Here is a 55,010-nt window from a genome sequence, read left to right on the forward strand (position 1 = left end):
GTGGTTTCCCCGGCCGGGGAAACCACCGCCGTCGTCGTGCTGCGGGGCCGGCTCAGTAGGACGAGCCGCCCGCGCCCAGCGAGCCCGTGGGGTGCCAGACGGTCTTCGTCTCCAGGAACGCGGTCAGCCGGTCCGTGCCCGGGTCGGCCGAGAAGTCCACAGCCTGTGGACGGACGACGCGCTTGAGGTTGTCGGCCGCGGCGAACTCCAGGGCCTTCGCCAGCTCGGCGTCGGCGCCGGCCAGGTCGATCGCGTTGACGTCCTGGTGTGCTGCGAGGGACGGAGAGATCTCCGCGGCCTTGCCGGACAGGATGTTGACCACGCCGCCGGGCACGTCGGAGGTGGCGAGCACCTCGCCCAGCGACAGGGCCGGCAGCGGCGCCTTCTCGGACGCCACGACGATCACGGTGTTACCGGTGGCGATCACCGGGGCGATCACGGACACCAGACCCAGGAACGAGGACTCCTGCGGCGCCACGACGGCCACCACACCGGTGGGCTCGGGCGAGGAGACGTTGAAGAACGGCCCCGCGACCGGGTTGGTGCCACCGACGACCTGGGAGATCTTGTCGGTCCAGCCCGCGTACCAGACCCAGCGGTCGATCGCCGCGTCCACCTGGGCGGCGGCCTTGGCCTTCGACAGCCCCTCCGCGTCGGCGACCTCGGCGACGAACTGGTCCCGGCGGCCCTCGAGCATCTCGGCGACGCGGTAGAGCACCTGGCCGCGGTTGTACGCGGTCGCGCCCGACCAGCCGCCGAACGCCTTGCGCGCCGCCACGACGGCGTCACGGGCGTCCTTGCGGGACGACAGGGGGGCGTTGGCGAGCCACTTGCCCTTGGAGTCCGTCACCTCGTACACCCGCCCGCTCTCGGACCGGGGGAACTTGCCCCCGACGAACAGCTTGTAGGTCTTGAAGACGCTAAGTCGCTCAGACATCGAGGTAGGCCTCCAGACCGTGGCGGCCGCCCTCGCGGCCGAAGCCCGACTCCTTGTAGCCGCCGAAGGGCGAGGTCGGGTCGAACTTGTTGAACGTGTTGGCCCAGATGACGCCGGCCCGCAGCTTGTCCGCCACGGCGAGCATGCGCGAACCCTTCTCGGTCCAGATGCCGGCCGACAGCCCGTACTGCGAGTTGTTGGCCTTCGCGACGGCCTCGCCCGGCGTGCGGAAGGTCAGCACGGACAGCACCGGGCCGAAGATCTCCTCGCGGGCGATGCGGTGCGCCTGGGTGACGTTCGTGAACAGCGTCGGCGCGAACCAGTAGCCGTTGCCCGGCAGCTCGCAGGCCGGGGCCCAGCGCTCGGCGCCCTCGGCCTCGCCGCTGTCGGCCAGGGCCTTGATGCGGGCCAGCTGCTCGGCGGAGTTGATCGCGCCGACGTCGGTGTTCTTGTCCAGCGGGTCGCCGACGCGCAGCGTGGACATCCGCCGCTTGAGGGCGTCCAGCAGCTCGTCCTGGATCGACTCCTGCACCAGCAGGCGCGAGCCCGCGCAGCAGACCTGGCCCTGGTTGAAGAAGATGCCGTTGACGATGCCCTCGACGGCCTGGTCGATGGGGGCGTCGTCGAAGACGATGTTGGCGCCCTTGCCGCCCAGCTCAAGCGTGAGCTTCTTGTCCGTACCGGCCAGGGTGCGGGCGATCTCCTTGCCGACGCCGGTGGAGCCGGTGAAGGCGATCTTGTCGATGCCGTCGTGGGCCACCAGCGCGGCACCGGTGGAGCCGTCGCCGGTCAGGATGTTCACGACGCCCTTGGGCAGGCCCGCCTGGCGGCAGATGTCCGCGAAGAACAGCGCCGACAGCGGAGTGGTCTCCGCCGGCTTGAGCACCACGGTGTTGCCGGCGGCCAGCGCCGGAGCGATCTTCCACGCCAGCATCAGCAGCGGGAAGTTCCACGGGATGACCTGGCCGGCCACGCCCAGCGCCTTCGGGTTCGGCCCGAAGCCGGCGTGGTCGAGCTTGTCGGCCCAGCCCGCGTAGTAGAAGAAGTGCGCGGCGACCAGCGGGAGGTCCGCGTCGCGGGTCTCCTTGATCGGCTTGCCGTTGTCGAGCGTCTCCAGGACGGCCAGCTCGCGCGAGCGCTCCTGGATGATCCGGGCGATGCGGAAGAGGTACTTCGCGCGCTCCGCGCCCGGCAGGGCGGACCACTTCTCGAACGCCTTGCGGGCGGCCTTGACGGCCGCGTCCACGTCCTCGGCCGACGCCTGGGCGACCTCGGAGAGGACCTCCTCGGTGGAGGGGGAGAGGGTCTTGAAGACCTTGCCGTCGGAGGCGTCGCGGAACTCGCCGTCGATGAAGAGCCCGTAGGACGGGGCGATGTCGACGACCGCGCGCGACTCGGGCGCCGGTGCGTATTCAAAAGCCATGGTCAGTCCACCGTCACGTAGTCGGGACCGGAGTAGCGCCCGGTGCTCAGCTTCTGGCGCTGCATCAGCAGGTCGTTGAGGAGGCTGGAGGCACCGAAGCGGAACCACTCGTTGGTCAGCCACTCCTCGCCCACGGTCTCGTTGACCAGCACCAGGAACTTCAGCGCGTCCTTGGTGGTGCGGATGCCGCCGGCGGGCTTCACGCCGACCTGCACCCCGGTCGTGGCGCGGAAGTCGCGCACGGCCTCCAGCATCAGCAGGGTGTTCGCCGGGGTGGCGTTCACCGCGACCTTGCCGGTCGAGGTCTTGATGAAGTCGGCGCCGGCCAGCATGCCGAGCCAGGAGGCGCGGCGGATGTTGTCGTACGTCGACAGCTCGCCGGTCTCGAAGATGACCTTCAGCCGGGCGGCCGAGCCGTCCTCGCGGCGGCAGGCCTCCTTGACGGCCTTGATCTCCTCGAAGACGGACAGGTAACGGCCGGAGAGGAAGGCACCCCGGTCGATCACCATGTCGATCTCGTCCGCGCCCGCGGCGACGGCGTCCTTGGTGTCCGCCAGCTTCACCGGCAGCGCGGCCCGGCCGGCCGGGAACGCGGTCGCGACGGAGGCGACCTTCACGCCGGAGCCGGCGAGGGCCTGGGCGGCGGTGGCCACCATGTCGGGGTAGACGCAGATCGCGGCGGTACGGGGGGTCCCGCGGTCTGTCGGGTCCGGGTTGACGGCCTTGGCGCACAGCGCCCGGACCTTGCCCGGGGTGTCCGCGCCCTCCAGGGTCGTCAGGTCGATCATGGAGATCGCCAGGTCGATGGCGTAGGCCTTCGCCGTCGTCTTGATCGAGCGGGTGCCGAGCGCCGAGGCGCGGGCCTCCAGCCCGACCGGGTCGACGCCCGGGAGGCCGTGCAGGAAGCGGCGCAGCGCACCGTCGGAGGCGGTCACGTCCGCCATCGACGCCAGTCGCTCGGCGGCTTCGTTGCCGTTTGAGGGAACTGTTGGGGGAGGGTGCATGGTCACCGGATGAGCATATCTACGCGCGTAGCGCGTGTCACCCCCTCGGGTGGCGGCAAAGCGCTGACCAGCAAGATCACTTGGCGATCGAGTGCTCGCCACGGTTCGACCTTAGCGTCCGGCTCGATGTCCGGTTCGGTCGGATTAGGCCTGAAGAGGTGCCGCATCTTCCACTTGCTGGCGGTGCTTGTCGAAGTTTCGTGACAAAAGGCGGAAAGTTCGATCACTTGTGATCCATAAGCTTTTTCTCAGCAGAACCGCCCGACCTCTCCGGCCCCACCCGAACTGAGGGAAGCGGCATGCGAATTCCCTTCTTCCCAGGCCTGATCTCGCCAGGAGTCCAGCATGTCAGCTTTGTCCCCGCGCCGCCGTCGTAACGCCGTCCGCGCCGTCTTCGCCTCCGCCGCACTCGCCTCCGCCGTTCTGGCTCCGGCGACCGCCGCGTTCGCCGCCGAGCCTGCGGCTCCGGCCGCGCCTGTGGCTCCTGCGGCTCCCGCCGCCCCGGCCGCTCCCGCCACCAAGGCGACCGAGCCGACCACCGGCACCAAGACCCCCGCCAAGGCGGAGGAGAAGAAGACCGAGGCGGCCACCGGCGCCAAGAAGGACGCCGGCGTCAAGGCCGAGACGGGCAAGAAGGCCGAGACCGACAAGGGCGAGGACAAGGTCTACGGCTCCTGGTGGCTGCACCGCACCGTGACCCTCGACGACGGCAGCGTCGCCAAGGTCTACGAGTCGGGCCCCGAGACCCACCGCGTCGACATCATCTCCGGCGGCCAGGTCGTCAAGTCCGTCACGGCCAACGGCCAGGACGTGACCTTCGACTACAACGGCATGAAGCTCACCCTCACCGCCCTGCGCGGCGAGATCCGCACCGTGAAGGTCTACGGTTCCTGGTGGCTGCACCGCACGGTGACCCTGGCCGACGGCAGCGTGGCGAAGGTCTTCGAGTCGGGCCCCGAGACCCACCGCGTCGACATCATCTCCGGCGGCCAGGTCGTCAAGTCCGTCACGGCCAACGGCCAGGACAAGACCTTCACGTACAACGGCATGACCATCACGCTCACCGCCCTGCGCGGCGAGGTTCTCACCAAGAGCGTCACCAAGGACTCGGCCACCACCTCCGGCGGCAAGGCGGGCGGCTCCGTCATCCAGGCCGGCGCGGGCAACGCCTCCGCCCAGATGACCCAGACCAAGGCCATCCCGCAGGGCGGCGTGGCAGCCGGTGCCGAGGGCGTGCGCGAGGGCAATGACACCGCGCTCCTCGCGGCCGGTGGCGCGCTCGCCTCGGTCAGCGCCGCGGGCGTCGCCTTCGCCGTGCTGCGCCGCCGTGCCGTCGGCGCGGGCGTCTGATCCGTAACCTTCCCCCGACCCGCGAGGGCGGGCCGTCCCTCACCGGCGGTCCGCCCTCGCGCCGTAGCGCCCGTCAGGAGTTCCGCATGACCCAGCCCTCCGCAGGCTCCCGCCCCCGCCGGGGCGCCGCGGCCGCGCTGCTCGTCCTCGCCCTCGGCGGCGGTCTGCTCGCCTGCGGCGGCCCGAAGACGGGCAACGCCGGCGCCCATGTGTCCGCGACCACCGCGGCGCGCCCGGCGTCCACCGTCGCCCCGCTGCCCGCCTCCAAGCCCGTACGCGTCAGCGTGCCCACCGCCTCCGTCGACACCGGCCCCATCCTCGATCTCGGGCTGGCCGACGACGGCACCGTCGAGGTGCCGTCCGTCGAGCAGGGCGACCGCATCGGCTGGTACGACAAGGGCGTCACGCCCGGCGAGACGGGCCCCGCCGTACTCATCGGCCACTTCGACACCGCGAAGGGGCCGGCCGTCCTCAAGAACATCGCCAGGCTCAAGGTCGGCGACCCCATCACCGTCGGCCGGGCCGACGGGTCCACCGTCACGTTCACGGTCCGCGAGCTGCAGCAGGTCGACAAGAAGGACTTCCCCACCCGCAAGGTCTACGGCAACACCGACCGGCCCGAGCTCCGCCTGATCACCTGCGGCGGCGACCTGCGCGACGGCCACCGGCCGGACAACATCGTCGTCTACGCCGACCTCACCGCGACGTCCGGCGGACGCTCCTAGCGTTGCCGTACCGCAATGTCCGGTACCCGGTGGGTCGGGCAGAATCGGCGCCATGAAGAGTTCCCCCAATGCCCCCGGTCAGGAATACGCCGAGCGGTGCTACAGGTCCCCCGCCGGCATCGGCGGAGGCGTGCTGCTGCTGGCGCTGGCCGCGTGGCTGGGCGGCGACGCGATCGTGAGCGGCGAGGGCGACACGCCGTGGCTCGCCCTGGCGGGGCTGCTGTGCGCGGTGCCACTGATCATCGCGTTCACGTTGCGGCCCGCGGTGTGGGCGGGGGAGGAGCGGCTGCTGGTGCGCAATCCGTTCCGCACGATCACGCTGCCGTGGGCCTCTGTCGAGGCCGTTCGGGCCGGGTACTCCAGTGAGGTGCTCGCCGGTGGGGCGAAGTACCAGCTGTGGGCGCTGCCGGTGTCGCTGCGCCAGCGCAAGCGGGCGGCGCGGGCGAGTGCGCGTGGTGGCGGTGGCGGTGGCGAGGAGGCGGTGCGGGCGGTGTCGGACCAGGCGGTGCAGGACCTGGGCGAGCTGGCGGAGCGGTGTGCTTCGCGGGAAGGCGCGCAGGGGGTGCCGGTGGTTCGCTGGGCGTACGAATTGATCGTGCCGTCGGTGGTGGGGTTGGTGTTGCTGGTGGTGCTGGCCGCCATTAGCTGACGGCCCCCGTTGGCGGGGCGGGGTGGTGCGGGTCCGCTGTTCCGTTGTGCCCACCCTCCCCCAGCTACCGCTGGGAGGTGCCCCCAGCCCTGCGGAACGATTGCCCACAACGGGGTGGAACGGGGTGGCGGCGTAAGGGGGCGGGGCGGGACGGGTCCTGGCAGGGGGCGTAAAGCGTTATTTGCGGGCCAAGTGCCGGGCGCTCGATGCAACGCCCAGCACGGCCCGTAAATAATGCAGCCCCCAGAAGGACCCGTCCCGCCCCGCCCCCGACCAACCGCCAGGCGTCAGATGCCGGCTGCCCGGGCCAGGTCCGTCTTGATGGCTGCCAGGACCTCGGACGCGTGGGTGCGGGCGTCCACCAGGGCGTTCGCCGCGGCGACCGGCACCACGACCTCCAGGTAGCACTTCAGCTTCGGCTCCGTGCCGCTCGGGCGCACGATGACCCGGGCCCCCGAGACGGTGCCCGACTCGTCACCCGCCAGGTGGTACCGCAGGCCGTCCGTCGGCGGCAGCGACTCCGTGCCCTTCGTCAGGTCCTCGGCCGACACCACGTGCAGCCCGGCCAGAACCGTCGGCGGCTGCTCCCGCAGGCGCCGCATCGCCGCCGCGATCAGCGAAAGGTCCTCCACGCGCACCGACAGCTGGTCCGTCGCGTGCAGCCCGTGCTCGACCGCCAGGTCGTCCAGCAGGTCGCTCAGCGTCCGCCCGGTCGCCTTGAGCTCCGCCGTCAGCTCCGCGACCAGCAGCGCCGCGGTGATGCCGTCCTTGTCCCGCACGCCCTCGGGGTCGACGCAGTAGCCCAGCGCCTCCTCGTACGCGTAGCGCAGGCCGTCCACGCGGGCCAGCCACTTGAAGCCGGTCAGCGTCTCCTCGTACGACGCGCCGGCCGCGGCCGCCGCGATGCGGGACAGCAGCGAGGACGAGACGATCGTCGTCGCGAACGTGCCGCGGGCGCTCTTGTGGACCAGGTGCGTGGCCAGCAGCGCGCCCACCTCGTCGCCGCGCAGCATCCGCCAGCCCTCGATCGTGTCCGGCGCGGGCACGGCCACGGCGCAGCGGTCGGCGTCGGGGTCGTTGGCGATGATGATGTCGGGCGATCCGCCCGCCGCCACGGCCGCGCGGGCCGTCGCGAAGGCCAGGTCCATCGCGCCCGGCTCCTCCGGGTTCGGGAACGCGACCGTCGGGAAGTCCGGGTCCGGCTCCGCCTGCTCGGCGACCACCGTCGGCGCGGGGAAGCCGGCGCGGGCGAACGCGGCGGTCAGCACGTCACGGCCGACGCCGTGCATGGGCGTGTAGACCACGTCGACGGCGCGGGGGGAGCCGCCCGTCAGCACGGCGTCCGTGCGCTCGAGGTAGGCGCCGACCACGGCGTGCTCGCCGAGGGTCTCCCAGCCGGCGGACGGCCGGGGCACGTCGTCCAGGCTCGCGATCGCCGCGATCTCGGCGGCGATCTCCGCGTCGGCGGGCGGCACGATCTGGGAGCCGTCGCCGAGGTAGACCTTGTAGCCGTTGTCGCGGGGCGGATTGTGGCTCGCGGTGACCTCGATGCCGGCGACGGCGCCCAGGTGGCGGATCGCGAAGGCGAGGACGGGGGTGGGCAGCGGCTTGGGCAGCAGCGCCGCCTTCAGGCCGGCGCCCACCATGACCGCGGCGGTGTCGCGGGCGAAGTCGGCGGACTTGTAGCGGGCGTCGTAGCCGATGACGACGGTGCCGTTGGCGTGGCCCTGCTTCTTGAGGTACGCGGCGAGGCCGGCGGCGGCGCGGATGACCACGGTGCGGTTCATGCGCATGGGGCCGGCGCCGAGCTCGCCGCGGAGGCCGGCGGTGCCGAACTGCAGGGTGCCGGCGAAGCGGCTGCCGAGCTCGGTGAGGTCGCCGGCGTCGATGAGCCGGGCGAGCTCGTCGCGGGTCTCGGGGTCGGGGTCCTCGGCGAGCCAGGCCTGGGCCCGGGCGATGAGGTCGTCTCGCTCCACGGTTTTCCTCCGGAGGTCTTTGGGGGTGCGCATGGGGTGCGGGGTGGTGCGCGTTCGGGGCGGGGCCGGGGCGGGACGGGCCCTTCTGGGGGCTGCATGATTTACGGCGGATGAGGCCCAGCGTTGAGGGTGCCCCCAATGCCGCCGCAAATCACGCTCCACGCCCCCTGCCAGGGCCCATCCCGCCCCGGCCCCTCCCGCCGGTTCGGCGGCGAGAGGCCGTCGCACTGCCCGGTTCCGGGCAATCGGGCGGGTGGGCGAAACCGCGCCGGAGGCGCGGAAACGCCTGTGCCGGAGGCGCAAGGCCCCCGGCACGGAGTGGCTGTGGCGTGAACCGCCAGGTCAGAGCTTCGGCAGGACCTGCGCCAGGAGCGAGCCCATGCGAGCAGCGGCATCGCGGCCGGCCTCGAGGACCTCCTCGTGGTTCAGCGGCTCGCCCGTCATGCCGGCGGCGAGGTTCGTCACCAGCGAGATGCCCAGGACCTCGGCACCGGCCTCGCGGGCCGCGATGGCCTCGAGCGTGGTCGACATGCCGACGAGGTCGCCACCGAGGGTGCGGACCATGTGGATCTCGGCCGGGGTCTCGTAGTGCGGGCCGGGGAGCTGGACGTAGACGCCCTCTTCGAGGGTCTCGTCGACCTCCTTGCACAGCGCGCGCAGACGCGGCGAGTACAGGTCGGTGAGGTCGACGAAGTTGGCGCCCACGATCGGCGAGGTCGCCGTCATGTTGATGTGGTCGCTGATCAGCACCGGCTGGCCGGGGCGCATGCCGTCGCGGAGGCCACCGCAGCCGTTGGTGAGGACGACGGTCTTGCAGCCGGCGGCGACGGAGGTGCGGACCCCGTGCACGACGGCGGCGACGCCGCGGCCCTCGTAGTAGTGCGTACGGCCGAGGAAGACGAGCGCGCGCTTGTCGTTGACCTTGTAGGAGCGAACCGTGCCCGCGTGGCCCGCGACGGCGGCGGCGGTGAAGCCGGGCAGCTCGGTGACCGGGAACTCGGCCTCGGGGGTGCCGAGCGCTTCGGTGGCGGGGACCCAGCCGGAGCCCATGACCAGGGCGACGTCGTGGGTCTCGGCGCCTGTGAGCTCGCGCAGGCGGGCGGCGGCGGCGTCGGCCGCGGCGTACGGGTCGGCCTGGATCTCGGGGGTAACTGATGCGTTCACGCGGACGAGGGTAACCGCTAATGGCCTACGCGCGTAGATGTCGCTGGTTACGGTGTTCCGATTGTTGCTTTGTGCTTTGCGACGAGATGGAATCGTCACCTTCAGCACGGGCGCTTGCGCAGCTCCATGACGTAGTCGTGCGGAGCGCCGGCGGATTCCGCGGCGTCCGCGATCTCGCCGAGGTAGCGGGCGGAGGGCAGGCCCCCCTCGTATCCGTTGAGGACATAGACCCAGGCTGGCTCCTCACCGTCGAGAGTGTGGACACGGACACGCATGCGCCGGTAGATGTCCAGGCCGACGCCCTCCCAACGGTCCATCGAGTCCTCGTCCATCGGAGCGATGTCGTAGAGGGCCACGAAGACCTGCGAGCGGGGGGCTTCCACGATCGTGGCGAGTGCGCCCTCCCAGCCCATCTGCTCCCCGCCGAACGTCAGTCGCCAGCCGTTGAGCCAACCGGTGCCGCGCAGCGGGGAGTGCGGTGCGCGGCGGGTCATCAGCCGCGCGTCGAGGTTGCCGGCGTACGCGGCGTAGAGCGACATGGTTCCGAGGGTACGTGAGTGAGGCGGGACGGCATTTGGGGTGGCAATCTCGAAGGGAGGTTCGTGCGGAACTTTCTGTCGGTTTTCGTACAGAGGTCGCACGGATCGGCGTCAGGATGGCGTAGGGGGCCCCGGAAGGAGCCGCTTTGATGGGTGCGGGACAATGGAATACGTGACTCGGATCGTGATCATCGGTGGCGGACCCGGCGGCTATGAGGCGGCGCTCGTCGCCGCGCAGCTCGGCGCGGAGGTGACCGTCGTCGACTGCGACGGTCTGGGTGGGGCGTCGGTGCTGACCGACTGCGTGCCCTCGAAGACTCTTATCGCGACGGCAGAGGTGATGACGACCTTCGACTCCTCGTACGAGGAGCTGGGGATCATCGTCGCCGACGACACGCCGCCGCTGGAACAGGCCGCCGGTGTGGTGGGCGTGGACCTGGGCAAGGTCAACCGACGGGTCAAGCGCCTCGCGCTGGCCCAGTCGCACGACATCACGGCCTCGGTGACGCGGGCCGGCGGGCGGGTGCTGCGCGGGCGCGGGCGGCTCGAGCCGCAGCAGGCCCCGGACGGCTCGCGCCGGGTCGTGGTGACGGCCGCCGACGGGACCGAGGAGACGCTGGCCGCGGACGCCGTCCTGATCGCCACCGGTGCGCACCCCCGGGAGATCCCCGACGCGCTGCCGGACGGCGAGCGCATCCTGAACTGGACCCAGGTCTACGACCTGGACGAGCTCCCCGAGGAGCTCATCGTGGTCGGCTCGGGCGTGACCGGTGCCGAGTTCGCCGGCGCGTACCAGGCGCTGGGGTCCAAGGTGACCCTGGTGTCCTCGCGCGACCGGGTGCTGCCGGGTGAGGACCCGGACGCCGCGGCCGTCCTGGAGGACGTCTTCCGGCGGCGCGGCATGAACGTCATGGCCCGCTCCCGGGCCCAGTCCGCCAAGCGGGTGGGCGACCGGGTGGAGGTGACGCTCGCGGACGGGCGCGTCATCAGCGGGACGCACTGCCTGATGGCGGTCGGGTCCATCCCGAACACGGCGGGGATAGGGCTGGAGGAGTCCGGGGTCCGGCTCAAGGAGTCCGGGCACATCTGGACGGACCGGGTCTCGCGCACGAGCGCGCCGGGCGTCTACGCCGCCGGAGACTGCACAGGCGTGCTCGCGCTGGCGTCGGTCGCGGCGATGCAGGGCCGCATCGCCATGTACCACTTCCTGGGCGACACGGTCGCGCCTCTCAATCTCAAGGCTGTATCCGCGAACGTATTTACGGATCCCGAGATTGCTACGGTCGGGTATACACAGGCCGATGTCGACAACGGCGTGATTGACGCCCGTGTCGTCAAGCTTCCGTTGCTGCGTAATCCGCGAGCGAAGATGCAAGGTATTCGGGACGGTTTTGTGAAGATGTTCTGCCGTCCCGGCACGGGCATCGTCGTGGGTGGTGTGGTCGTCTCGCCGCGGGCCAGCGAGCTCATTCACCCGATCTCGATCGCGGTCGACAACAACCTGACCGTGGAGCAGATCGCCAACGCCTTCACCGTCTACCCCTCGCTGTCCGGATCCATCGCCGAGGTGGCGCGGCAGTTGCACACGCGCAAGTCGCAGCGGGAGGCGTAGGGACAGGGGACCGGGTGTTCCGGTTCCCTATACCACTTCTTGCACCGCACTACGGACAACTTCCGTTAATTGCTGCAACCTGCTGAAAACAGATGGTCGTTGGCGTTACTGTCGGTTTCGTGTTCGCTGCAGAACGTCGCCAATTGATCCTCGAAATGGTGCGGGCCAACGGAGCGGTTTCGCTCCGCGAGCTCGCCCGCGTCGTCCAGACCTCAGAAGTGACCGTACGGCGTGACGTGCGGGCGCTGGAGGCCGAAGGACTGCTCGACCGCCGGCACGGCGGTGCGGTGCTGCCGGGCGGTTTCACCAGGGAGTCCGGCTTCCCGCAGAAATCCCATCTAGCGACCGCCGAGAAGACGGCAATCGCCGATCTCGCGGCGAGCTTCGTCGAAGAGGGCGAGGCCGTCGTCGTCGGCGCCGGTACCACCACGCAGGAGCTGGCCCGCCGGCTCGCGCGCGTACCGGGTCTGACGGTGGTCACCAATTCCCTGCTCGTCGCCCAGGCGCTGGCCCATGCCAACCGCGTCGAGGTCGTCATGACCGGCGGCACCCTGCGCGGCTCCAACTACGCACTGGTCGGCAGCGGTGCCGAGCAGTCCCTGCAGGGGCTCCGGGTCACCCGGGCCTTCCTGTCCGGGAGCGGGCTGACCGCCGAGCGCGGGCTGTCCACGTCCAACATGCTCTCCGCGAGCGTGGACCGGGCGCTGGTGCAGGCCGCGGCGGAGGTGGTGGTCCTCGCGGACCACACCAAGCTGGGCACCGACACGATGTTCCAGACTGTGCCCACGGACGTGATCACCAGACTCGTGACCGACGAGCCGCCCGCCCACGACGACCGGGCCGCCACCGAGCTCCAGGCGCTGGCCGACCAGGGCGTGCACATCTCCGTCGCCGGGCCCGGCGCGGGGTCGGGCTCGGGGGGCGGGGCCGTGCACGGCGACGCGGTCTCCCAGGCGGCCCGCCGCCGGGACGTGCCGCCGCTGCCGGGACAGCGCAGAAACCTCCCCCTGGGCCACGGCCAGCCGGGCGGGCCGGGGTCGGGCGGGCCCCCGGGCGCGCAGCTGCGCAGCGCGGTGTCCCTGGACGGCCAGGCCACGGCCCGCGTGGCGGACCTGGCCCCGAGGCGGCGCTAGGCCGGGGGGCGCTGCGCCTTTATCCCCGTCAGCGTCAGGGTGAGCAGGCGGTCGGCCAACTCCGGGTCGTCCGGGGACTGTTCGACCGCCAGCGAAATGGCGTTGGTCAGCTGCATCAGGTCGACGATGTCCACGTCCTCGCGGATGGCGCCGGCCCGCTGCGCCCGGGCGAGCAGCGTGCTGCCCGCCTCGCGCATCGGCAGGCTGCACCGGGACATGGCGGACGCCTTGTCGGTCTGCGCGGCCATCAGGGCCCGTGACAGGCCGCGGTAGGTGCTGGCATGGGCCACGATGGCCCGCAGCCAGGCGACGAGCGCCCGGCAGGGCTCGGGGGACGCCAGCAGCTCGCGGGAGCGGGCCAGCAGGCCGTCCACCTCGCCCTGGAAGACCGCGCTCATCAGCGCGGTGCGGTTGGGGAAGTGCCGGTAGAGCGTGCCGATGCCGACGCCGGCCCGTTTGGCGATGTCCTCCAGCGAGGCGTCCGTGCCGTGCTCGGTGAACGCCGTACGGGCCTCCACGAGCAGCCGCTCGTAGTTGCGCCGGGCGTCCGCGCGCATAGGTCGTGGTGACGTCTGCGCCGCGTCGGTCGCCATTGGGTCAGTCCTCCCGATCGGTGGCCGCAGTGCCGGCCTCAGGTCCCACAGTCCCCGTCAGTCAAGGATGCCAGGCCGGTGCGCGCGCCGGTCCGGGAATGCCCACGGGCCCCGGCCTGTGCGGCCGGGGCCCGTGGGGCTGCGGAGTCCGGGATCAGTCCTTGATCTCGCAGATGACGGCGCCGGAGGAGACGGACGCGCCGACCTCCGCCGTGATGCCCTTGACCGTGCCGGTGCGGTGGGCGTTGAGAGGCTGCTCCATCTTCATGGCCTCCAGGACCACGATGAGGTCGCCCTCGTTGACCTGCTGGCCCTCTTCGACGGCCACCTTGACGATGGTGCCCTGCATCGGGGAGGCGAGGGCGTCGCCGGAGGCCGCGGAGCCGGACTTCTTGGCGGCGCGGCGCTTGGGCTTGGCCCCGCCGGCCGCGGCGGTGCGGGCGATGGTCATGCCGAGGGAGGAGGGCAGCGAGACCTCCAGGCGCTTGCCGCCGACCTCGACGACCACCGTCTCGCGGCCCGGGGCCTCCTCGTCCTCGTCCGCCGTCGCGCCGGCGAACGGCGCGATGGTGTTCTCGAACTCGGTCTCGATCCACCGGGTGTGGACCCGGAAGGGGTCCGCGGTGAAGGCGGGGTCGGTGACGACGGCCCGGTGGAAGGGGATGGCCGTGGCCATGCCCTCGACCTGGAACTCCGCCAGGGCGCGGGCCGCGCGCTGCAGGGCCTGCTCGCGGGTGGCGCCGGTGATGACCAGCTTGGCGAGGAGGGAGTCCCAGGCGGGGCCGATGACCGAGCCCGACTCCACGCCCGCGTCCAGCCGGACGCCGGGGCCGGTCGGGGCGGAGAAGCGGGTGACGGTGCCCGGGGCGGGCAGGAAGTTGCGGCCCGGGTCCTCGCCGTTGATGCGGAACTCGAAGGAGTGGCCGCGCAGCGGCGGGTCGTCGTAGCCCAGTTCCTCGCCGTCGGCGATGCGGAACATCTCGCGGACGAGGTCGATGCCGGTGACCTCTTCGGTGACCGGGTGCTCGACCTGCAGACGGGTGTTGACCTCGAGGAAGGAGATCGTGCCGTCCTGACCGACCAGGAATTCGCAGGTGCCGGCGCCCTCGTAGCCAGCCTCGCGCAGGATGGCCTTCGAGGCGCGGTACAGCTCGGCGTTCTGCTCGTCGGACAGGAACGGCGCGGGCGCCTCCTCGACCAGCTTCTGGTGGCGGCGCTGCAGCGAGCAGTCACGGGTGGAGACGACGACCACGTTGCCGTGCTTGTCGGCCAGGCACTGGGTCTCGACGTGCCGCGGGCGGTCCAGGTAGCGCTCGACGAAGCACTCGCCGCGGCCGAAGGCGGCCACGGCCTCGCGGACGGCGGAGTCGTAGAGCTCGGGGACCTCTTCGAGCGTGCGGGCGACCTTCAGGCCGCGGCCGCCGCCGCCGAAGGCGGCCTTGATGGCGATCGGCAGGCCGTGCTCCTCGGCGAAGGCGACGACCTCCTCCGCGCCCGAGACCGGGTCGGCGGTGCCGGCGACCAGGGGCGCGCCGGCGCGCTGGGCGATGTGACGGGCCGCCACCTTGTCGCCGAGGTCGCGGATGGCCTGCGGGGGCGGGCCGATCCAGGTCAGGCCGGCGTCGATGACCGCCTGCGCGAACTCGGCGTTCTCCGAGAGAAAGCCGTAGCCCGGGTGGATGGCGTCCGCGCCGGACTCGGCTGCGGCGGCGAGGACCTTGGCCATGTCGAGATAGCTGGTCGCGGGAGTGTCACCACCCAGCGCGTAGGCCTCGTCGGCCGCGCGGACATGCAACGCGTCGCGGTCGGGGTCGGCGTAGACCGCCACACTTCCGATCCCCGCATCCCGGCATGCACGAGCGACGCGGACAGCGATTTCGCCACGGTTGGCGATGAGCACCTTGCGCACGATGGCTCCCTCCTTGAAACAAGGTGAGTTTAGGTACTGGCGACACTCTGTGCCGACCCGACTTCCGGGGTGACCTTGCCCACACGGAGCGTGAGTAGGGAGCCGTGCGTGGGCCGAAGTCCCCAGATCATCCACGGTACGCCGGGTTTCACCGTGTGCCGATCGCGCGATGGTGTGGTCAAGCTCTCGGGGTGCGGTGAGGGGCGACGAGGCCGTTTCTTAGTGGAGTCCCTACAAATGGGTGACACAAAGTTTGCGTGCCGTCCCGGACCGTAGGGCCTCCTTCCGTAGGCTTACCCGCCAGTAGGGCCGCTGATGTCGGCCGTCCCCTGGAACTTGGCCGCCTCCGCCGCGACATGGCGCAGTGCCTCGGCCACCTGCTGCCCGCGCCGGTGGAACTCCTCCAAGGGAAGGGCCGCCGAGACCGCGGTGAGCGCACCGGCGGCGGGCACCGGGACCGCCACGCACGCCACGCCGGGCGCGCATTCCTCGACCTCCACGGCCACTCCTTCGCGTCTCACCCGGCGCAGCTGTACGTCCAGCCGCTCCGGTGACGTGATCGTGCGCGGGGTGATCGCCTGCATCCCGGACGCCGCCAGATAGCGCAGCCGGGCGGCCCGGGGCAGGGCCGCCAGCAGGACCTTGCCGTGGGCGGTGGCGTGGCCGGTCACGTCCTGGCCGACGGTGAAGCCGCCGGTGGCCGGGTGCGAGGCGGTCGCCGCGGCGAGCACGGCGATGTCGCCGTCGCGGTACGTACTGAAGTAGGTGTCCACGCCGGCCGCCCGGCGGGTCCTCTGCAGCAGCTCCTGCACCTCGTCGCTCATCCGCATCTGCCGCTGGAAGGCGTGGTGCAGGGACGGCACGCGGTAGCCCAGGACGTAGCCGGCCGGCGTGCGGACCAGGTGGCCGCGGGCGGTGAGGGCGCCCAGCAGCTCGTAGACCGTGGACAGGCCGCAGCCCAGGTGCCGGGCGAGGGCCTTGGCGGGCACGGGCCCGTCGGACGCGGCGACGGCGTCCAGGACGTCCAGGGCGCGGTCCACGGACTGCGGCATGAGGGGCGGGCTCCTTCACGGGGAGGCGTACGGGCGGACCTCCCAGCCTCGCACAGGGCCCGGGGCGGCCCCCGGTGTCCGCTGGGTGGGGGTGAACTCCCCCTGTCCTGTGGGGGATTCCCCTCCCGGCGGAGGGGAACGTGACCGAAATACCCTGACATCGTTGATGAAGTCATGATCAAGCGCATCGCTGCCGCTGCCGTCCTGGCCGGCGCCGCTCTGTCCATGTCCGCCGCCGCGCCCGCCTCCGCCGCGCCCGTCGCGCCGACGCCGGTGGCGCCGCCGCCGACGTCGAACGCGGGCCCGGTCAGCGTCACCGACCCTTCGCACGGCACCCCGACGGATGCCCCGACGAAGGCCCCGGTGAAGGGCGCCCCCGCGAAGGGCGTGCAGGCGAAGGGTGCGCCGGCCAAGGCGGCTCCCTCGAAGGGCGCTCCGAGCAAGGGCGCTCCCGTCAAGGCGGCTCCCTCGAAGAGCGCCCCGGCCAAGGCGGCTCCCTCCAAGGGCGCGCCGGCCAAGAGCGCTCCCGCGAAGGGCGCCCCGGTCAAGGGCGCACCGGGGCCGCAGGCCGGGCCGGCCGGGACGCAGCCCCCCGCGGGGGTGCCCTCCCCGCAGGACATGGCCCCCTCGCAGGACCAGAGCGTCCACCCGGGCGTCGTCAACGGGCTGCGCAAGCTCGACCAGCTCAGCCAGCTGAAGCAGGTCGGCCAGGCCACGAGCGCCCTGCCGCTCTAGCGGCTACGCCCGCGGGGGCTACGCCCACAGGTCGGTGATGCCGGTCCCCAGCTCCGCCAGCAGCTCGCGCAGGAGCGGCAGCGACAGGCCGATGACGTTGCCGGGGTCGCCGTCGATGCCCCGGACGAACGGTGCGGAACGGCCGTCGAGGGTGAAGGCGCCCGCGACGTGCAGCGGCTCGCCCGAGGCCACGTAGGCGGCGATCTCGGCGTCGGACGGCTCGCCGAAGCGGACGGTGGTGGAGGCGGTCGCCGAGGCCCGGCGGCCGGTGGCGGTGTCGATTACGCAGTGGCCGGTGCGCAGGACGCCGGAGCGGCCGCGCATCGCCTTCCAGCGGGCCGTGGCCTCCTCGGCGTCGGCCGGCTTGCCGAGCGCCTGGCCGTCCAGTTCCAGCACCGAGTCGCAGCCCACGACCAGCGCGCCCGCCGCCGCCTCCTGGCCGGCGACGGCCGCGGCCTTCGCCTCGGCCAGGACCAGCGCCAGAGCGGCGGGGGTGGGGGCGTCGAGCGCGTCCTCGTCCACCCCGCTGACGATCACCTCGGGGGCCAGCCCGGCCTGGCGCAGCAGGCCGAGGCGGGCGGGGGACTGGGAGGCGAGGACAAGGCGGCGGCGGGTGCTGTCGGTCATACGGGCCAGCCTAAGGGCGGCACGGGGCGTCACTTGTCGAGGACGGCCCGCATGACCTTCTTGGCGATCGGCCCGGCGAGCTTGCCGCCGGAGATCTCGTCGTTCGGCACGCTCTCGTCGGGGTCGATCACGACGGCGACGGCGACCGGGGAGCCGTCGGCCGTCTTGGCGTAGGAGATGAACCAGGCGAGGTTCTTCTGGTCCTTGCCGCGCTCGGCGGTGCCGGTCTTGCCGCCGACGGTGACGCCGTCGATCAGCGCGGCCTTGCCGGTGCCCTTGGTGGCGGTGTCCTCCATCATCCGCTGGACCTTCTTGGCGACCTCCGGCGAGACGGCCTGCGACATCTCCTCCGGCTGGTGCTTCTCGACGCTCTGCAGGTCCGGGCCGCGCAGCTCCTCGACCATGTAGGGCTTCATCAGCTTGCCGTCGTTGGCGATGGCGGCGGTCATCATGGCGACCTGGAGCGGGGTGGCGGTCAGGCTGCCCTGCCCGATGCCGGCGAGCGCGGTCTGCGACTTGTTGATGTTGTCGGGGAAGGTGCTCTTCGCGGCGCGGACGGGGGTGTCGACCTTGGCGTCGTTGAAGCCGAACCTCTCGGCCGTCTCCTTCATCTTCTGCTTGCCGAGGTCGGAGCTGACCTTGCCGTAGACGTTGTTGCAGGAGTGCTGCATCGCGACGTTCAGCGAGGCGTCCTTGCAGGGCGCGGTGGGGTTCTGGTTGGGCAGCACGGTCCGGGTGCCGGGCATGGTCCAGGGGTCGGGCGAGTCGGTCTTGCCGTCGATGTCGCTGTAGAGGCCGTTCTCCAGGGCCGCCGACGCCGTGACGATCTTGAAGGTCGAGCCGGGCGGGTAGGTCTCCCTCAGCGCGCGGTTCAGCGTCGGCTTGTCCTTGTCCTTCTCCAGCGCCTCCCAGGCGGCCTTGTCCTTGCCGCCGGTCCCCGCGAAGACGGAGGGGTCGTACGAGGGGGTGGACGCGAGGGCGAGGATCTTGCCGGTGCGCGGGTCGAGGGCGACGACGGCGCCCTTCCTGTCGCCGAGGCCCTCGAACGCCGCCTTCTGCGCCTTCGGGTCGATGGTCGTCACCACGTCGCCGCCGCGCGGCTTCTTGCCGGTGAGCATGTCGCTGGTGCGCTGGAGGAACAGGCGGTCGTCGGTGCCGTTGAGCAGCTTGTTGTTGAGGCTCTCGAGCTGGGTGCTGCCGTAGCCCTGCGAGAAGAAGCCCGTGACCGGGGCGTACATCTTGCCGTCCTTGAAGGTGCGCTTGTACTTCAGGTCGCTGCCTTCGGTCACCGTGGAACCGGTGATGGGCTCACCGCCGACGATGATGTTGCCGCGCGGCTGGGAGAAGCTCGCGATGGCCACCCGGCGGTTCTTCTCGTGGTTGGCCAGCTCGTCGGTGCGGACGAACTGCACCCAGGTCGCCCGCACCAGGAGTGCGAGCACGAGCACCCCGGTGAATATCGCTATGTGGCGTACGGGCCTGTTCATGGTGTGTCGGTCTCCCCGCGGTCGTCCCCCCGATCACGGCATATCACTGGGCATGACGCGAAACGGACGAATGCGGTTGCGGTCAGGGCAAACCTATGAGGCGCCTGTGACCTTCGGTGACCTCGGGAGCCTCAGCTGATGCCGAGCAGGACGAACAGCACCACCATGCCCACGGCAAGCACGACCCCCGCCCGCCGGAGCATGGCCTGCGCCTCGCGCAGCTCCTCGGGCGGTTCGTCGGACGGGTCGGACCAGAGCATGACGTCCATGCTCCGGCCGGAAAGGGCGTGGCGCCTGAGTACGCGTACTCAAGCGCCACGGTAAATGCGCCACGTCATTCGGCCGGGCCCCGCCGGGCCCTGGGGCTCAGGACGGCCAGTAGCTGGTGCGCCAGGCCCGCGGGCCCGGCTGCGGGACGCGGCGGGCCGCGGCCCGCCGGGCCGGGCTGGACCACTCCGGGCGCGTGGGCTCCGCAGGCGCGGCGGCGGCGCCCGCCGCCGCGCGGGCCTGGACCACCGCCAGTGCGGCGGCCAACTCCTCGGGGGTCGGATTGCCCCGTACGACCTTGATCACGTCAGCGTCCCTTCCTTCGTGACCGGTATGCCGCCGCGGAGGCGGCTTACAGCGGGATGTTGCCGTGCTTCTTGGGCGGCAGCGCCTCGCGCTTGTCCCGCAGCGCGCGCAGCCCGCGCACGATCTGCCGGCGGGTGTCCGAGGGCATGATCACCGCGTCGACGTAGCCGTGGTCGGCCGCCACGTACGGGTTGAGCAGCGTGTCCTCGTAGTCGGCGATCAGCTGGGCGCGCAGCTCCTCCTGCTCCTCCGGCGACGTCGCCGCCGCCAGCGAACGGCGGTGCAGGATGTTGACCGCGCCCTGGGCGCCCATGACGGCGATCTGCGCGGTGGGCCAGGCGAGGTTGAGGTCCGCGCCCAGGTGCTTGGAGCCCATGACGTCGTACGCGCCGCCGTACGCCTTGCGGGTGATCACCGTGATCAGGGGCACCGTGGCCTCGGCGTAGGCGTAGATCAGCTTGGCGCCGCGGCGGATGATGCCGTTGTACTCCTGGTCCGTGCCCGGCAGGAAGCCGGGCACGTCGACGAAGGTGAGCACGGGGATGTTGAAGGCGTCGCAGGTGCGTACGAAGCGCGCGGCCTTCTCACTGGCGTTGATGTCCAGGCAGCCGGCGAACTGCATCGGCTGGTTGGCGACCACGCCCACCGGCCGGCCCTCGACCCGGCCGAAGCCGGTGACGATGTTCGGCGCGAACAGCGCCTGGGTCTCCAGGAACTCCCCGTCGTCCAGCACATGCTCCAGCACGGTGTGCATGTCGTAGGGCTGGTTCGCCGAGTCCGGGATGAGCGCGTCCAGCTCGCGGTCGGTGTCCGAGACCTCGAGATCGGCCTCCTCGGGGAAGGCCGGGGGCTCGGAGAGGTTGTTCGACGGCAGGTAGGACAGCAGGGCCTTGAGGTACTCGATGGCGTCCTTCTCGTCCCCCGCCATGTGGTGCGCCACGCCCGAGGTGGAGTTGTGCGTCCGGGCGCCGCCCAGCTCCTCGAAGCCCACGTCCTCACCCGTGACCGTCTTGATGACGTCCGGTCCGGTGATGAACATGTGCGAGGTCTGATCGACCATGACCGTGAAGTCGGTGATCGCCGGGGAGTAGACCGCGCCGCCCGCGCAGGGGCCGACGACCAGCGAGATCTGCGGGATCACACCCGAGGCGTGCGTGTTGCGGCGGAAGATCTCGCCGTACATGCCCAGGGACGCCACGCCCTCCTGGATGCGCGCGCCGCCCGAGTCGTTGATGCCGATGACCGGGCACCCCGTCTTCAGGGCGAAGTCCATCACCTTGACGATCTTCTGGCCGAAGACCTCGCCCAGCGCGCCGCCGAAGACCGTGAAGTCCTGCGAGAAGACCGCCACCGGACGGCCGTCGACCGTGCCGTAGCCGGTGACCACACCGTCCCCGTACGGGCGGTTGGCGTCCATGCCGAAGTTGGTCGAGCGGTGCCGGGCGAACTCGTCGAGTTCCACGAACGAGTCATCGTCCAACAGCAGATCGATCCGCTCGCGCGCCGTCAACTTCCCCTTGGCGTGCTGCTTCTCCACCGCCCGCGCGGAGCCGGCGTGCGTCGCCTCCTCGATCCGGCGCTGCAGATCCGCGAGCTTGCCCGCGGTGGTGTGGATGTCGAATCCATTGGCTTCCGGCTCGGACACGGGATGCGGCTCCTGCTCGTCCAGGGGTGTGGGCTGAAGAGGTACGGCTGACCGGTGCTACCGGTTCGTAGCGTATCCGCGCGGATGCGCTGCGGCAGTGCGTCGTTGGCCACACCGATTCGTCCTCGCCTGCCTCCTATGGTGGCTGTTATGACGCCCTCCGACGCCTCCGGCAACCGCTGGTCCGACCTGGACCGGCCCCCCCTCAACGCCGCCGCCCTGCGGCGCGGGCTGCTGCGCCCCGGCGCGCTGTGGACCTCCGTCGACGTGGTGCCGCGCACCGGGTCCACCAACACCGACCTCGTCGCCTCCGGCGGGGCCGAGGGGGCCGTGCTCATCGCCGAGGAACAGTCCGCCGGGCGCGGCCGCCTCGACCGCACCTGGTCCGCGCCGCCGCGCTCCGGGCTCTTCTTCTCCGTCCTGCTCACCCCCGGCCCCGGCGTGCCCGCCGCCCGGTGGGGCTGGCTGCCGCTGCTCGCCGGTGTCGCCACCGCCGCCGCCGTCTCCCGCGCCGCCGGCGTCGACACCGCCCTGAAGTGGCCCAACGACCTCCTTGTGACGGTCGGCGACGAGGAGCGCAAGGCCGGCGGCATCCTCGCCGAGCGCACCGGCGACAGCGTCGTCGTCGGCATCGGCCTCAACGTCACGCTCCGCGCCGACGAGCTGCCGGTGCCCGGCGCCGGGTCGCTGGCGCTGGCCGGCGCCGAGGTGCTCGACCGGGACCCGCTGCTGCGGGCCGTCCTGCGCTCCTTGGAGGAGTGGTACCGCGAGTGGCGCGCCGCCGGCGGCGACCCCGCCCTGTGCCGCCTGCAGGAGGCGTACGCCACCGGCTGCGCCACGCTCGGCCGGTCCGTACGGGCCGAACTGCCCGGCGGCCGGGAGCTCGTCGGCGAGGCCGTGGCCGTGGACGGCGACGGACGGCTGGTACTGGCGACGGCCGAGGGGGTGCAGGAGCCGGTGGGAGCGGGTGACATCGTCCATTTGCGGCCGGCAGGGTCGTAAACGTCGTAAAGAGTGAGCGGCGTGCCGTGGGGAGAGTGAGCTACGGCACACCTGACGTATCGTTGTGCCCGGAACCTAAGCGAGCAGCGATCGGCAGGGCAGTGCGCACGGATCGGACAGGGGGCGGGCGGTGACCGCCGACGGTGGGGGAACCTCCCGTGCCGTTGAGGCCAAGGGGGAGGACAGCGCTGCGCGCGAGGCCGCTTCCCGGGACGTCGGGGAGGACTTCGACGAGGAGGGCGGCGACCCCCTCGCGCTCCGGCTGGAGGCCCTCATCCTCGGCGCCGAGCGGCGCTACACCCCTTTTCAGGCCGCACGAGCGGCCGGCGTCTCCATGGACCTGGCCGCCCGGTTCTGGCGCGCCATGGGGTTCGCTGACATCGGACAGGCGAAGGCCCTCACCGAGGCCGACGTGCTGGCGCTGCGGCGGCTCGCCGGTCTGGTGGAGGCCGGGCTGCTGAGCGAGCCCATGGCCGTCCAGGTCGCCCGGTCCACCGGCCAGACCACCGCGCGGCTCGCCGACTGGCAGATCGACTCCTTCCTGGAGGGCCTGACCGAGCCTCAGGAGGGGATGACCCGCACGGAGATCACCTACCCGCTGGTCGAGCTGCTGCTGCCGGAGCTGGAGGAGTTCCTCGTCTATGTCTGGCGGCGGCAGCTGGCCGCCGCCACCGGACGCGTCGTGCAGGCCGCGGACGACGCCGAAATGGTCGACCGGCGGCTCGCCGTCGGCTTCGCCGACCTCGTCGGCTTCACCCGGCTGACCCGGCGCCTGGAGGAGGAGGAGCTCGGCGAGCTCGTCGAGGCCTTCGAGACGACGGCGGCGGACCTGGTGGCCGCGCACGGCGGGCGGCTCATCAAGACGCTGGGCGACGAGGTGCTGTTCGCGGCCGACGACGCCGGTACCGCCGCCGAGATCGGGCTGCGGCTGATCGAGACCCTCACGAACGACGAGACGATGCCCGAACTGCGGGTCGGCATCGCCTTCGGGACCGTCACCACGCGCATGGGCGACGTCTTCGGCACGACCGTCAACCTCGCCAGCCGGCTGACGTCGATAGCGCCGAAGGACGCCGTCCTCGTGGACGGCGCCCTCGCGGAGGAGCTCGCCCGCGCCGGCGACGCGCCCAAGTCCGAGGCCGAGGCCGCGGCGGCCGAGCAGGCGGGCGAGGAGCCCGCCGCGTACCGGTTCGCCCTGCAGCCGATGTGGCAGCGGCCGGTGCGGGGGCTGGGCGTCGTGGAGCCCTGGCTGCTGACGCGGCGGGATCAGTAACAGCCCGCCCCGCGACAGGTCGCAGCCGCCCACCGGCGGGAGGGGCCGGGGCGGGACGGGCCCTGGCAGGGGGCGTAAGGGTTATTTGCGGCGGCTTCGGGGGCGCCGAAACCCGAGAACCGCACCCGCCGTAAATAATCCAGCCCCCAGAAGGGCCCGTCCCGCCCCGGCCCCGAACCCGACGACGGCCGGGTATGGCCCCACCGGCCCGCTCCGGGCATGATCAGTGGCCTGGCACCGATAGACCGGGAGGGCAAGCGTGAGCGAGCAGCGTTACGGGGAATGGATCGCGATCCGCAAGCACGAGGGCGGTCACGTGGCCGAACTGGTGCTGGACCGCCCCAAGGCCATGAACGCCGTCTCCACCGAGCTCGGCCGGGGCGTCATCGAGGCCACCGCCGCGCTCGCCGCGGACCGTGACGTACGGGCCGTCGTCCTCACCTCCACCCACGAGCGCGCCTTCTGCGTGGGCGCGGACCTCAAGGAGCGCAACTCCTTCACGGACGACGACCTGCGTCGCCAGCGCCCCTACTCGCGCGCCTGCTACACCGGCGTGCTGGAGCTGCCCATGCCGGCCATCGCCGCCGTGCACGGCTTCGCGCTGGGCGGCGGCTTCGAGCTGGCGCTGTCCTGCGACGTGATCGTGGCGGACTCCACCGCCGTGGTGGGGCTGCCCGAGGTGTCGGTCGGGGTGATCCCCGGTGGCGGCGGCACACAGCTGCTGCCGCGCCGCGTCGGGGCCGCCCGGGCCGCCGAGCTGATCTTCAGCGCCCGGCGGGTGGAGGCCGCCGAGGCCCGGGAGTTGGGCCTCGTCGACGTGCTGGTGGAGCCCGGCCGGGACCGGGAGGAGGCGCTGGCCCTCGCCACGCGGATCGCGCGCAACTCGCCGGTCGGCGTGCGTGCCGCGAAGCGGGCGCTGCGGCTGGGGCAGGGGCTGGACCTGCGGGCGGGGCTGGAGGTCGAGGACGCCGCCTGGCGCACCGTGGCCTTCTCCGGCGACCGTGCGGAGGGCGTGGCCGCCTTCAACGAGAAGCGGACGCCGGACTGGCCGGGGGAGTGAGCCGCGGCCTTGGCCTTCTGAGTGCATAAAGCCCCTTATAAAGCGGAATGAGCTCAGCATTCTTACGCTGGAGTGCAGGACCTGCGCGCAGTGACGGAATGCGAGGCTCGGGTGGCTGCTGACGGGGAGCGCGACGACCGCCTGCGCGCCGTGGTGGAACTGGCGCAGGCGATGGCCGCCGCGTACACCCCGCTCGAGAGCGTCGAGGCCGCCGCGGAGGGGGCGCGGCGTGCCCTCGGGGGGTCGTTCGCCGCCGTCTCGGTCTGGGAGCGCGAGCACGGGCGGCTGCGGGTCCTGGTGAACGTGGGGGAGCTCGCGGCGGGGGAGGAACGGTTTCCCGGTTCCGAGTTCTATCCCGTGCATGCCTTTCCTGAGATCGCCTCGTTTCTGCACGAGGACTGGGTGGGTGGGGCGCCTCAGGCTTGGGTGGAGACCGCTGGGGGTGGGGGTGGGGGTGGGGGTGGGGGTGCGGGTGGGGGTGCTGGCGGTTCCTACTGTCATCAGCGCGTTGCCGCTTTGCGGCGGCGGGGGCGCGGGTGTTGTGTCGTCGCGCCCATCGTGTTGCACGGGCGGGCCTGGGGTGAGCTCTACGTGGCGCGGCCCGTCGGGGCGCCGGTGTTCGAGGCCGGGGACGCGGAGTTCGCCACCGTTCTGGCTGCGGTGACCGCTTCGGGGATCGCGCAGACCGAGCGGCTCGAAGAGGTGCGCCGCCTCGCCTTCACGGATCCGCTCACCGGGCTCGCCAACCGGCGCGCCGTCGACGCCCGTCTCGACGAGGCAGTCGAACGGCACCAGTTGGACGGGGTCGTCGTGAGCCTGGTGGTGTGCGACCTCAACGGGCTCAAGCGCGTCAACGACACGTTGGGGCACGCGGTGGGGGACCGTCTGCTGGAACGTTTCGGGTCGGTGCTGTCGCTGTGCGGGGCGCTGCTGCCGGGGGCGCTGGCCGCCCGGCTGGGCGGCGACGAGTTCTGCCTGCTGACCGTGGGGCCCGCCGCGGACGAGGTCGTGCGGGTCGCGGACGAGCTGTGCCGGCGGGCCGCCTCGCTGGAGCTGGGGGAGGGCGTCGCGTGCGGGGTGGCTTCCACGGGGGATCCGATCGGGCCGGTGCGGTCGGCCCGGCGGCTGTTCCGGCTGGCGGATGCCGCGCAGTACCGGGCCAAGGGGTTGCGGGCTTCCGGGGCGGTGGTGGCGGGGCGGGACGGGGGGCGCGAGGACCCTGTGGTGCGGATGGCGGATCGGCCTCCGCCGGCGGCTCCGCCGGGGGTCGGTGCCGTGGAGCGGCGGCGGTTCCGGGGGCGGGGCCGGGGCCGGGGCGGGACGGGCCCTTCTGGGGCTGCATGATTTACGGCGGGTTCTGTTCTCTGTTGAGCGCGCCCCCTATGCCGCCGCAAATCACTCCCCCAGCTACCGCTGCGAGGGGCCCCCAACGCCCCTGCCAGGGCCCGTCCCGCCCCGGCCCCGGCCCCTCACGTCCGTCGGCGTCCACCGCGGAAGGGTGGCGTTCCGATGTGTGTTGTAACTGCTGCACGGGCGACTAGTGACAGGTCGCGATTCAGTCTCTAGGGTGCCTGAATATGGATATGCACACTGTGGTGGTGGGGACGGCCGGGACGACTGCGGAAGACGTGATCGCCGTGGCGCGCAACAGTGCGCGCGTCGTCGTGTCCGAGGAAGCGCTGGCCGCCGTCGCCGCCGCGCGGCAGGTCATCGACGACCTGGCCGCCAAGCCCGACCCCGTCTACGGCGTCTCTACCGGCTTCGGCGCTCTCGCCACGCGCCACATCAGCCCCGAGCTGCGCGCCCAGCTCCAGCGCAACATCGTGCGCTCGCACGCGGCCGGCATGGGTCCGCGCGTCGAGCGCGAGGTGGTGCGGGCGCTGATGTTCCTGCGCCTGAAGACCCTCGCCTCCGGGCATACGGGCGTACGGCCCGTGGTCGTGGAGACCATGGCCGCCGTCCTGAACGCCGGCATCACCCCCGTGGTGCACGAGTACGGCTCGCTGGGGTGCTCCGGTGACCTGGCCCCCCTGTCGCACTGTGCGCTCGCGCTGATGGGCGAGGGGGACTGCGAGGGGCCCGACGGGGTCGTGCGCCCGGCCGCCCAGCTGCTCGCCGAGCACCGCATCGAGCCCCTGGAGCTGCGCGAGAAGGAGGGGCTGGCGCTCCTCAACGGCACCGACGGCATGCTCGGCATGCTGGTCATGGCCTGTGCCGACCTCTCGCGGCTGATCACGTCCGCCGATGTCACCGCCGCGCTGTCGCTCGAGGCGCTGCTGGGGTCCGAGAAGGTCCTCGCGCCCGAGCTGCACACCATCCGGCCGCACCCCGGGCAGGGCGTCAGCGCCGCCAACATGGCGGCCGTCCTCGAGGGTTCCGGGCTCACCGGGCACCACCAGGACGACGCGCCGCGGGTGCAGGACGCGTATTCGATCCGCTGTGCGCCGCAGGTCGCGGGCGCCGGGCGGGACACGCTCGCCCATGCCCGGCTGGTCGCCGACCGCGAGCTGGCCGCCGCCGTCGACAACCCGGTCGTGCTGCGTGACGGCCGCGTGGAGTCCAACGGTAACTTCCATGGCGCGCCGGTGGCTTATGTCTTGGATTTCCTGGCTATCGCGGCCGCTGACCTTGCTTCCATCGCCGAGCGCCGTACGGACCGGCTGCTGGACAAGGCCCGTTCGCATGGCCTGCCGCCGTTCCTGGCGGGTGACCCCGGCGTCGACTCCGGGCTGATGATCGCTCAGTACACGCAGGCCGCCCTGGTCAGCGAGATGAAGCGGCTCGCCGTGCCGGCGTCCGTGGACTCGATCCCGTCCTCCGCGATGCAGGAGGACCACGTCTCCATGGGCTGGTCGGCGGCGCGCAAGCTGCGCACGGCCGTCGACGCGCTCGGCAAGGTCGTCGCCGTCGAGCTGGTGGCCGCCACGCGCGCCATCGAGCTGCGGGAGGGCATGACGCCGGGCCCGGCCGCGCAGGCGGTGCTGAAGGCCGTGCGTGCCGCGGGCGTCGAGGGTCCGGGCGAGGACCGGTTCCTGGCTCCCGACCTGGCCGCGGCGGACGCGTTCGTACGGGCCGGGAAGCTCGTCGGGACGGTGGAGGCGGTGACGGGTCCGCTCGGCTGATCCGTCATCGGGCCGCTGTGCGCGACCTGCGCACAGCGGTCGTCACCAGTGCTCCGCCCGCGGCGACGAAGGCCACGCCGCCGAAGAGGTACGGGGTGGTGTCGATGCTGCCGCTGTCCGCGAGGGCCAGCTGTGCGGTGGCAGGACTGTTGGCCGGTTGCGCCTGCTGCCCGGCGGGTGCGGGGCGGGCCGGGGTCGGGTGCTCGGCGGAGGCGTTGGCGCTCGGCACGAACCACATCGCGCACAACAGCGTGCCGGCGGCGACGGCGGTCAGCAGCGGGCGGCGTGCGGTCACGGGATGAATCCCCCTTGCGGTGACGGAGATTGGGGGTCGTGGAGCTTCGGCGCGTCCCGACTGACACGATGTTAGTGATACGGATGGCCCAGGGGGAAGCCATGGGTGCGATCCGGCCTTCTAGCAGGGCTTCTGGCCTTAATCAAGACCCCGGTTGCGACGTCTGTCGGCCGAGGGTCTTTACTGGCGTGGCCTTCCCCACAATTTCCCCAAGTGTGGAACGGGAGAAAGGGTGCAGGCGTTCTTTTAAGTAGTAGCCGGGATGCGTGCAACCCCACGAGCCCCACGCTCGGCTCGGGGATTCCGGGGTCCAGGAGCAATGGAGAAGCGTGTGATGACGTACGGCAAGCGCCGCAAGGGCCTCGTGGCCGCGGCCGCTGTGCTCGGCGGTGTGCTGACTCTGGCCGCGTGCGGTGGCGACGGTGACGACGCCAAGGGCACGGGTGACAGCAAGGGCAAGTCGCAGGGCCAGGTCGACGCCGCGGCCGCCAAGGATGCCTCCAAGGCGCAGATCAAGATCACGCCCAAGGGTGGCACCACCAACGCGGGCATCACGCCCGACGCCGTGAACGTCACCGTCAGTGACGGCGAGCTCGTGAGCGTCAAGATGACGACGGACAAGGGCACCCCCGTCGAGGGTTCAATATCTTCGGACAAGAAGACCTGGAAGCCGAACAAGCAGCTCGAGCGTTCGACCAAGTACCAGGTCGTGGCCGAGGCCAAGGACGACAAGGGCCGCAAGGCCACTGAGCACTCCTCCTTCTCCACGGTCTCGCCGGAGAACAGCTTCATCGGCTCCTTCAACCCCGAGGACGGCTCGACGGTCGGCGGCGGCATGCCCGTGTCGGTGACCTTCAACAAGCCGATCAAGGACCGCAAGGCCGTCCAGTCGCACCTGGAGGTCTCCTCCAGCAGCGGCCAGAAGGTCGTCGGTCACTGGTTCAACGACCAGCGCCTGGACTTCCGTCCGCAGGACTACTGGAAGACCGGCTCCGAGGTCACGCTGAAGATGGACCTGGACGGCGTCGAGGGCGCCCCGGGCGTCAAGGGCGTCCAGAAGAAGACGATCAAGTTCAAGATCGGCCGAGTCCAGGTCTCCACCGTCGACGTCAAGACCCACCAGATGACGGTCGTGCGCGACGGTCAGACGATCAAGACGATCCCGATCTCTGCGGGCAGCCCGTCGAGCCCCACGTACAACGGCAAGATGGTGATCTCCGAGAAGTTCAAGGAGACCCGCATGGACGGCTCGACCGTCGGCTTCACCAAGAAGGACGGCAAGGGCGAGTACGACATCAAGGACGTGCCGCACGCCATGCGGCTGTCCACGTCGGGCACGTTCATCCACGGCAACTACTGGGGCAGCGGCATCTTCGGCGTCTCCAACACCAGCCACGGCTGCATCGGCCTGGAGGACAAGCAGGGCGCGAACGACCCGAACACCTCGGGCTCCTGGTTCTTCTCCAACTCGATGATCGGTGACGTGGTCGAGGTCAAGAACTCCGACGACAAGACCATCGCCCCGGACAACGGCCTCAACGGCTGGAACATGGACTGGCAGCAGTGGGTCGCGGGCAGCGCGGCCGGCGCGTGAGGCTCGGGCCCTGACGTGTGAAGGGGCCCTCCCGGCGGACATCCGCCGGGAGGGCCCCTTTCGCATGGGGCCGGTGGGGGCAGTGTGCAGTTCCGGGGCGTACGGGAAAATGGAGTCTCCCCCTCCTTCGAAGGAAAAGAGCCCGGAACGTGCAGAACAACGAGCCGCCCCTGGAGACCGTCTCCGCCGCCCTGCGCGGCCTGCGGGCGGTGCCCGGGGACGCGCTCGAGGACGCGGTCTACGCCGCCGCGTCCGTCGTGGCCGCCGCCCCGGCAGGGTGGGAGGCCGTCAGCGGGGCCGTGGTGCGGGTGGGCTCGGGCATCGCACGGCGGTGCTGGGAGTACGGGTGGCAGCCCGCCGACGTCGTACGGCTGGCGCGGCGCGAACTGACCCCGGTGGAGTCGCGGTTCGTCGTCGACGTGATCGCCGCGGAGGCGCGGCGTTACGCACCGGAGACGCTCGGCGCGCGGTGGGCGGCGCAGCTGGCCGACATCGGGGCGGGCGAATGGTGGCAGGGCGACGACACCTTCCTGGACGGCTTCGCGGGGCGCGAGCGGCTGAGCCGGTTCGAGACGGCGGCGTGTGCCCTCGGCGCGCTGCGGCTGATGGACGCGCTGCCCAGGATCGGTGCCGTGGGCCCGCTGCCGGGGACCGGCCATGTGCAGGCCGTCCGGGCGCCGGCGGAGGCCGTGCCGGCGCGCATGCTCGGGCGGATCCGCGCGCTGCTGGCCAAGGCGGAGTCGACGCAGTTCCCGGAGGAGGCCGAGGCGCTCTCGGCGAAGGCGCAGGAGCTCATGGCGCGGCACTCGATCGACGAGGCTCTGCTGGCCGCGGGCTCCGGCACGCCCTCGGAGGGGCCGGGCGCCTGCCGGATCGGGGTCGAGGGCCCGTACGAGTCCGCGAAGGCGCTGCTCCTGGACGCGGTGGCCGCGGCCAACCACTGCCAGGCGGTCTGGTCCGCCGAGTACGGCTTCTCCACCGTCGTCGGCTTCGAGGCGGACCTGGAGCTGGTGGAGCTGCTGTACACGTCCCTGCTGGTGCAGGCCACCTCCGCGATGCGGCGCGCCGCCGACGAGCACCACGCCCGCGGCCGCTCCCGCCGCACGCGCGACTTCCGGGAGTCCTTCCTGATCGCCTATGCCGGGCGCATCAGCGACCGGCTGTCCGCGGCGGTGCAGGACGTGGCGGCGGAGGAGTCCCGCCCGGAGGTGCTGCCGGTGCTGGCCGCCCGGGACGTGGAGGTCGGCGAGACGGCCGGACGGATGTTCCCCGAGACGACCTCCCACCGGCTCAAGGGGCGCGACGCGGAGGGCTGGGCCCGCGGCAGGGAGGCCGCGGACGCGGCCCGGCTCGCGGGCGGCAAGGGGGCGTGAGGGGCCGCGCCGGGACGCCTTCCGGTCAGGTGCGGGCGTCCGGACGGGCGAAGTACGTGCCGGGCGGGACGCCCACGCCCCGGCGGAAGGCCGCGACGAAGGCGCTCGGCGAGCCGTAGCCCACCCGGCGGGCCACGGCGGAGACCGTCGCGCCCGCCGCCAGCATCGGCATCGCCGCCTCCAGCCGCAGCTGGGTGCGCCACTGCCCGAACGGCATGCCCGTACCGGTCGCGAAGGCCCGCGCCAGGGTGCGGGCGCTCGCGCCCACCAGCGCGCCCCACTGCGCGAGGGAACGGTCGTCCGCCGGGTCCGCGCGCAGGGCCAGGGCCACGCGCCGGGCGCGCGGGTCGGCGGGCAAGGGGGCGCGTACGGTCGTCACGGACACCGGGTGGAGCTGGTCGAGGACGACGTCCTCGGCGCGGCGGCGCGCGGCGGCGTCGAGGCCGTCCTGGGCGAGATGCCCGATCAACTCCCGCAAAAGACCCGATACGGGCACGACTTGGGGCTCGGCCCAGGTCAGCGGGCAGCGCTCCGGCCAGAAGTACAGGCTGCGCAGCAGCGCGGCCGAGGTCGCGCCCGTGGCGTGCGCGACGCCCGCCGGTATCCACAGCGCGACGGTGGAGGGCAGCACCCAGGTGCGGTCGGCGGCCCGTACGGCCAGCACGCCGCGCTGCGCCCAGGCGAGCTGATGCGCCCCGTGCTCGTGGACGCCGAACCACTCGTCGCCGTCGAGGGGGAAGCTGCCGACGACGACGGCGCTGCCGGCGGGGGCGACGATCTGTCCTTCTTCGATCTGTCCTTCTCGCGACATGAGTTGGCCTCCTGGCCCGTATACGACAGCGGTACCCGGTTCCTAGCCTCGTCGCATGCCGATGAACCTTCTTCACCGCCGCCTGTGCAGCTCCCAGCGCTGGGCACGGGCGATCGAGGACCAATTGCTGCCGTGGGCCCTGGAGGACGTGGACCTCGGGCCCGAGGCACTGGAGATCGGCCCCGGCTACGGGGCCACGACACGCGTGCTGCTGCGAAAGGTGGAGCGCCTGAGCATCATCGAGGTGGACGAGGCCTCGGTGGCGGGGCTGCGCCGCGAGTTCGGCGACCGCGCGGAGGTCGTCCACGGGGACGGCACCGCCCTGCCGTGGTCCGACGGGAGCTTCGACTCCGTCACCTGCTTCACGATGCTGCACCACGTGCCCTCGGTGTGGCGCCAGGACACGCTCTTCGCGGAGGCGTGCCGGGTGCTGCGGCCGGGCGGCCTCTTCACCGGCTGCGACGCGTTGAGCAGTTGGGGCTTCCGGCTGATCCACCTGGGCGACACCTGCGTGCCGGTGCCGCCGGAGACGCTGGAGGAGCGGCTCCGGCGGGCGGGGTTCGCGCACGCCGAGGTGACGATCGGAGAGGGGAGCTTCCGGTTCAAGGCGGTCGCCGCCGGCTAGCGCCCCTACGGACCGGTGTCCGCCGCCTCGATCCGTGCGGCCACCTCGTGGGGGTCGCCGCGCCACCCGCGGACGTAGGGCTGCTCGACCTCGCCGCCCCAGCGCGTGCGGCGGAACGACACCAGCACGTCCGCGGCGTCGCGCAGGGTGCACTCCTCGCGGCCGAGGAGCTCGCGTACGACGACGACCGCGCAGGCACTGTGCACCATGTGGTCCGTGAACCACGTCTCGACGGCCGCCATGCCGCCCGCCTCGTGTTCCTCGCGCACGACGGCCGTCGTACCGGCGAAGGCCGCGGCCAGGTGCGCGTACGCGCCGGCGTCCGGGGCGGTGTCCTCGGCGGCGGCCTCCTCGGCGGCGGCGGCGAAGGCCGGGGCGAGGGCGATGACGAGCCGCGCCAGACAGCCGTCGCCCGTGTCCGGGACCACCGGGCGGTCCTTGAGGAACTCGAACCAGTCGGCGTTGACCGCCTCGTGGAGGATCCAGTTCAGACGGATCTCCGCCTCCGCCGGGCACTCCCCGGCCGCCACGAGGACCCGCTTCAGCAGCTCGTACGGGACCTCGGCGCTCTCCGCGAGGAGCACCGCGTCGTACAGGTCCTTGCCCTCGGGGTGGTGGTCCGTGACCAGCCAGAGGATCTTCCACACGAGCGAGAGCTCCGGGCTCACCGCCATCACGTGGTGACCGGCGATCTCCGTGGGGACCGCCGGGGTCGGCAGGGTCTCGTTGAAGACGAAGTCCAGCTGGACCGTGCCCGGCGGTACGCCGTCCGCCTCCGCCGACCAGGGCAGCACGAGGCGGCGGCCCGGCACCCGGTCGTACGTCCAGATCTCGTCGCTCACCGCGCCCGCCGCGTCGATGCGGACCTGGCTGCCCGGCTCCCGCGACAGCGCCTCGGCGGCGCGGGCGATGCCGTCGAGCATCGCGTCCGTGCGCTCGTCCTCCAGCTGCCAGGTGTCGGGTACGACCACGAAGTCCAGATCGCCGGGCTCGCGCGCGGCGTCCCCGAACCAGGCCTTGAGCAGCATGCTGCCGCGCAGCACCAGGTGGCCGGCCCACGCGGAGCCCGCGACCGCCGCGAGGGCGAGGTCCAGGGCGTGCCGCCGGGCCGCGTACCAGGCCTGGCCCCTGTCCGTGTCGGTGAACTGCGGCTCGCTCAGCCGCATGCCCATCCGGTGGTGGTTGGCGGCCGGGTCGTAGGCGGGGCGCTGCCGCACCCCCTCGCCGGGCACGGGCCGCAGCGTCCTCGGCAGGTCCTGCTTCGCACGGGTTGTCTCGGTCGGCGGCGTCTGCGGGACGACCATGGCGTCGTCCCACGGCCCGTAGCCGAACCGCTCCCACGGTGTCGTCGTCATTCCCCCGTACCCTCCTCGCTGATCCAGCCCGCGTCGAGCGACGCGTCGCTGTCGTACACGACGAACTCGCGCTCGGCGGACGCCATCTCGTACCCGGCCGCCCCTATCGCCGCCGTCAGCGCGTCCAGCCGCGCCCCCGCCGTCCGGCGGCCCACCATGCGGCAGCGCTGCGTGACGAACCGCTCGGCGCGGCCGTCCGCCCGCACCCGGCGGGCGTTGCGCGACAGGTGCGCGCAGTGCCCGGAGGCGAGCTCCGCGAGCGCGGCGACGTCCGTGCCGGGCGGCAGCAGCAGCTTGATGTGGTGCTCGAAGTAGTACCGCGCCCCGAGCGCCACGGCCGCCTCGTCGCTCTCCGGCACCCCCGCCGCCCACGGTGCCGCCTCGACCTTCGCCCGTACGACCTCGAAGCCGGCGTCCCGCACCTCCCGCACGGCCCCCTCGACCGCCGCCCGCACGCCGGGCAGCTCCCCGGACGCCCGCAGGGTGAGCATCGGCTGGCTGGGCGTCCGCCCACGGTCCAGCACGATGTGCGCGAACTTCACCCCCCGCGCGGCCGCGTACCGCTCGAGCGCGGCCACCTCGGACGGACCGGGGGCGCGGACGGTCACATGCGCTTCGAAGTCGCCGCTGAAGTCGCCGCCGAAGGGGGCGGGGGCGGTGGCGGGGGCGGTGGTGCGAGCTGTCACCGGTAGATGATCTCAGGGTGGGACGGCCGGCCCCGCCTGGCGGATCAGTTCACGGAAGCGGGTCACCAGCGGGTTGGCCGTATTGCGGCGCCAGACCAGGAAGTTGGAGGTGGTGGCCCCGGCGAGCGGGCGCGGGGTGACGCCGGTGCGGTGCAGCACCCGGTAGGAGTCGGCGAGCACGGCGGCGCCGAAGCCGGCGGCGGCCAGCGCCAGGAGCGTCTGCACCGTACGGGCCTCGGCGGCGATCCGCGGGACGACCCCCGCCTGCCGGCACAGGGCGGCGATCTCGTCGTACGACAGCGGCGAGGCTTCCCGCGGCCACAGCACCAGGGGCACGTCGCCCAGGGCGGTGAGCGGCAGTTCACCGTCGCCCTCGGCCAACGGGTGCGCGGCGGGAAGGAAGAGCGTGAGGGGCTCGCGCCACCACTCGCGCACGGCGAGCCGTTCGTCCTGCGCGGGCAGCCGCTGCACGGCGAGGTCGCAGCGGCCTTCGAGCACTTCGGCGGACATCCGGGCGTCGTCGAAGCTCTCCACCAGGCACAGCTCGACGTCGGGGAGCGTCTCGCGGACGGTGCGCAGGGCGGCACCGAGCGGGCCGTTGATCCCGGACCCGGCGAAGGTGATGGTCAGCCGCCCGCGCAGCCCCTGCGCGGCCAGCCGCACGTCCTCCTGCGCGGCCCGGGCCTCGGCGAGCATCACCCGGGCACGGGCGAGCAGCGCTTCGCCCGCCGCGGTGGGGGTCATGCGACGACCCTCGCGGCGGAACAGCGGGGTGCCCAGCCGGCGTTCGAGGTCGCGCAGCTGGCGGCTGAGCGTCGGCTGGGTGAGGTGCAGACGCTCGGCGGCGGCGACGAGCGTACCGGTTTCGGCGACGGCGACGACGTAGCCGAGGACCCTGAGCTCCATGTATGCCTCCTGGGCAGACAGCATCTGCCTAAGACTGCCTTGCAGGCAGAACAGTGCGTGGGCAGGGTGGATCACGTCAAGCAGTCGCCCGACAACGAAACGAGGACCCGTGACCACCTCCACCCGGCCCACCGCACTCCACACCGTCGAGGCGTACTTCGAGGCACTCGGCCAGGGCGACATGGACGCGGTGTTCGCCCTGCTCGCCCCGGAGGTCGAGTGGCTCGTCCCCGGCGACGCCGCGCTGGTCCCCTGGGCAGGACGGCGCACCGGGCACACGGCGATGCGCGAGTGGTTCCCCATGCTCGCCGGCGCCGGAGAGCGCAAGGACTTCGAGCTCTACGGGATGGCACCGCTCGGGGCGGACCAGGTCCTGGCGAACGGCCGGTTCGTCTTCCGCATGCACGCCACCGGCGCGGTCTACGACGACGAGTTCGTCATGCGCTTCACGGTCCGCGACGGGCACATCACCGCCTACCGCATCTACGAGGACTCCCTTGCTCTGGCCCGCGCCTACCGGGGCTGAAGGGGCTCAGCCGTCGGCCGTTGCGATCCCTACGGGGCAGCTCACGCCGGTCCCCCCGATCCCGCAGTACCCCGCAGGGTTCTTCTCCAAGTACTGCTGGTGGTACGCCTCCGCGTAGTAGAACGGCCCCGCCGGGAGGATCTCTGTGGTGATGGTGCCGTAGCCCGAGCCCTTCAGGACGGACTGGTACGCCTCTCGGGAGGCCTCCGCCGTGGTCTGGTGATCGGGGGAGTGGGTGTAGATCGCGGAGCGGTACTGGGTGCCGCGGTCGTTGCCTTGGCGGAAGCCCTGGGTGGGGTCGTGGGACTCCCAGAAGAGCTTGAGCAGGGACTCGTACGAGGTGAGCGACGGGTCGAAGACGACGCGGACCGCTTCCGTGTGGCCCGTCAGGCCGCTGCAGACCTCGTCGTAGGCGGGGTGCGGGGTGTGGCCGCCCTGGTAGCCGACCAGGGTCGTCCACACGCCCTCCGCCTGCCAGAACTTGCGCTCGGCGCCCCAGAAGCAGCCCAGCCCGAAGTCCGCCACCGCCAGGCCCTCGGGGTAGGGGGCGGCCAGCGGGGTGCCCAGGACCGTGTGGCGCTCCTGGAGGGGGAACTCCGGCTCGGGGCGGCCCTTGAGGGCCTGCTCGGGGGTGGGCAGGCGGTTCGGGAACATCCGGTTCTCGCTCTCCTCGGCTCCAGTGGTCCTTGGACAAGAACGTACGGCCGGGGCCGGGGATTCCAGGCCCGGCCGGTCAGGCGGTCAGCGGCCGGTCCGGAGAGCGCCCGAGCCGATGATCGCCGCGTCGCGGTACAGGCAGAAGGCCTCCGCCTGCTTGCTGGGGTAGTACGTCCACGGCACGGCCGACACATAACCGTCCACCCGCCGGAACTGCTCCACGGCCTCCGCGTACCGCTCCTGCTTCGTCAGGATGTACGCCAGCAGGTGACGCGCGCCCGCCAGCCGGGGGTGGTCCGGCCGGCACGCCGCCACGTCGATCAGGGCGGCGTCGACCATGGCCGTGAGGTCCACCGAGCGGAACGCGACCTCCGGGGCGTCCTCGTCGAGGTGATCGTGCCAATGCATCAGCGGGAGCATCGTCATCAGATTGCCGGGCGGGGCCGTGCGCGCCGCGCCCCACGCGAACTCGCGGACCAGCTCCTCCGAGCCGCGCCACCTCGGGTACCAGTACAAGAGCGCGCTCGCGTGGGCGTCGAAGAGGTACGGGGCACGGGCGGTGATCTCGGCCCACAGCTCCCGCATCGTCTCGTGCGACGCCCCCGTGCCCTTCTCCAGCGGGATCCGGGAGGCGTACGGGGTGGGGTCGTCCGGCGCGGCCAGAGCGATGGCGCGGTCGAAGTCCTCCCGGGCCTCGCGCAGCATCCGGTGGAAGCCCGCGAACTGCTCGGCCGTGGTGTCCTGGGCCCAGGCCGTGCCCCGGACGTCCCACGCCACGATCACCTTCGCCTCCGCCTTGACGACCGCCGCGCCCGGGTCGTCGGGGCGCGCGGCCTCCCAGGCCCGGAGCCAGGCGTCGTCCTTGGCCGCGGCATGGGCGATGATCCCGACCAGCGCGGAGCGCCGCTCCCAGTCGGCGCCCGTGGCGTCGAGCGCCTGCGCGGCGGGCTGCCAGTCGCCCCGGGCGAGGGCCGCCTCGATGGCGTCGGCCTCGGGGTCCGCGAAGGACCGCTCCGTGTTCTGCCGCTCCGGCGGCAGCCAGCCGGCCGCGGCCAGCCGGGCGGCGGACGGCGCGACCTCGCGCCGTCTCTTCCTGATCCAGAGGAAGACGGACACGGCTATGACGATGATGGCCAGCAGCATGTGGGGAAGTGATCCGATCGAGAGATAGGAAGAAGAGGGGAATTAAACAGTCGTGGTGCTCAGCAGCTCGCGCAGCGGTGCCGTGTCGGGTACGTCGCCGACGGCCGGCCGTACCGCCGCCGCCACCGCCTCGTCGGTCCCCGCACCCGTCGGCAGCAGGAGCCGTGCGGGCTCCGACCAGGACAGCTCCCAGCGGGCTCCCGCCGTCTCGGCCAGGGCCAGTTCGGTCAGGTTGTACAGCCCGCAGTGCAGCGCGGGGCGCAGGAACTCCCGGGCGGCGCGGCCCGTGGCCCGGGCGGCCTCCGGTGACTTGGGCAGGCGGTCGGCGATCTGCCACAGCCGGCCGGCGTCGACGGCGTCGAGGAACGCCGTCAGGTCCGCCGTGGCGCTCGAAGCCCCGGCCCCTGGTGTCGCCGTCAGCGCCTCCCGTAGCGCACGCGCCTCCTCCACAGTCAGCGCGTGCATGCTCCGGTGCGTCAGCTCCGGCCAGTCCGCCCGCTCCAGGGCCAGGGCCTCGGGCGTGAGGACGGCGCTCTCCAGCTCCCTCAGGACCCGGTCGGCGTCGCGCAGCAGCGCGAGCGCGGGCCGTGCCGGGGCGGCCGCGCGGCCGTCGTCGGGCAGCGCCTCGATCAGGCGGACCCGGTCGGCCGGCGACGGGTGGGTGTCGTACGGGGAGGTCTCCCCGGCCGGTGGTTCGCCGCGCAGCTCCGCCAGGTTCTCCTGGCGCCCGGGGGCGGCCAGCAGCCGGCGCAGGCCGCCGAAGACCTCGCCGGGCGGCGGGAGGAGGCCCGCCGGGACGCCCATCGTCGCGTAGCGGCTCATGTAGAAGTCGTGGGCCGCGTCGAGGGCGGCGGTCTCGCGCAGCGCCGAGGCCGTGGCGTCCCGTCCGGCGATCCGCGCCGCCGTCCGGTCGGCGGCGAGCTCCTGCGCCCGGCCGGCGCCGTGGGTGGCACGCAGACAGACGCGGGCGTACGCGACGAAGGGCCTGGCCATCATGCGGTGGGTGAACCCGGCCCGGCCGGTGTTCACCTCCTTGGCCTCACGCCCCTTCGCGATCGCCTTGGCGGCGGCCTTCTCCTGCCGGGAACGCTCCTTGTCGATCCGCTTGCGCTCCCGCTCCTGGAAGGCCTTCACGGTCCGCAGCACGCTGTCGCGACCGCGGTGGGTGATGCCCGCGAGCCGGGTGTCGGCATTGCCGTAGTGGGCGAGCTCGTGGGCGAGCACGGCGTGCAGCTGCGGCTCGGTGAGCCCGGTCAGCAGCGGTACGCCGATGCAGAGGCTGCGCGGGCCGGGCAGCAGGCCGAGCAGGCGGGTGTCCTCGCAGACGCCCGCGTTCGCGTCCCCGGTGAGGAGGACGGCGTCGGGCGCCCGGGTGCCGACGCGCTCGGCCAACGAGCGGACGGTCCGCCACAGCTCGGGCTGCTCGGCGTCGGTGACGGGCAGTCCGGCGATGTCGGAGTGGCCCGGTCCGCCGGGCGTGAGGGCGCCCCGGACGAAGGGGATGCCGAGCGTGAGGAGATGGAAGCCGGCCAGCAGGGCGAAGGCCCGCAGGGCGCGCAAAGAGGTGCCCACCGGGCGAAATCCCCCACTAAAGCATCGGTAGACAGAGTAGGGGGATCATATGTGTGATTCCGGCGCTGTTCGACCGGATTTCGCCCAGGGCTCCGCCTGGCCATCCGCCCGGCGCCCCCGCCCGGCGCCCCCGCCCGGCGTCGGCCGCTAGGCGGAGTGCCGCCCCGCCTCGAAGCCCGCCACGGCCATCGCCCGGTACGCGGTGTACGCCGCCACCGGGTCCTGCTCGTACGTCCACGGCACCGCGCCGATGTGGCCGTCGACCTTGCGCAGCTGCTCCAGGGCCTCGCCGTGGCGCTCGGCCCGGACCAGGAACCACGCCAGCAGATGGCGCACGTGCGGCAGCACGGGGTGGTTCTCCGGGGCGCCCGCCACCGCGAACTGGGCGGCCTCGATCGCCTGGCTGACCACCACGCTCTGGAACAGGCCGCGCACCAGCTGTACGTCGGGCAGGTGGTCGTGGACGGCGAACAGCGGCAGCGCCGGCAGCAGGCTGCCCTCTGCCGCGCCGGCCGCCGCCCGCTGGGCGAAGGCGTCCGCCTGCTCCTGCGAGCCGTGCCACTTCGCGCTCCAGTACCGCAGCGCGGCCAGGTGCGCGCCCATGTGCTGCGGGGCGCGGGCCACCACCGTCTCCCACACGGACTGGAACTCCGCCTCGCTCGCGTTCAGGCCCCGCGCCACGCCCAGCTCGACGATGTACGGCACGGGGTCGCCCGGCGCCAGCAAGGCCGCCTCGGCACAGACCGTGCGGGCCTCCTCCAGGATCATCCGGAAGTCCTGCGAGGACGGGTCGCGCAGCGCCTGCTGGACCAGGAACTCGGCCTGGACCGCCGCGCCGCCCGCGTCCTTGGGGGCCACCACGCGCCAGTGCCGCAGCCACATCCCGCCCGTGCCCGGCGTCTCGGCCAGCTCGCGCACGGCGGCCCCGGCGAGGGTCTGCACGCGCTGCCAGCGCAGCTCGGGCGCGTCGGCCGCGGGGGTACGGGCCAGCAGCTCGGAGGCGGGCTTCCAGTCCTGGGTGCGGCGGGCCTCCTCGACGGCGGCCAGCAGCTCCGGGTCGGGGCCCGGGAGCCGTACGTCCAGCTGCCCGGGGGGTACGAAGCCGTGGGCGCCCACCGGGTCGACGGCCGCGCCGGCACCCAGCAGGGCGTCCTGCTCCGCGCGGCGGCGGCGGCGCAGCGCCGGTACCACCACGACGCCGCAGATCACGACGAGGGCGAGCAGGATGAGCAGAAACTCCATGAGGTGTCCCGAGAGCTGAGAAACGAGGATCGACGTCGGTACAACGCCACAAAGCGGCGGATCGTTCATCCGCCGGTTACAAGTGAACAGGAGCGTTCGGGGGAACGGGTACTACGCTCGGGTAAATGAGCGACCAGCACAGCTTCGAGACCCTCGCCATCCACGCCGGGCAGGAGGCGGACCCGCTGACCGGGGCCGTCGTGCCGCCCATCTACCAAGTCTCCACCTACAAGCAGGACGGCGTCGGCGGCCTGCGCGGCGGCTACGAGTACAGCCGTAGCGCCAATCCCACCCGTACCGCCCTGGAAGAGAACCTGGCGGCCCTCGAGGGCGGCGTCCGGGGCCTGGCCTTCGCCTCCGGCCTGGCGGCCGAGGACTGCCTGCTGCGCACGCTGCTGGCGCCGGGCGACCACGTGGTCATCCCGAACGACGCCTACGGCGGTACGTTCCGGCTCTTCGCCAAGGTCGTCGGCCGCTGGGGCGTGGAGTGGTCGGTCGCCGACACCTCCAGCCCGGAGGCCGTGCGCGCCGCCATCCGGCCCGAGACGAAGGCCGTCTGGGTCGAGACCCCGTCCAACCCGCTGCTCGGCATCACCGACATCGCCGCCGTCGCGGGCGTCGCCCACGAGGCCGGCGCCAAGCTGGTCGTGGACAACACCTTCGCCAGCCCCTACCTCCAGCAGCCGCTGGCGCTGGGCGCGGACGTCGTCGTCCACTCCACCACCAAGTACATGGGCGGCCACTCCGACGTCGTCGGCGGCGCGCTGATCACCTCCGACGCCGGCCTCGGCGAGGAACTGGCCTACCACCAGAACGCGATGGGCGCCGTCGCCGGCCCCTTCGACTCCTGGCTGACGCTGCGCGGCATCAAGACCCTGGCCGTGCGCATGGACCGCCACACCGCCAACGCCGAGCGCGTGGTGGAGATGCTGGTCGCCCACCCGAAGGTGACGCAGGTCTACTACCCGGGTCTGCCCGAGCACCCGCTGCACGAGGTCGCGGCCAAGCAGATGCGCGCCTTCGGCGGCATGGTGTCCTTCCGCGTCGCGGGCGGCGAGCAGGCGGCGGTCGAGGTCTGCAACCGCGCGAAGCTGTTCACCCTCGGCGAGTCGCTGGGCGGCGTCGAGTCGCTGATCGAGCACCCGGGCCGGATGACGCACGCCTCGGTGGCCGGTTCCGCGCTGGAGGTCCCGGCGGACCTGGTGCGCGCCTCGGTCGGCATCGAGTCGGCGGACGACCTGCTGGCCGACCTGACCCAGGCGCTGGGCTAGACGGCGGGAACGTTTCACCCCTGACCGGTCGACCCAGGTCGACCGGTCGCGCCCAGGCGACCGGCGCGGGGCCACGAGCCGGCCGCCCCCCGGCGGCGGCCCGGGCCCGGGCCGGTCCCGTGTCCCGGCGACCGGTCGCGCCCGCTCAGGAAGCGGGCGGCACCTGGGTCGGCTGGGTGAAGTGGATGTCGGAGAGGGCTCCGTTGAAGCGGGTGAGCAGGGTGCAGAACACCTCGCGCTCGTTCTCCGTCCAGCCCTCCGTCACCAGCGCCATCAGCTCGCGGCGCGAGGCGCGCACCTCCTCCAGCCGCGCCTTGCCGCGCGGCGAGAGCTGCAGGACGACGGCGCGGCCGTCCTCCGGGTGCGAGGTGCGCTTGACCAGGCCGGTGTCGACCAGCGGCGCCACCTGGCGGGTGACGGTCGAGGAGTCGATTCCCATGCCCGCGGCGAGGGCCTTGACCCCCATCGGGCCTTCCTGGTCGAGGCGGTTGAGCAGCAGGTAGGCGGCGCGGTCCATGGAGTTGTGGACCCGGCCTACGCCACCGAGCCGGGTCTGCTCGGCGCGGCGGGCGAAGACGGCCACCTGGTGCTGGAGGGCGTCGAGGACACCGGGTGCGAGGTCGGTCGTCATGTCCTGATGGGTGGGCATGGCCTGGGGCTCACTTCGTACGGCGGGCAGGGGAACGGACGTGAACTGCTCAGAATGGGGGACAGAGTACGCGGCCCGGGGCGTGCTCGTACCAGTGCTCCGCAAACCGGTCGGTATGTATGTATGCGGCTCATGTCGACGACGCTGCGGGACCGGGCGAAAACCGTGGCAAAGCCCCAGGTGAGGGGCTGATCGAGGGCCCGTGGGCCGGCCCGGACCGACGGCCCCGGGGCCGGTCGCGCAGGATACTTGGCTCATGGCCGCACGCCTCGTCTCTCCCGGCGATGTGCGCCGTGCGCGGCGGACGTTGTCCGGAGTGTCCGTGACCACCGCCCTGGAGAGCAGCCGCCATCTGTCCGCTCTGGTGGGCGCCCCGGTCCACCTCAAGTGCGAGAACCTGCAGCGGACCGGTTCCTTCAAGCTGCGCGGCGCCTACGTGCGGATCGCCGGCCTGTCGCCGCGGGAGCGGGCGGCCGGCGTGGTCGCGGCCAGCTCCGGCAACCACGCCCAGGGGGTGGCGCTGGCGGCCTCGCTGCTGGGCGTGCGGGCGACGGTGTTCATGCCGGAGGGCTCCCCGCTGCCGAAGGTGGCCGCCACGCGCGGCTACGGCGCCGAAGTCCGGCTGGGCGGACAGGCCCTGGACGAGGCGCTCGCCGCCGCGCGCGAGCACGCCGAGCGGACCGGTGCCGTCTTCATCCACCCCTTCGACCACCCCGACATCGTCGCGGGCCAGGGCACGGTGGGCCTGGAGATCCTGCAGCAGTGCCCCGAGGCGGCGACCGTCGTGGCGGGCATGGGCGGGGGCGGGCTGGTGGCGGGGATCGCGGTGGCCGTCAAGGGGCTGCGGCCGGACGTGCGGATCGTGGGCGTGCAGGCGGCCGGCGCCGCCGCGTACCCGCCGTCGCTGGCCGCCGGGCACCCGGTGTCGCTGGACGCCCCGGTGACGATGGCGGACGGCATCCGGGTGGGGCGCCCCGGCGAGGTGCCGTTCCGGATCGTCGAGGAGCTCGTGGACGAGGTCCGTACCGTCACCGAGGACGAGCTGGCGGCCGCGCTGCTGCTCTGCCTGGAGCGGGCGAAGCTCGTGGTGGAGCCGGCCGGGGCGAGCCCGGTGGCGGCGCTGCTGGCCGATCCCACGGCGTTCGAGGGCCCGGTCGTGGCCGTCCTGTCCGGCGGCAACGTGGACCCGCTGCTGCTGCAGCGCGTGCTGCGCCACGGCATGGCGGCGGCGGGCCGGTACCTGTCGCTGCGGCTGCCGCTGACGGACCGTCCGGGGGCGCTGGCGGCCCTGCTCGCGGTGCTGTCCGACGCCGACGCCAACGTCGTGGACATCAGCCACGTACGGACCGATCCGCGGCTGGGCCTGACGGAGGCGGAGGTCGAGCTGCACCTGGAGACGTCGGGGCCGGAGCACTGCGCCCAGGTGACGCAGGCGCTGCGGGCGGCGGGCTATCCGGTGATGTCCTGATATCCGGGGGCGGGTTCGCGGCGTGTTTCCCAGGGATTTCGGCGGTGGCATTCATTCACAGGGCGGGATGGCGAGGATGAACGTAAAATCATCTATTACGTCACCTTTAAACGGGGAGAACCTCCATGCCAGGCGCGATATACGCCGAAGGCCTGGTCAAGACCTTCGGCGACGTCACGGCTCTGGACGGCGTTGATCTCGACGTCCCGGAAGGAACCGTTCTAGGACTGCTCGGCCCCAACGGCGCGGGCAAGACCACCGCCGTGCGCGTCCTCACGACCCTCATCAAGCCCGACCGCGGCAAGGCCGTCGTCGCGGGCATCGACGTACTGAAGAAACCCAACGAGGTCCGCCACTCCATCGGTCTTTCCGGACAATTCGCCGCCGTCGACGAATATCTGACGGGACGTGAGAACCTCCGGATGGTCGGCCGGCTCTACCAGATGAGCGCGCGCGACGCGAAGGCCCGGGCGGGGGAGCTGCTGGAGCGCTTCAACCTCGCCGACGCCGCCGACCGCGCCGCCAAGACCTACTCCGGCGGCATGCGCCGCCGCCTCGACCTCGCCGCCGCCCTCGTCGTCAGCCCGCCCGTGATGTTCATGGACGAGCCCACCACGGGCCTGGACCCGCGCAACCGCCAGCAGTTGTGGGAGGTCATCCAGGAACTCGTCGCCGGCGGCACCACCTTGCTGCTCACCACCCAGTACCTGGAGGAGGCCGACCACCTCGCGCACGACATCTGCGTGATCGACCACGGCAAGGTCATCGCCCGCGGCACCTCCGACCAGCTCAAGGCACGCACAGGCGGGGAGCGCGTCGAGCTGGTCGTGCACGAGCGCGGCCACATCGACCTCGCCCTGGAGGTCATGCGCGCCTTCGGCAAGGGCGAAGCCACCGTCGAGCAGCACACCCGCAAGGTCATCGTCCCGGTCTCCGGCGGCGCCAAGCTGCTCGCCGAGGTGATCCGCGAGCTCGACGCCCGCGGCATCGAGCTCGACGACATCGGGCTGCGCCGCCCGACGCTGGACGACGTGTTCATCTCGCTCACCGGGCACGTCGCCGAAGCCGCGGACGAGGCCGACGAGGACACGGCGAAGGAAGGGGTCACCCCATGAGCGCCGCCCAGGGCACCTACTCCCGGCGGCCCGTCCCCACGGCACGCGGCGGTGCGGTCCAGTCCGTCCGCGACTCCCTGGTCGTCGCCCAGCGCAATCTGATCCGCATGGCCCGCATACCCGAAGTGGTGATCTTCGGGCTGATCCAGCCGATCATGTTCGTGGTGCTGTTCAGCTATGTCTTCGGCGGCTCGATCGCCGTGGGCGGCAGCACCGACCCCGCGACGTACCGCGAGTTCCTGATGGCCGGCATCTTCGCCCAGACCGTCACCTTCGCCACGGCGGGAGCGGGCGCGGGCATCGCCGACGACATGCACAAGGGCCTCATCGACCGCTTCCGCTCGCTGCCCATGGCCCGCGGGGCCGTGCTCACCGGGCGGACGCTCGCGGACCTGGTGCAGACCGCCCTCACGCTCGTCGTGCTGGCCGTCGTCGCCGTGATCGTCGGCTGGCGCATCCACGAGGGCGTCCTCAAGGCGCTGGCCGGCTTCGCCCTGCTGCTCCTGCTCGGCTACGCCTTCTCGTGGATCGGCGCGCTGATCGGCCTGAGCGTCAGAACGCCGGAGGCGGCCACCTCGGGCGGGCTGATCTGGCTCTTCCCGCTGACCTTCATCTCCAACGCCTTCGTACCGGCGGACAACATGCCCACCGTGCTGCGCACCATCGCGGAGTGGAACCCGTTCAGCGCCACGGTGCAGGCGGCGCGGCAGCTCTTCGGCAATCTGCCGGAGGGGTACCCGGTGCCGGCGGCGTGGCCGATGCAGCATCCGGTGTGGGCGTCGCTGATCTGGTCCGTGTTGATCATCGTCGCCTTCCGCTCACTGGCGGTGCGCAAGTACCGCTCGGCGACGGCGTGAGGCGGGGGGCCGCACAGCGCCCCCGGAGCACGGGAGAGCCCCGGACCCAGGCGGGTCCGGGGCTCTCCGGCGGCAGTGTCCTGCTCAGCCCTGGTAGGGCTTGGCCTCCAGGATGCGCACCATGGCCTTGCGGCCGTTGGGCAGCTCGTACTGGGCGTCCTCGCCGATCTTCTTGCCGTTCACGCCGGAGCCCAGCGGGGACTGCGGGGAGTACGTCTCGATGTCCGAGCTGGCGTACTCGCGCGAGGCGAGCAGGAAGTCGAGCGTGTCGTCCGGGTCGCCGTCGAAGGCGATGGTGACGACCATGCCGGGGGCCACCACTCCGTCGGCCTCCGGGGCCTCGCCGACCTTGGCGGACTCCAGCAGCTGCGTCAGCTGGCGGACGCGGAGCTCCTGCTTGCCCTGCTCCTCCTTGGCCGCGTGGTAACCGCCGTTCTCTCGCAGGTCACCTTCCTCGCGGGCCGCCGCGATCTTTGCGGCGATCTCGGTGCGAGCGGGACCAGACAGGTACTCCAGCTCGGCCTTGAGCTGGTCGTACGCCTCCTGAGTCAGCCAGGTGACGTTGTCGCTGGTCTGGGTCACAGGTGCTCCTCGTCGGTACTGGGGGAATGCTTGGGGTACATCGCGATAACAAATGAACGCCCTACTCAGAAGGGTGCACCTTCAAAGCGGGGCGAAACCACGAGCCTAACAATTACGTCCGTAAAGGGGGAAGAAGTAAAGGGGAGAAACCGCGCAAGAATCGCGTCAACGCAGGTCAGAGGGGGGTCTATCCCTTTTGGCCATGGTGGCGGGTCAGCCGCGGGGCGCGCTCCGGCAGCCCTCGAGCTCCGTGGCGGTGGCCCGACCGGTCGTCCGGACGGTGACCAGCTCCGTGAAGTGGCCCTCGCGGCGGTCGAAGGTCACGTCCTTGCGCGCCACCTCGCCCCCGTCCTCGCCCAGCGAGCGCAGCGTGCACACGCCGGTGGCGTCCTTCTCCTTGCGGATCTCCAGGACCGCCTGCACCGTGTCGTCCGAAACGGTCTTGGAACGCACCAGCTGACCGCTGACGTCCGACTTCGTGATGTAGTGCACACCCGCCCAGGCGACGAAGCCGAGCAGCGCGGCGCCCAGCACCCCGCCGACGATCTTCAGCTTGCGGTCGGCGCGTTCGTCCGCCGAGCGGCCGTAGCGGCCCTCGGGCAGGGCGGCCTGGCGTTCCGCAGCCATGGTCGTTCCTCCTGGGTCTCGTTCACCGGACGCGGAATGAATCGGCGGCCGTTTCGGTCACTATAGGAGGCGCCCCGGCTGACCGATAAGAGGGGCCATGACCAGTGACTGAGGATCGAGCCTTGACTGAGCAGCTCCGACTGATGGCCGTTCACGCCCACCCCGACGACGAGTCGAGCAAGGGCGCGGCCACGATGGCCAAGTACGTGTCCGAGGGGGTGGACGTGCTGGTCGCCACCTGCACGGGTGGTGAGCGTGGCTCCATCCTCAACCCCAAGCTCCAGGGCGACCCCTACATCGAGGAGCACATCCACGAGGTCCGCGCCAAGGAGATGGACGAGGCCCGCGACATCCTCGGCGTCAAGCAGGAGTGGCTGGGCTTCGTCGACTCCGGCCTGCCCGAGGGCGACCCGCTGCCGCCGCTGCCCGAGGGCTGCTTCGCGCTCCAGGACGTCGATGAGGCGGCCGGCGCGCTGGTGAAGCTGATCCGCGAGTTCCGTCCGCACGTGATCACCACGTACGACGAGAACGGCGGCTACCCGCACCCCGACCACATCATGACGCACAAGATCACGATGGTGGCCTTCGAGGCCGCGGGCGACCCCGAGCGCTACCCCGAGGCCGGCGAGCCCTGGCAGCCGCAGAAGCTCTACTACAACCAGGGCTTCAACCGCGAGCGCACCCTGGCCCTCCACGAGGCGCTGCTGGCCCGCGGCCTGGAGTCCCCTTACGGCGAGTGGCTGGAGCGCTGGCTGACGGCCGGCCGCCAGCGGACCCTGACCACGTACGTCCCGTGCGGCGACTTCTTCGAGATCCGCGACAAGGCGCTGATCGCCCACGCCACCCAGATCGACCCCGACGGCGGCTGGTTCCGGGTGCCGCTGGACCTCCAGCGCGAGGTGTGGCCCACCGAGGAGTACGAGCTCGCGAAGTCCCTCGTCGACACTTCCCTCCCCGAGGACGACCTCTTCGCGGGCATCCGCAACAATTGACCCCATGATGAGCGCGACTGCAACCCTCGCCGCCACCCACCTCGTGCCGTTCGCCGCCGAGGAGCTGGACAAGAACAAGGTCACGCCCGGTGTGCTCGGCTTCCTCGTCTTCGCCGTGATCGGCGGGGCCGTGTGGATGCTGATGAAGAGCATGAACAAGCACATGAAGCGGGTGGACTTCGAGGAGGCGCCGGAGCCCTCCGCCGAGGCGCTGCCCGGCGGGGCCGGCAAGACGACGGCGTAGGAGCCGTCCTTCGATCGCCGGACGGGCGGAAGGTCCAGTCCGGCGATTGAGGACGGGGGGTCCGGGGCGGAGCCCCGGTTTCGTGCTGCCGTGGGGAAGGATGGCCCCATGCCGAACCGTCTGGCGCACGAGACGTCCCCCTACCTCCTCCAGCACGCCGAGAACCCGGTCGACTGGTGGCCCTGGTCGCCCGAGGCCTTCGCCGAGGCCCGGCGGCGGGGCGTGCCGGTGCTGCTGAGCGTGGGGTACTCCAGCTGTCACTGGTGTCACGTCATGGCGCACGAGTCCTTCGAGGACGAGCCGACCGCCGCCTACCTCAACGAGCACTTCCTCTCCGTCAAGGTCGACCGCGAGGAGCGGCCCGACATCGACGCTGTGTACATGGAGGCGGTCCAGGCCGCCACCGGCCAGGGCGGCTGGCCCATGACGGTCTTCCTCACCCCGGACGCCGAGCCGTTCTACTTCGGCACCTACTTCCCGCCCGAGCCCCGGCACGGCATGCCCGGCTTCGTCCAGGTCCTCGAGGGCGTCCACGCCGCGTGGCGCGACCGGCGCGACGAGGTGGGCCAGGTCGCGGGGCGCATCGTGCGGGACCTGGCGGACCGGACGCTGTCCGTGGACACCGCCCGGCCCCCCGCCGCCGAGGACGCGCACGCCGCGCTGCTGGGGCTGACCCGGGAGTTCGACGCCGTGCGCGGCGGCTTCGGCGGCGCACCGAAGTTCCCGCCGTCCATGGCGCTGGAGTTCCTGCTGCGCCACTACGTCCGCACGGGCTCGGCGGCGGCCCTGGAGATGGCGGGCGCCACGTGCGAGGCGATGGCGCGCGGCGGCATCTACGACCAGCTCGGCGGCGGCTTCGCGCGCTATTCGGTGGACGCCGGCTGGGTGGTGCCCCACTTCGAGAAGATGCTCTACGACAACGCCCTGCTGTGCCGGGTCTACGCCCACCTGTGGCGTGCCACGGGCTCGGAGCTGGCCCGGCGCGTCGCCCTGGAGACGGCGGACTTCATGGTCCGCGAACTGCGCACGGCGCAGGGCGGCTTCGCCTCGGCGCTGGACGCCGACAGCGACGACGGCACGGGCCGGCACGTCGAGGGCGCGTACTACGTGTGGACGCCGCGGCAGTTGCGGGAGGTGCTGGGCGAGGCGGACGCGGCCATGGCGGCGGTCCACTTCGGGGTGACCGAGGAGGGCACCTTCGAGGAGGGCGCCTCCGTGCTGCGGCTGCCCGACACCGAACAGCTGTGGGACGCGGGGAAGATCGCCTCCGTGCGGACCCGGCTGCTGGCGGCGCGCGATCAGCGGCCCCGCCCGGCACGGGACGACAAGATCGTGGCCGCCTGGAACGGGCTGGCCATCGCCGCACTGGCCGAGACCGGCGCCTACTTCGACCGCCCGGACCTGGTCCAGGCCGCCACGGACGCCGCCGACCTGCTCGTCCGCACCCACATGGACTGGCACGCGCGGCTGTTCCGCACCTCGCTGGACGGCGTCGCCGGCACGCACGCGGGGGTGCTGGAGGACTACGCGGACGTCGCCGAGGGCTTCCTGGCCCTGTCCGCGGTCACCGGCGAAGGCGTGTGGGTGGACTTCGCGGGGCTGCTCCTGGACACCGTGCTGGTCCGCTTCACCGACGTGGACGGGGCGCTCTTCGACACCGCGGACGACGCCGAGATCCTCATCCGGCGCCCGCAGGACCCCACGGACAACGCCACGCCCTCCGGCTGGACGGCGGCGGCCGGCGCCCTGCTGACGTACGCCGCGTACACCGGCAGCTCCGCGCACCGGGAGGCGGCGGAGAAGGCGCTGGGCGTGGTGCGCACGCTCGGGGCGAAGGCGCCGCGGTTCATCAGCTGGGGGCTGGCGGTGGCCGAGGCCCTGCTGGACGGGCCGCGCGAGGTCGCGGTCGTCGGCCCGGCCGATCACCCCGTCACCCGGCAGCTGCACCACACGGCGCTGCTGTCCACGGCCCCCGGCCTGGTGGTGGCGGTGGGCGAGCCGGGCTCCGAGGAGGTGCCGCTCCTGCAGGGCCGCACCCTGCGCGACGGCCGTCCGGCGGCCTATGTGTGCCGGAACTTCACCTGTGACGCGCCCACGGTCGACGCGAAGGCCCTGGCGGAGAAGCTGGGCGGCTGAGGGCGGCGGCGTGCGCCGCGGTGGGGCCCGGGGCCCGGGTCAGCGGGTGAGGCCGCGGACGAGTACGCCCAGGGCGCGGTCGATCAGGGCCAGCGGGTCCTCGGTCTGCCCCTGCTCGACCCAGGCCATCATCGCCTCCTGCATCGCGCCGAGGACGGCGGCGACCGCCACCCGCAGCTCCAGGTCGTGCGGCGGGCGGCCCGTGCGCTCGGCCAGGACGGCGCAGAGCATGCGGCCCGTCCGCGCCATGCCCTCCGCCGACCGGCCGCGCAGCGCGGGCACCTCGTGGACGAGCCGGGTGCGCTGCCGGAGCTCGGCGAGGTCGGTGTCGACGAGGTGGCGCAGGCCGTCCAGGACGCCCCGGCGGATGGACTCCAGGGGCGGCTCGCCCGCGGGACGGGCCCGGATCGCGGCCTCCATCAGCGGGTCGTACTCGTCGGTGAGCACGATGTCTTCCTTGGTGGGGAAGTAGCGGAAGACGGTGCTGGGGGAAACGTCGGCGGCCTCGGCGATCCGGTCGACGGGGGTGGCGTCGTAGCCCTGCTCCGCGAAGAGGCGGTAGGCGGCGCCGCGGATCGCCCGACGGGTCTGGATCTTCTTCCGCTCCCGCAGCCCGAGCCTGGGCCCGGGCTGCCCGGCGGGGGAGGTCTGTGCTGAGGCCATGCCCTGCATTCTCGGTCATCCGTCCGTGGCCGGGACCGGCCGGATCCTTGATGCCACACTGACTGTCAGTGCGGTGTGTGACGCTGTGTGCGGGGCAGGGGAACGATCAGTGAAATGATCGGAGGTAGTCATGACGGTTGTGGCTGTGAACGCTCTCGCCGTGCTGGTGGCGGGGTTATGCGTCGGGGGCTATGTGGTGGTCGGCGAGGCGGCCGTGCTCACCGTGGTGCTGGCCGGGGTGGCCTCGCTGGCCTGGCGGGTGGCCGCGGCGTCGAGGCCGCGGCCCGCGAGAGGACGGCGGGTACGGGCCGGGCGCCCGTCGCACCCGGCGTCCGGTCCGTCATGCGTGCGAATAGGCCACCAGCGAGATGCCCACGTAGTGCGTGACGAAGGCGGCCAGGGTGAGGGAGTGGAAGACCTCGTGGAAGCCGAACCACCGAGGTGAGGGGTTCGGGCGCTTGATCCCGTAGATCACGCCGCCCGCGGAGTAGAGCAGGCCGCCGACGATCACCAGGACGAGGACGGCGACGCCGCCCTTGCGCAGGAAGTCCGGCAGGAAGAAGACGGCGGCCCAGCCCATGGCGATGTAGCAGGGGGTGTAGAGCCAGCGCGGCGCGCCGACCCAGAAGACGCGGAAGGCGATGCCCGCGAGGGCCGCCGCCCAGACCGCCCACAGCAGCACCTGCCCTCTGCTGCCGGGCACCAGCAGCATGGTCAGCGGCGTATAGGTGCCCGCGATGATCAGGAAGATGTTCGCGTGGTCGAGGCGGCGGAGCACGGCCGCCGTCCGCGGGCTCCAGTTGCCGCGGTGGTACAGCGCGCTGATGCCGAAGAGCAGACAGGCGGTCAGTACGAAGATCGCGCAGGCGATCCGGCCCCGGGTGCTGTCCGCCAGTGCGGTGAGGAAGACGCCGGAGACGAGCACGGCCGGGAACATTCCCGCGTGCAGCCAGCCACGCAGCCGCGGCTTGACCGCGTCCGCGACGGAGGAAGGGATGACGTCGGGAGGAGCGGCGGTCGCGGCCGCGGCAGAAGCGGAGGGCGCGATTCGCGCTGCGTCGGGCGCGGAAGTCATGCCCGTCATGCTACCTACGCCACCGTAGGTTACGGACCGGTATCGCGTGGCGATGGTCACGGGGGTGCCCCCTGGACAGATCGGATGATGAGTCGGATGATCAAATGAGTGCGGGCGGCACCGGATGAGCGGTCACGAAGCGTCTGGGTCGCAGCCCCCAAGGGGCAACATGTGCAGAGGCGGGTACATATCGGGCATCCCGGTATGCAATCACCCGTTCCACCCTCAACATCTGACGCCGGACAGCGGGTTCCGGCGGGACGGAGCGATCGTGGCGCGCAGCAGTGCGGCTCCCACCACCCCCACCAGCCACCAGGAGCTGATCTCCTGGGTCGACCAGATTGCCGCCCTCACTCAGCCGGACCGCGTGGTCTGGTGCGACGGCTCCGAGGCCGAGTACGAGCGCCTGTGCGAGGAGCTCGTCGCCAAGGGCACCTTCCGCAAGCTCGACCCGGTCAAGCGCCCCAACTCCTACTACGCCGCCTCCGACCCCAGCGACGTGGCGCGCGTCGAGGACCGCACCTTCATCTGCTCCGAGAAGGAGGAGGACGCGGGCCCGACCAACCACTGGAAGGCCCCCGCCGAGATGCGGGAGATCTTCGCCGGCAAGGACGGTGACGGGGGCATCTTCCGCGGCTCCATGCGCGGCCGCACCATGTACGTCGTGCCCTTCTGCATGGGCCCCCTCGGCTCGCCGCTGTCCGCGATCGGCGTCGAGATCACCGACTCCGCCTACGTCGCCGTCTCGATGCGCACCATGACCCGCATGGGCCAGGCCGTCCTCGACGAGCTCGGCACCGACGGCTTCTTCGTCAAGGCCGTCCACACCCTCGGCGCCCCGCTGGCCGAGGGCGAGGCCGACGTCCCCTGGCCGTGCAACTCCACCAAGTACATCTCGCACTTCCCCGAGGACCGCGAGATCTGGTCCTACGGCTCCGGCTACGGCGGCAACGCCCTGCTGGGCAAGAAGTGCTACGCCCTGCGCATCGCCTCGGTGATGGCGCGCGACGAGGGCTGGCTGGCCGAGCACATGCTCATCCTCAAGCTCACCCCGCCGCAGGGCGAGCCCAAGTACGTGGCCGCCGCCTTCCCCTCCGCCTGCGGCAAGACCAACCTCGCCATGCTGGAGCCCACGGTCTCCGGCTGGACCGTGGAGACCATCGGCGACGACATCGCCTGGATGCGCTTCGGCCAGGACGGCCGCCTCTACGCCATCAACCCCGAGGCCGGCTTCTTCGGCGTCGCCCCCGGCACCGGCGAGCACACCAACGCCAACGCCATGAAGACCCTGTGGGGCAACGCCGTCTTCACCAACGTCGCGCTCACCGACGACAACGACGTGTGGTGGGAGGGTATGACCGAGGAGTCCCCGGCCCACCTCACGGACTGGAAGGGCAACGACTGGACCCCCGCGTCCGGCACCCCGGCCGCCCACCCCAACGCCCGCTTCACCGTGCCCGCCTCGCAGTGCCCGATCGCCGCGCCCGAGTGGGAGGACCCCAAGGGCGTGCCGATCTCGGCCATCCTCTTCGGCGGCCGCCGCGCCTCGGCCGTGCCGCTGGTGACCGAGTCCTTCGACTGGCAGCACGGCGTCTTCCTCGGCGCCAACGTCGCCTCCGAGAAGACCGCCGCCGCCGAGGGCAAGGTCGGCGAACTGCGCCGCGACCCCTTCGCCATGCTGCCGTTCTGCGGCTACAACATGGGCGACTACATGGCCCACTGGATCAAGGTCGGCAAGGGCGCCGACCAGGACAAGCTCCCGAAGATCTACTACGTGAACTGGTTCCGCAAGAACGACGCGGGCAAGTTCGTCTGGCCGGGCTTCGGCGAGAACAGCCGCGTGCTGAAGTGGATCGTCGAGCGCCTGGACGGCAAGGCCGAGGGCGTCGAGACCCCGATCGGCATCCTGCCGACGCGCTCCGCGCTCGACACCGAGGGCCTGGACCTGCCGGAGGAGGACCTGGACTTCCTGCTCAAGGTCGACACCGAGGTCTGGCGCGAGGAGGCGGCGCTGGTGCCCGAGCACCTGAACACCTTCGGTGAGCACACCCCGAAGGAGCTGTGGGACGAGTACCGGGCGCTGGTCAAGCGCCTGGGCTGACGCCCCCTTCTTTTGTCCTCAATCGCCGGACGGGCTGAAATTTTTCGCCGGACCGGGCGGAAAACACCCCGCCTGGGCGGAATTCAAGCCCGTCCGGCGATTGAGGACACCGCGCGTAGCGCGGTCAGGGGAAGAGAAAGCCCGCGTGGGCGTGCAGGCGCTCCGCCGCCAGGGCGGTGCTCGGCGCGTCGCCGCGTTGGGTGGCGACGACCAGGGCCTGGCCGGCCAGCATGTGGGCGCGCTGGTGGAGCGCGGTCACATGGGCGGCGTCGGCGACGCCCTCCGTCGGAGCCGCCCGCAGGGGCGAGTGGCCCAGCAGGCGCTCCACCCGCAGTGCCAGCCGCGCCGCCGCATCGTCCAGCGCGGCCGCCGGCGCCAGCACCCGCAGCTCGTCCGTCACCGTCAGCAGTGCCGTGAAGTGCCCTGCCAGCCGTATGTCCAGCTCCTCCTCGCGGGAGCGGTGCGGGCCGTGTGCGTGGACCGACTTGGTGCGGATCGGTTCGTACATGGATGGCCTCCTGAGTTACCTCTGAAGGCCATCCTAACTTAGACAGCGTCTAAAGTTATTGGCCGTAGCCGTCCAGGAAGTTCCCGATCCGGGTCACGGCCTCCGCCAGATCCTTGGCGTTCGGCAGTGTGACCAGGCGGAAGTGGTCCGGCTCCGGCCAGTTGAAGCCCGTGCCGTGCACGACCATGATTTTTTCGGCGCGGAGCAGGTCCAGCACCATCTGCCGGTCGTCCTTGATCTTGTAGACCTTGGGGTCGAGCCGGGGGAAGGCGTACAGCGCGCCCTTCGGCTTCACGCACGTCACGCCCGGGATCTGCGTCAGCAGCTCGTGCGCGACGTCGCGCTGC

Annotated in this window: 53 protein-coding genes (1 of these 53 running past the window's edge); 23 read left to right on the top strand and 30 right to left on the bottom strand. The window is 72.1% G+C overall.

Translation table 11 applies throughout. The features are described from left to right. Positions 1 to 52: 52 nt before the first annotated feature. From AB0G59_RS00005 to deoC, 3 genes are read right to left on the bottom strand one after another with little or no spacing between them, the layout of a single operon-like run. Entirely contained in the window at positions 53 to 937 is an 885-nt protein-coding gene (locus tag AB0G59_RS00005) for an aldehyde dehydrogenase family protein (protein ID WP_360906353.1), read from the bottom strand. After that, positions 930 to 2,360, bottom strand: a complete 1,431-nt coding sequence (locus tag AB0G59_RS00010) for an aldehyde dehydrogenase family protein (RefSeq protein WP_360906355.1) — start codon at positions 2,358 to 2,360, stop codon at positions 930 to 932. The genes AB0G59_RS00005 and AB0G59_RS00010 overlap by 8 nt, the downstream gene beginning before the upstream one ends. Positions 2,361 to 2,362: 2 nt before the next feature. Further along, complete coding sequence (gene deoC / locus AB0G59_RS00015; RefSeq protein WP_071964311.1) at positions 2,363 to 3,364, bottom strand: deoxyribose-phosphate aldolase; 1,002 nt, start codon at positions 3,362 to 3,364, stop codon at positions 2,363 to 2,365. A 345-nt stretch (positions 3,365 to 3,709) separates the two neighbouring features. Between deoC and AB0G59_RS00020 the strand changes: the two genes are divergently transcribed. The 3 genes from AB0G59_RS00020 (at position 3,710) to AB0G59_RS00030 (ending at position 6,088) form a co-directional block, all read left to right on the top strand. Continuing rightward, complete coding sequence (locus AB0G59_RS00020; protein ID WP_360906357.1) at positions 3,710 to 4,714, top strand: hypothetical protein; 1,005 nt, start codon at positions 3,710 to 3,712, stop codon at positions 4,712 to 4,714. An 86-nt stretch (positions 4,715 to 4,800) separates the two neighbouring features. After that, positions 4,801 to 5,439 carry a class F sortase gene (locus AB0G59_RS00025; protein ID WP_360906358.1) on the top strand — a complete coding sequence of 213 codons (639 nt, stop codon included), beginning with the start codon at positions 4,801 to 4,803 and terminating at the stop codon, positions 5,437 to 5,439. A gap of 52 nt (positions 5,440 to 5,491) precedes the next feature. Further along, entirely contained in the window at positions 5,492 to 6,088 is a 597-nt protein-coding gene (locus AB0G59_RS00030; RefSeq protein WP_360906360.1) for a PH domain-containing protein, read from the top strand. A gap of 287 nt (positions 6,089 to 6,375) precedes the next feature. Here the strand turns inward: AB0G59_RS00030 and AB0G59_RS00035 are convergent, their stop codons facing one another. From AB0G59_RS00035 to AB0G59_RS00045, 3 genes are all read right to left on the bottom strand, one after another. After that, the gene (locus tag AB0G59_RS00035) at positions 6,376 to 8,064 is read right to left on the bottom strand and encodes a phospho-sugar mutase (RefSeq protein WP_360906362.1); all 1,689 of its coding nucleotides are present in this window, start codon (positions 8,062 to 8,064) and stop codon (positions 6,376 to 6,378) included. 342 nt (positions 8,065 to 8,406) lie between these two features. Further along, entirely contained in the window at positions 8,407 to 9,228 is an 822-nt protein-coding gene (locus AB0G59_RS00040) for a purine-nucleoside phosphorylase (protein WP_360906364.1), read from the bottom strand. Positions 9,229 to 9,329: 101 nt separating this feature from the next. Then, entirely contained in the window at positions 9,330 to 9,767 is a 438-nt protein-coding gene (locus tag AB0G59_RS00045; protein ID WP_071965776.1) for a gamma-glutamylcyclotransferase, read from the bottom strand. A gap of 163 nt (positions 9,768 to 9,930) precedes the next feature. On the opposite strand from AB0G59_RS00045, the gene AB0G59_RS00050 reads away from it, so the two are divergent. Continuing rightward, on the top strand, positions 9,931 to 11,379 hold the full coding sequence (locus AB0G59_RS00050; protein ID WP_360906366.1) for an NAD(P)H-quinone dehydrogenase: 1,449 nt from the start codon (positions 9,931 to 9,933) through the stop codon (positions 11,377 to 11,379). Positions 11,380 to 11,471: 92 nt separating this feature from the next. Further along, positions 11,472 to 12,512 (top strand): DeoR/GlpR family DNA-binding transcription regulator, encoded by a 1,041-nt coding sequence (locus AB0G59_RS00055; RefSeq protein ID WP_360906368.1) that lies wholly within the window; start codon positions 11,472 to 11,474, stop codon positions 12,510 to 12,512. Here AB0G59_RS00055 and AB0G59_RS00060 read toward each other — a convergent pair. From AB0G59_RS00060 to AB0G59_RS00070, 3 genes are all read right to left on the bottom strand, one after another. Then, the gene (locus AB0G59_RS00060; protein ID WP_071961845.1) at positions 12,509 to 13,105 is read right to left on the bottom strand and encodes a TetR/AcrR family transcriptional regulator; all 597 of its coding nucleotides are present in this window, start codon (positions 13,103 to 13,105) and stop codon (positions 12,509 to 12,511) included. The genes AB0G59_RS00055 and AB0G59_RS00060 overlap by 4 nt on opposite strands. Before the next feature lie 154 nt (positions 13,106 to 13,259). Continuing rightward, complete coding sequence (locus tag AB0G59_RS00065) at positions 13,260 to 15,014, bottom strand: biotin carboxylase N-terminal domain-containing protein (protein ID WP_071961846.1); 1,755 nt, start codon at positions 15,012 to 15,014, stop codon at positions 13,260 to 13,262. Positions 15,015 to 15,307: 293 nt separating this feature from the next. Then, positions 15,308 to 16,066, bottom strand: a complete 759-nt coding sequence (locus AB0G59_RS00070; RefSeq protein WP_360906371.1) for an IclR family transcriptional regulator — start codon at positions 16,064 to 16,066, stop codon at positions 15,308 to 15,310. A gap of 174 nt (positions 16,067 to 16,240) precedes the next feature. On the opposite strand from AB0G59_RS00070, the gene AB0G59_RS00075 reads away from it, so the two are divergent. Further along, on the top strand, positions 16,241 to 16,801 hold the full coding sequence (locus tag AB0G59_RS00075; RefSeq protein WP_360906373.1) for a hypothetical protein: 561 nt from the start codon (positions 16,241 to 16,243) through the stop codon (positions 16,799 to 16,801). Positions 16,802 to 16,819: 18 nt separating this feature from the next. Here the strand turns inward: AB0G59_RS00075 and AB0G59_RS00080 are convergent, their stop codons facing one another. The 5 genes from AB0G59_RS00080 to AB0G59_RS00100 all read right to left on the bottom strand — a co-directional run bounded on the left by AB0G59_RS00080 (position 16,820) and on the right by AB0G59_RS00100 (position 21,133). Further along, positions 16,820 to 17,428: a Maf family nucleotide pyrophosphatase gene (locus tag AB0G59_RS00080; RefSeq protein ID WP_071961849.1), complete on the bottom strand. Its 609-nt coding sequence runs from the start codon at positions 17,426 to 17,428 to the stop codon at positions 16,820 to 16,822. Positions 17,429 to 17,457: 29 nt separating this feature from the next. Beyond that, positions 17,458 to 18,915: a penicillin-binding transpeptidase domain-containing protein gene (locus AB0G59_RS00085; RefSeq protein WP_360906375.1), complete on the bottom strand. Its 1,458-nt coding sequence runs from the start codon at positions 18,913 to 18,915 to the stop codon at positions 17,458 to 17,460. Positions 18,916 to 19,046: 131 nt separating this feature from the next. Further along, positions 19,047 to 19,175, bottom strand: coding sequence for a hypothetical protein (locus AB0G59_RS00090; RefSeq protein ID WP_360906377.1), 129 nt, complete (start codon positions 19,173 to 19,175; stop codon positions 19,047 to 19,049). A gap of 106 nt (positions 19,176 to 19,281) precedes the next feature. Next, a complete protein-coding gene (locus AB0G59_RS00095; RefSeq protein ID WP_360906379.1) occupies positions 19,282 to 19,488 on the bottom strand; it encodes an acyl-CoA carboxylase epsilon subunit in 207 nt (68 codons plus the stop codon). 46 nt (positions 19,489 to 19,534) lie between these two features. Beyond that, positions 19,535 to 21,133 carry an acyl-CoA carboxylase subunit beta gene (locus tag AB0G59_RS00100; protein ID WP_360906381.1) on the bottom strand — a complete coding sequence of 533 codons (1,599 nt, stop codon included), beginning with the start codon at positions 21,131 to 21,133 and terminating at the stop codon, positions 19,535 to 19,537. Positions 21,134 to 21,283: 150 nt separating this feature from the next. Here AB0G59_RS00100 and AB0G59_RS00105 point away from each other — a divergent pair, with 150 nt between their 5' ends. From AB0G59_RS00105 to hutH, 5 genes are all read left to right on the top strand, one after another. Then, entirely contained in the window at positions 21,284 to 22,135 is an 852-nt protein-coding gene (locus AB0G59_RS00105) for a biotin--[acetyl-CoA-carboxylase] ligase (RefSeq protein WP_360906382.1), read from the top strand. A gap of 130 nt (positions 22,136 to 22,265) precedes the next feature. Beyond that, positions 22,266 to 23,408 (top strand): adenylate/guanylate cyclase domain-containing protein, encoded by a 1,143-nt coding sequence (locus AB0G59_RS00110; protein ID WP_071961854.1) that lies wholly within the window; start codon positions 22,266 to 22,268, stop codon positions 23,406 to 23,408. A gap of 259 nt (positions 23,409 to 23,667) precedes the next feature. Beyond that, positions 23,668 to 24,468 (top strand): enoyl-CoA hydratase-related protein, encoded by an 801-nt coding sequence (locus AB0G59_RS00115; protein ID WP_360906384.1) that lies wholly within the window; start codon positions 23,668 to 23,670, stop codon positions 24,466 to 24,468. A 171-nt stretch (positions 24,469 to 24,639) separates the two neighbouring features. After that, positions 24,640 to 25,812: a sensor domain-containing diguanylate cyclase gene (locus tag AB0G59_RS00120; RefSeq protein ID WP_360907514.1), complete on the top strand. Its 1,173-nt coding sequence runs from the start codon at positions 24,640 to 24,642 to the stop codon at positions 25,810 to 25,812. 233 nt (positions 25,813 to 26,045) lie between these two features. Next, a complete protein-coding gene (hutH, locus tag AB0G59_RS00125; protein ID WP_360906386.1) occupies positions 26,046 to 27,590 on the top strand; it encodes a histidine ammonia-lyase in 1,545 nt (514 codons plus the stop codon). Positions 27,591 to 27,594: 4 nt separating this feature from the next. Here the strand turns inward: hutH and AB0G59_RS00130 are convergent, their stop codons facing one another. Beyond that, a complete protein-coding gene (locus tag AB0G59_RS00130; protein ID WP_177337470.1) occupies positions 27,595 to 27,885 on the bottom strand; it encodes a hypothetical protein in 291 nt (96 codons plus the stop codon). A gap of 319 nt (positions 27,886 to 28,204) precedes the next feature. Here AB0G59_RS00130 and AB0G59_RS00135 point away from each other — a divergent pair, with 319 nt between their 5' ends. Both AB0G59_RS00135 and AB0G59_RS00140 read left to right on the top strand, forming a co-directional pair. Next, positions 28,205 to 29,479 (top strand): Ig-like domain-containing protein, encoded by a 1,275-nt coding sequence (locus tag AB0G59_RS00135; RefSeq protein WP_360906388.1) that lies wholly within the window; start codon positions 28,205 to 28,207, stop codon positions 29,477 to 29,479. Between the two features lie 149 nt (positions 29,480 to 29,628). Continuing rightward, positions 29,629 to 30,852 carry a DUF2786 domain-containing protein gene (locus AB0G59_RS00140; RefSeq protein WP_360906389.1) on the top strand — a complete coding sequence of 408 codons (1,224 nt, stop codon included), beginning with the start codon at positions 29,629 to 29,631 and terminating at the stop codon, positions 30,850 to 30,852. Between the two features lie 25 nt (positions 30,853 to 30,877). Here AB0G59_RS00140 and AB0G59_RS00145 read toward each other — a convergent pair whose 3' ends face one another. Beyond that, the gene (locus AB0G59_RS00145) at positions 30,878 to 31,663 is read right to left on the bottom strand and encodes a helix-turn-helix transcriptional regulator (protein ID WP_360906391.1); all 786 of its coding nucleotides are present in this window, start codon (positions 31,661 to 31,663) and stop codon (positions 30,878 to 30,880) included. Positions 31,664 to 31,718: 55 nt separating this feature from the next. Between AB0G59_RS00145 and AB0G59_RS00150 the strand changes: the two genes are divergently transcribed. Continuing rightward, positions 31,719 to 32,288: a class I SAM-dependent methyltransferase gene (locus AB0G59_RS00150; RefSeq protein WP_360906393.1), complete on the top strand. Its 570-nt coding sequence runs from the start codon at positions 31,719 to 31,721 to the stop codon at positions 32,286 to 32,288. A 5-nt stretch (positions 32,289 to 32,293) separates the two neighbouring features. Here the strand turns inward: AB0G59_RS00150 and AB0G59_RS00155 are convergent, their stop codons facing one another. The 3 genes from AB0G59_RS00155 to AB0G59_RS00165 are packed head-to-tail and all read right to left on the bottom strand — an operon-like array spanning position 32,294 to position 35,235. After that, positions 32,294 to 33,643 (bottom strand): nucleotidyl transferase AbiEii/AbiGii toxin family protein, encoded by a 1,350-nt coding sequence (locus AB0G59_RS00155; RefSeq protein WP_360906395.1) that lies wholly within the window; start codon positions 33,641 to 33,643, stop codon positions 32,294 to 32,296. Further along, positions 33,640 to 34,329 carry a hypothetical protein gene (locus AB0G59_RS00160; RefSeq protein ID WP_360906397.1) on the bottom strand — a complete coding sequence of 230 codons (690 nt, stop codon included), beginning with the start codon at positions 34,327 to 34,329 and terminating at the stop codon, positions 33,640 to 33,642. Before AB0G59_RS00160 ends, AB0G59_RS00155 begins: the two co-directional genes overlap by 4 nt. 12 nt (positions 34,330 to 34,341) lie before the next feature. Next, on the bottom strand, positions 34,342 to 35,235 hold the full coding sequence (locus AB0G59_RS00165; protein ID WP_360906399.1) for a LysR family transcriptional regulator: 894 nt from the start codon (positions 35,233 to 35,235) through the stop codon (positions 34,342 to 34,344). Positions 35,236 to 35,344: 109 nt separating this feature from the next. Between AB0G59_RS00165 and AB0G59_RS00170 the strand changes: the two genes are divergently transcribed. Continuing rightward, a complete protein-coding gene (locus AB0G59_RS00170) occupies positions 35,345 to 35,761 on the top strand; it encodes a nuclear transport factor 2 family protein (RefSeq protein ID WP_360906401.1) in 417 nt (138 codons plus the stop codon). Between the two features lie 6 nt (positions 35,762 to 35,767). Here the strand turns inward: AB0G59_RS00170 and msrA are convergent, their stop codons facing one another. The 4 genes from msrA to AB0G59_RS00190 form a co-directional block, all read right to left on the bottom strand. Continuing rightward, positions 35,768 to 36,415: a peptide-methionine (S)-S-oxide reductase MsrA gene (msrA, locus tag AB0G59_RS00175; RefSeq protein ID WP_360906403.1), complete on the bottom strand. Its 648-nt coding sequence runs from the start codon at positions 36,413 to 36,415 to the stop codon at positions 35,768 to 35,770. Positions 36,416 to 36,502: 87 nt separating this feature from the next. Continuing rightward, entirely contained in the window at positions 36,503 to 37,561 is a 1,059-nt protein-coding gene (locus AB0G59_RS00180) for a hypothetical protein (RefSeq protein ID WP_360906405.1), read from the bottom strand. 42 nt (positions 37,562 to 37,603) lie between these two features. Beyond that, positions 37,604 to 39,133 (bottom strand): M48 family metalloprotease, encoded by a 1,530-nt coding sequence (locus tag AB0G59_RS00185; protein ID WP_360906407.1) that lies wholly within the window; start codon positions 39,131 to 39,133, stop codon positions 37,604 to 37,606. Between the two features lie 147 nt (positions 39,134 to 39,280). Then, a complete protein-coding gene (locus AB0G59_RS00190; protein WP_360906409.1) occupies positions 39,281 to 40,375 on the bottom strand; it encodes a hypothetical protein in 1,095 nt (364 codons plus the stop codon). Positions 40,376 to 40,500: 125 nt separating this feature from the next. On the opposite strand from AB0G59_RS00190, the gene AB0G59_RS00195 reads away from it, so the two are divergent. Continuing rightward, the gene (locus tag AB0G59_RS00195; protein WP_360906411.1) at positions 40,501 to 41,646 is read left to right on the top strand and encodes a cystathionine gamma-synthase; all 1,146 of its coding nucleotides are present in this window, start codon (positions 40,501 to 40,503) and stop codon (positions 41,644 to 41,646) included. A gap of 145 nt (positions 41,647 to 41,791) precedes the next feature. Here AB0G59_RS00195 and AB0G59_RS00200 read toward each other — a convergent pair whose 3' ends face one another. Beyond that, positions 41,792 to 42,295: a MarR family transcriptional regulator gene (locus AB0G59_RS00200; protein WP_177337451.1), complete on the bottom strand. Its 504-nt coding sequence runs from the start codon at positions 42,293 to 42,295 to the stop codon at positions 41,792 to 41,794. Between the two features lie 256 nt (positions 42,296 to 42,551). Between AB0G59_RS00200 and ilvA the strand changes: the two genes are divergently transcribed. From ilvA to AB0G59_RS00215, 3 genes are all read left to right on the top strand, one after another. After that, positions 42,552 to 43,763, top strand: coding sequence for a threonine ammonia-lyase (gene ilvA, locus AB0G59_RS00205; RefSeq protein ID WP_360906413.1), 1,212 nt, complete (start codon positions 42,552 to 42,554; stop codon positions 43,761 to 43,763). Between the two features lie 125 nt (positions 43,764 to 43,888). Further along, on the top strand, positions 43,889 to 44,878 hold the full coding sequence (locus tag AB0G59_RS00210) for an ATP-binding cassette domain-containing protein (protein ID WP_360906415.1): 990 nt from the start codon (positions 43,889 to 43,891) through the stop codon (positions 44,876 to 44,878). Further along, positions 44,875 to 45,735 carry an ABC transporter permease gene (locus AB0G59_RS00215; RefSeq protein WP_360906417.1) on the top strand — a complete coding sequence of 287 codons (861 nt, stop codon included), beginning with the start codon at positions 44,875 to 44,877 and terminating at the stop codon, positions 45,733 to 45,735. The genes AB0G59_RS00210 and AB0G59_RS00215 overlap by 4 nt, the downstream gene beginning before the upstream one ends. Before the next feature lie 84 nt (positions 45,736 to 45,819). Here AB0G59_RS00215 and greA read toward each other — a convergent pair whose 3' ends face one another. Both greA and AB0G59_RS00225 read right to left on the bottom strand, forming a co-directional pair. Next, a complete protein-coding gene (gene greA, locus AB0G59_RS00220; protein WP_360906419.1) occupies positions 45,820 to 46,317 on the bottom strand; it encodes a transcription elongation factor GreA in 498 nt (165 codons plus the stop codon). Between the two features lie 213 nt (positions 46,318 to 46,530). Next, positions 46,531 to 46,944, bottom strand: coding sequence for a DUF4307 domain-containing protein (locus tag AB0G59_RS00225; protein ID WP_360906421.1), 414 nt, complete (start codon positions 46,942 to 46,944; stop codon positions 46,531 to 46,533). A gap of 122 nt (positions 46,945 to 47,066) precedes the next feature. Here AB0G59_RS00225 and mca point away from each other — a divergent pair, with 122 nt between their 5' ends. From mca to AB0G59_RS00240, 3 genes are all read left to right on the top strand, one after another. Further along, complete coding sequence (gene mca, locus AB0G59_RS00230) at positions 47,067 to 47,936, top strand: mycothiol conjugate amidase Mca (protein ID WP_071961725.1); 870 nt, start codon at positions 47,067 to 47,069, stop codon at positions 47,934 to 47,936. 7 nt (positions 47,937 to 47,943) lie between these two features. Beyond that, positions 47,944 to 48,180, top strand: coding sequence for a hypothetical protein (locus tag AB0G59_RS00235; RefSeq protein ID WP_104531531.1), 237 nt, complete (start codon positions 47,944 to 47,946; stop codon positions 48,178 to 48,180). Positions 48,181 to 48,288: 108 nt separating this feature from the next. Further along, positions 48,289 to 50,316, top strand: a complete 2,028-nt coding sequence (locus AB0G59_RS00240; RefSeq protein ID WP_360906423.1) for a thioredoxin domain-containing protein — start codon at positions 48,289 to 48,291, stop codon at positions 50,314 to 50,316. Positions 50,317 to 50,355: 39 nt separating this feature from the next. Here AB0G59_RS00240 and AB0G59_RS00245 read toward each other — a convergent pair whose 3' ends face one another. Both AB0G59_RS00245 and AB0G59_RS00250 read right to left on the bottom strand, forming a co-directional pair. Further along, positions 50,356 to 50,988, bottom strand: coding sequence for a TetR family transcriptional regulator (locus AB0G59_RS00245; RefSeq protein WP_360906425.1), 633 nt, complete (start codon positions 50,986 to 50,988; stop codon positions 50,356 to 50,358). A 331-nt stretch (positions 50,989 to 51,319) separates the two neighbouring features. Beyond that, positions 51,320 to 52,054 (bottom strand): hemolysin III family protein, encoded by a 735-nt coding sequence (locus AB0G59_RS00250; protein WP_360906427.1) that lies wholly within the window; start codon positions 52,052 to 52,054, stop codon positions 51,320 to 51,322. Positions 52,055 to 52,325: 271 nt separating this feature from the next. On the opposite strand from AB0G59_RS00250, the gene AB0G59_RS00255 reads away from it, so the two are divergent. Beyond that, positions 52,326 to 54,155 (top strand): phosphoenolpyruvate carboxykinase (GTP), encoded by a 1,830-nt coding sequence (locus tag AB0G59_RS00255; protein WP_360906429.1) that lies wholly within the window; start codon positions 52,326 to 52,328, stop codon positions 54,153 to 54,155. A gap of 124 nt (positions 54,156 to 54,279) precedes the next feature. Here AB0G59_RS00255 and AB0G59_RS00260 read toward each other — a convergent pair whose 3' ends face one another. Continuing rightward, positions 54,280 to 54,663, bottom strand: coding sequence for a hypothetical protein (locus tag AB0G59_RS00260; protein WP_360906431.1), 384 nt, complete (start codon positions 54,661 to 54,663; stop codon positions 54,280 to 54,282). A 55-nt stretch (positions 54,664 to 54,718) separates the two neighbouring features. Next, positions 54,719 to 55,010 carry the 3' portion of a pyridoxal phosphate-dependent aminotransferase gene (locus AB0G59_RS00265; protein WP_360906433.1) on the bottom strand. Its footprint extends 917 nt past the window's final position, so only the last 292 of its 1,209 coding nucleotides appear in the window; its start codon lies beyond the right edge, outside the window; the stop codon is at positions 54,719 to 54,721.

The organism is Streptomyces sp. NPDC021096, from assembly GCF_040641275.1.
Taxonomy (GTDB): Bacteria; Actinomycetota; Actinomycetes; order Streptomycetales; family Streptomycetaceae; genus Streptomyces.

What these genes read in the sequence shown, in the direction of transcription:
- AB0G59_RS00030 (WP_360906360.1), top strand. Translation starts at nt 5,492, where the DNA reads ATGAAGAGTTCCCCCAATGCCCCCGGTCAGGAATACGCCGAGCGGTGC.
- AB0G59_RS00180 (WP_360906405.1), bottom strand. Translation starts at nt 37,561, where the DNA reads ATGCTGCTGGCCATCATCGTCATAGCCGTGTCCGTCTTCCTCTGGATC.
- AB0G59_RS00060 (WP_071961845.1), bottom strand. Translation starts at nt 13,105, where the DNA reads ATGGCGACCGACGCGGCGCAGACGTCACCACGACCTATGCGCGCGGAC.
- AB0G59_RS00200 (WP_177337451.1), bottom strand. Translation starts at nt 42,295, where the DNA reads ATGCCCACCCATCAGGACATGACGACCGACCTCGCACCCGGTGTCCTC.
- AB0G59_RS00215 (WP_360906417.1), top strand. Translation starts at nt 44,875, where the DNA reads ATGAGCGCCGCCCAGGGCACCTACTCCCGGCGGCCCGTCCCCACGGCA.
- AB0G59_RS00080 (WP_071961849.1), bottom strand. Translation starts at nt 17,428, where the DNA reads ATGACCGACAGCACCCGCCGCCGCCTTGTCCTCGCCTCCCAGTCCCCC.
- AB0G59_RS00025 (WP_360906358.1), top strand. Translation starts at nt 4,801, where the DNA reads ATGACCCAGCCCTCCGCAGGCTCCCGCCCCCGCCGGGGCGCCGCGGCC.
- AB0G59_RS00105 (WP_360906382.1), top strand. Translation starts at nt 21,284, where the DNA reads ATGACGCCCTCCGACGCCTCCGGCAACCGCTGGTCCGACCTGGACCGG.
- AB0G59_RS00240 (WP_360906423.1), top strand. Translation starts at nt 48,289, where the DNA reads ATGCCGAACCGTCTGGCGCACGAGACGTCCCCCTACCTCCTCCAGCAC.
- msrA (WP_360906403.1), bottom strand. Translation starts at nt 36,415, where the DNA reads ATGTTCCCGAACCGCCTGCCCACCCCCGAGCAGGCCCTCAAGGGCCGC.
- AB0G59_RS00010 (WP_360906355.1), bottom strand. Translation starts at nt 2,360, where the DNA reads ATGGCTTTTGAATACGCACCGGCGCCCGAGTCGCGCGCGGTCGTCGAC.
- AB0G59_RS00225 (WP_360906421.1), bottom strand. Translation starts at nt 46,944, where the DNA reads ATGGCTGCGGAACGCCAGGCCGCCCTGCCCGAGGGCCGCTACGGCCGC.
- AB0G59_RS00250 (WP_360906427.1), bottom strand. Translation starts at nt 52,054, where the DNA reads ATGACTTCCGCGCCCGACGCAGCGCGAATCGCGCCCTCCGCTTCTGCC.
- ilvA (WP_360906413.1), top strand. Translation starts at nt 42,552, where the DNA reads ATGGCCGCACGCCTCGTCTCTCCCGGCGATGTGCGCCGTGCGCGGCGG.
- AB0G59_RS00005 (WP_360906353.1), bottom strand. Translation starts at nt 937, where the DNA reads ATGTCTGAGCGACTTAGCGTCTTCAAGACCTACAAGCTGTTCGTCGGG.
- AB0G59_RS00045 (WP_071965776.1), bottom strand. Translation starts at nt 9,767, where the DNA reads ATGTCGCTCTACGCCGCGTACGCCGGCAACCTCGACGCGCGGCTGATG.
- AB0G59_RS00195 (WP_360906411.1), top strand. Translation starts at nt 40,501, where the DNA reads ATGAGCGACCAGCACAGCTTCGAGACCCTCGCCATCCACGCCGGGCAG.
- AB0G59_RS00090 (WP_360906377.1), bottom strand. Translation starts at nt 19,175, where the DNA reads ATGCTCTGGTCCGACCCGTCCGACGAACCGCCCGAGGAGCTGCGCGAG.
- hutH (WP_360906386.1), top strand. Translation starts at nt 26,046, where the DNA reads ATGGATATGCACACTGTGGTGGTGGGGACGGCCGGGACGACTGCGGAA.
- AB0G59_RS00050 (WP_360906366.1), top strand. Translation starts at nt 9,931, where the DNA reads ATGGAATACGTGACTCGGATCGTGATCATCGGTGGCGGACCCGGCGGC.
- AB0G59_RS00210 (WP_360906415.1), top strand. Translation starts at nt 43,889, where the DNA reads ATGCCAGGCGCGATATACGCCGAAGGCCTGGTCAAGACCTTCGGCGAC.
- AB0G59_RS00075 (WP_360906373.1), top strand. Translation starts at nt 16,241, where the DNA reads ATGATCAAGCGCATCGCTGCCGCTGCCGTCCTGGCCGGCGCCGCTCTG.
- AB0G59_RS00020 (WP_360906357.1), top strand. Translation starts at nt 3,710, where the DNA reads ATGTCAGCTTTGTCCCCGCGCCGCCGTCGTAACGCCGTCCGCGCCGTC.
- AB0G59_RS00165 (WP_360906399.1), bottom strand. Translation starts at nt 35,235, where the DNA reads ATGGAGCTCAGGGTCCTCGGCTACGTCGTCGCCGTCGCCGAAACCGGT.
- AB0G59_RS00190 (WP_360906409.1), bottom strand. Translation starts at nt 40,375, where the DNA reads ATGGAGTTTCTGCTCATCCTGCTCGCCCTCGTCGTGATCTGCGGCGTC.
- AB0G59_RS00235 (WP_104531531.1), top strand. Translation starts at nt 47,944, where the DNA reads ATGAGCGCGACTGCAACCCTCGCCGCCACCCACCTCGTGCCGTTCGCC.
- AB0G59_RS00055 (WP_360906368.1), top strand. Translation starts at nt 11,472, where the DNA reads ATGGTCGTTGGCGTTACTGTCGGTTTCGTGTTCGCTGCAGAACGTCGC.
- AB0G59_RS00085 (WP_360906375.1), bottom strand. Translation starts at nt 18,915, where the DNA reads ATGAACAGGCCCGTACGCCACATAGCGATATTCACCGGGGTGCTCGTG.
- AB0G59_RS00070 (WP_360906371.1), bottom strand. Translation starts at nt 16,066, where the DNA reads ATGCCGCAGTCCGTGGACCGCGCCCTGGACGTCCTGGACGCCGTCGCC.
- AB0G59_RS00145 (WP_360906391.1), bottom strand. Translation starts at nt 31,663, where the DNA reads ATGTCGCGAGAAGGACAGATCGAAGAAGGACAGATCGTCGCCCCCGCC.
- AB0G59_RS00245 (WP_360906425.1), bottom strand. Translation starts at nt 50,988, where the DNA reads ATGCAGGGCATGGCCTCAGCACAGACCTCCCCCGCCGGGCAGCCCGGG.
- AB0G59_RS00135 (WP_360906388.1), top strand. Translation starts at nt 28,205, where the DNA reads ATGGAGAAGCGTGTGATGACGTACGGCAAGCGCCGCAAGGGCCTCGTG.
- AB0G59_RS00155 (WP_360906395.1), bottom strand. Translation starts at nt 33,643, where the DNA reads ATGACGACGACACCGTGGGAGCGGTTCGGCTACGGGCCGTGGGACGAC.
- deoC (WP_071964311.1), bottom strand. Translation starts at nt 3,364, where the DNA reads ATGCACCCTCCCCCAACAGTTCCCTCAAACGGCAACGAAGCCGCCGAG.
- AB0G59_RS00120 (WP_360907514.1), top strand. Translation starts at nt 24,640, where the DNA reads ATGGCCGCCGCGTACACCCCGCTCGAGAGCGTCGAGGCCGCCGCGGAG.
- AB0G59_RS00150 (WP_360906393.1), top strand. Translation starts at nt 31,719, where the DNA reads ATGCCGATGAACCTTCTTCACCGCCGCCTGTGCAGCTCCCAGCGCTGG.
- AB0G59_RS00260 (WP_360906431.1), bottom strand. Translation starts at nt 54,663, where the DNA reads ATGTACGAACCGATCCGCACCAAGTCGGTCCACGCACACGGCCCGCAC.